The organism is Selenomonas sp. FC4001 (genome assembly GCF_000701565.1).
Taxonomy (GTDB): Bacteria; Bacillota; Negativicutes; order Selenomonadales; family Selenomonadaceae; genus Selenomonas_A; species Selenomonas_A ruminantium_B.
This window is the reverse complement of the sequence record NZ_KL370793.1, coordinates 470676-528346: the sequence shown is the minus strand read 5'-3', so window position 1 is coordinate 528346 and position 57671 is coordinate 470676. Positions and strand designations below refer to the sequence as shown.

Here is a 57671-nt window from a genome sequence, read left to right as displayed (position 1 = left end):
TTAAGGTCAACTTCAAAGACGTGGCTGGTGCTGATGAAGCCAAGCAGGAACTGGAAGAAGTAGTCGAGTTCCTGAAGCATCCCAAGAAGTACAACGATTTGGGTGCCCGCATTCCGAAGGGCGTGCTGCTCTTTGGCCCTCCGGGAACTGGTAAGACTCTCTTGGCCCGTGCTGTTGCCGGTGAAGCTGGCGTGCCGTTCTTCTCGATTTCCGGTTCGGATTTCGTGGAGATGTTCGTCGGTGTCGGTGCTTCCCGTGTACGTGACCTCTTTGACCAGGCCAAGAAGAATGCGCCCTGTATCGTATTCATCGATGAAATCGATGCAGTGGGCCGTCAGCGTGGTGCTGGTGTAGGCGGTGGCCATGATGAACGCGAGCAGACGCTGAATCAGTTGCTCGTTGAGATGGATGGTTTTGCTGCTAACGAAGGCATCATCATCATCGCAGCAACCAACCGTCCGGATATCCTCGACCCGGCACTTCTGCGTCCGGGCCGCTTCGACCGTCAGATTGTGGTGGATAAACCCGATGTGCGCGGCCGTCTGGCTATCCTTAAAGTACATACCTCCGGCAAGCCGGTGGATGAAGGGGCAGACCTCGACATCCTGGCCCGCCGTACCCCGGGCTTTACGGGTGCTGACCTCAGCAACCTCGTGAACGAAGCAGCTCTCTTGGCTGCCCGCCGGGATAAGAAGAAGATTTACATGCAGGAACTGGAAGAAGCCATTGAGCGCGTTATGGCTGGCCCAGAGCGCAAATCTCACATCATGAACGATGAGGAAAAACGCCTGACGGCTTATCATGAGGGTGGTCATACCCTCGTGGGCATGATGCTCAAGCATGCTGACCCTGTACATAAGGTTACGATTATTCCGCGCGGCCGTGCCGGCGGTTACACGCTGATGCTGCCGAAGGAAGACCGCAACTACGCCACCAAGTCCGAGCTGCTTGATAAGCTCAAGGTTGCCATGGGCGGCCGTGTGGCAGAGGAAATCGTGCTCAAGGAAATCAGCACGGGTGCTTCGCAGGATATTCAGCAGGCAACCCGTATGGTGCGCGGCATGGTCATGCAGTACGGCATGAGCGATGTCTTAGGCCCTGTAGCATATGGCGAAAGCCAGAACCATCAGGTGTTCTTAGGCCGCGACTTCCATCAGGAACGCAACTATTCCGAAGAAGTGGCCAGCGAAATCGATAAGGAAGTCCGCAAGTATCTCGAAGATGCTTATGAAGCATGCCGCCAGATTATTACGGAAAACCGCGACAAGCTGGAACTTATTGCTCAGGCGCTTATCGAGCGTGAAACGCTCACGGCCAAGCAGCTCGAAGAACTGCTCGAAACGGGCAAAATTTCCGAGGAAGAGACCAAGGAACCGCCTAAGGACGATAACAACGGTCCAAAAGACGGTGACCCGGCACTGATTCCACCGACTACTTTGGCACAGCAGGCTCAGAATGAAGCGCTGGAGGCCGAAGAGGAAAAGGAAAAAGAAGCGGTTCCCGTTGGCGGAGTAACCGATAACGGCAGAGAGCCAAAATTTAATGTGACCCATTACGATAAGTAATTGCTTATCGGTGAAAAAACCATGTGAGTTCGTTCCACTCACATGGTTTTTAATTTTTTTTATAAAATATGAAAAAAATACTTGCATTTCCTGCAGAGTTACGCTATACTATTATTCGTTGCCGGGATGTGGCACAGTTTGGTAGCGCGCTTCGTTCGGGACGAAGAGGCCGCAGGTTCGAATCCTGTCATCCCGACCATTCTTATGAAATGATGATTCCCGCTGAATTTTTATGATTCAGCGGGAATTTTTTTTTGCATATATTTATTTTATTTATTGCGGCAATTAATGAATTTTCTTAGAAGGTTTCCTTGATTTTCTTGTCACCGATAAAGCGGATGAACATATCCGGGGCAATGATTTCATCATCCAGCTGCACCAGTGCTTTGTGCATGTGGATGGAGACGAAGCGGCCATCGTGCTCATTCTGGATTTCATCGGCGAACTGTTCCTCGTAGTGCTCCTTGAAAGTTTCCGCGGTGCTCTTGCTGGAGGACACGTTGAGGATGCTGGAGTAGACATTTTCCTGGCCCTTGCCATATTCCAGTTTGAGGATGACATAGATGGTCATGTTCTTAATCATTTGTAAATCACACTCCCAATTTTCCCATTGACTTACGGCAAAAAATACAATCCCAAGGTTTACCGTTTTACTTCGACAAGAGGGAGCGATTTCCTTCTCAGAAGAAAAATATATCGTTTCAGTTATGATAAGATAAATTATATGAATAATTAGGGGCGGGGCCATTTGTTTACAAGCCCTTGTGAGCGGTGTATAATAGGGAGTATGTTTTCAAGTATTCTATTTTAGAGGGGAGCAAAAAACAACATGAGCAAAAAGATGAAAACCATGGACGGCAACCAGGCCGCCGCGTACATCTCCTATGCTTTTACAGACGTTGCTGCAATCTATCCCATTACGCCGTCTTCGCCGATGGCTGAACACGTGGATGAAGATGCAGCTAAAGGCAAGACCAACCTCTTTGGTCAGAAGGTCCGCGTTATCGAACTGCAGTCAGAGGCTGGTGCCGCTGGTGCCGTGCATGGTTCCTTGCAGGCTGGTGCCCTGACCACTACATATACGGCATCTCAGGGGTTCCTGCTGATGATTCCGAATCTTTACAAGGTAGCCGGCGAACTGCTGCCGGGCGTGTTCCACGTTTCCGCTCGTGCTTTGGCTGCGAACTCCCTGAACATCTTCGGTGACCATCAGGATGTTATGGCTGCCCGTCAGACTGGCTGTGCAATGCTCTGCGAAGCCAGCGTGCAGGAAGTTATGGATTTGGCCGCTGTAGCCCATCTCGTGGCTATCAAGGGCCGTGTACCGTTCATCAATTTCTTCGATGGTTTCCGTACCTCCCACGAGATTCAGAAAATCGAAGTAGTGGATTATGATGATTTGGGCAAGATTCTCGACTGGGAAGCTGTAAAAGAATTCCGCCGCCGTGCGCTGAATCCGGACCATCCGGTTATCCGCGGCACCGCACAGAATCCGGACGTATACTTCCAGGAACGCGAAGCATCCAACAAGTACTACGAAGCTCTGCCGGAACTCGTCGAAGAAGCTATGGCAGACCTGGCTAAAATCACGGGCCGTGAACATCACCTGTTTGACTACTATGGTGCCAAGGATGCTGACCGCATCATCATCGCCATGGGTTCTGTCTGCCAGGCTGTGCAGGAAACGGTGGATTACCTCAACAAGCAGGGCGAAAAAGTCGGCCTGATGAGCGTACACCTCTATCGTCCGTTCTCCATCAAGCACTTCTTCCAGTTTATGCCGAAGACGGTCAAGAAGGTTGCTGTGCTTGACCATACGAAGGAACCAGGTTCTCTGGGCGAACCGCTGTACCTCGATGTTAAGAGCGCTTTCTATGGTTCCGAACTCAACCCCATCATCGTGGGCGGCCGTTTCGGTCTGGGCGGCAAGGACACGACGCCGGATCAGATTTTCGCCGTCTTTGAAGAACTCAAGAAAGACGCACCGAAAGATGGCTTCACCATCGGTATCGATGATGATGTAACCCATACGAGCCTGACTCCGGTTATGAGCGATGTGAACCTGACGCCGGTTGGCACGACGGCCTGCAAATTCTGGGGCCTCGGCTCTGACGGTACGGTTGGTGCCAACAAGAGCGCCATCAAGATTATCGGCGATAAGACGGATATGTACGCACAGGCTTACTTTGCCTATGACTCCAAGAAGTCCGGCGGTATCACGATGAGCCATCTGCGTTTCGGCAAGCAGCCCATCACGAGCCCGTACCTCATCAACAACGCGGACTTCATTTCCTGCTCCCAGCAGTCCTATGTTTACAAATACGACCTGCTGGCCGGCCTCAAGAAGGGCGGCAAGTTCCTGCTCAATACGGTTTGGTCGGATGCAGACCTCGACAAGCATCTGCCGGCTGCCATGAAGCGCTATATCGCCAAGAACGAAATCGAATTCTACACGGTTAATGCTGTGGATATCGCCAAAGAACTCGGCCTCGGCGGCCGCTTCAACATGGTTATGCAGTCTGCCTTCTTCAAGATTGCGGCCATCATTCCTATCGAAACGGCAGTGGAATACCTCAAAGACGCTGTGGTTAAGTCCTACGGCAAGAAGGGCGAAAAAGTCGTCAACATGAACAACGGCGCCATCGACAAAGGTATCGAAGCCCTGCATCGCGTAGAAGTACCGGCTGCCTGGGCTGATGCTGCAGACGAAGCGGTTGAAAAGAAAGATGCTCCGGCATTCATCACGGAAATTCAGGAAGTCATGAACCGTCAGGAAGGCGACAAACTGCCGGTTTCCAAGTTCGCAGAAGACATGGTGGACGGTACTTTCCCCGTAGGCGGCGCAGCTTACGAAAAACGCGGTACGGCCATCAATGTACCGGTTTGGAATACGGATAAGTGCATTGGCTGTAACCAGTGCTCCTATGTCTGCCCGCACGCTGCTATTCGTCCGGTACTCACGACGGAAGAAGAACTCAAAAATGCTCCGGAAGGCTTCCCGTCCAAGCAGACGAAGGCCATCAAGGATTACCACTTCACGGTAGCCGTATCCACGATGGACTGCCTGGGCTGCGGCAACTGCGCACAGGTCTGCCCGGTGAAGGCTCTCGATATGAAACCGCTGGATGATGAACTCAAGGCACAGCAGAAGTTCTTTGATTATGGTGTAGATGCCAAGAAGGTTGCACCGAAGCAGAATCCGATGAAGAAGACGACGGTGCTCGGTTCCCAGTTTGAACAGCCGCTCCTCGAATTCTCCGGCGCCTGCGCAGGCTGCGGCGAAACGCCGTATGCAAAACTGTTGACCCAGCTCTTTGGTGACCGCATGATGGTGGCCAATGCTACGGGCTGCTCCTCCATCTGGGGCGGCAGTGCTCCGGCTATGCCGTACACCAAGAACCACAAGGGTCATGGCCCGGCTTGGGCAAACTCCCTCTTTGAGGACAACGCCGAATTCGGTCTGGGCATGTTCCTGGGCACGAAATCCGTCCGCGACGCTTTGGCTGCTGATGCCAAGGCTGCTGTGGAAGCTGGCAAGGGCAGTGCAGAACTGCAGGCAGCACTCACTGAATGGGTGGACAACATGAACGAGGGCGAAGGCTCCCGTGAACGTGCGGACAAACTCACGGCCCTGCTCGAAGCAGAAAAGGGCAGCGATGAATGCCTGAATAAGCTCTACGACAACAAAGACTACTTCGTGAAGCGTTCCCAGTGGATTCTGGGCGGCGACGGCTGGGCTTATGATATCGGCTACGGCGGCCTTGACCATGTACTGGCTTCCGGCGAAGATGTCAACGTGCTCGTCTTCGATACCGAAGTATATTCCAACACGGGCGGTCAGGCTTCCAAGTCCACGCCGGCTGCAGCTATCGCACAGTTCGCCGCTGCTGGTAAGAAGACGAAGAAGAAGGACCTCGGCATGATGGCTAAGTCCTACGGCTATGTCTATGTGGCACAGGTCGCTATGGGCGCCGACCACAACCAGCTCATGAAGGCCATCACCGAAGCTGAGGCTTATCATGGCCCGTCCCTGATTATCGCTTATGCACCGTGCATCAACCACGGTATCCGCAAGGGCATGGGCAACAGCCAGCTCGAAGCAAAACTGGCTGTGGAATGCGGCTACTGGGTCAACTACCGTTACAACCCGCAGCTCGTGGGCACGGACAAGAACCCGTTCAGCCTCGATTCCAAGGAACCGGACTTCGACAAGTTCCAGGAATTCCTGATGGGCGAAAACCGCTACATCAACCTCCAGCGCTCCTTCCCGGAAGCTGCAGAGGCACTCTTTGAAAAGACCCAGAACGATGCCAAGGGCCGTTACGAAGGCTACAAGGTACTCGCTGGCAAATAATTAAATGAAAAAAATCTCCTATCTGTAGTATAATAACAGGTAGGGGATTTTTTTATGGGAAGGGGACATTAGCTTGATTGACGAACATGAATGGAAATATGTTTTGCAGGCAGCCAGTGACGGCACATTTTCTGCGGCAGCGAAAAAGCTCTTTGTATCGCAGCCGTCGCTATCCCAGTCGATAAAGAAAATCGAAGGGGAAATCGGCATGCCGCTCTTTGACCGCAGTCAGACGCCTTTGCAGCTCACGGCGGCTGGCGAAATTTATGTGCGCAAGGCTAAGGAAATGCAGCGGATTTATCATGAGCTGGTGCAGGAGACGGCAGACCTTACGGGGATGAAATCGGGTACGCTCATTATCGGCAGTTCCCGTACCCGTTCCACCTGTTATCTGACACAGCCTATCATCGAGTTTCATCGCCGTTACCCGGGGATTCGGTTGATGGTGAAGGAGAGCAGTGTCCATGAATTAAAACAGGCGGTGGCGGAAGGCGCTGTTGATTTTGCGCTGATTTATGAACCCTTGGAGAGTAATTACGAGCGTATCCCGCTTCTGTCGGAGAAAACTTTGCTGGCTCTGCCCGTAACGCATCCTTTTGCCTGGGGATATAATCATGTGCCGGGAATGCCTTATCCGGTCATGTCGTTTGCGCGTATGCACGGCCAGCCATTTATCTGTCTGCAGGAAAGCCGCCGCATGTCCCGGATTTACAGCGACCTGTGCATGGAGACGCAATGCTCGCCGGAGGTGGTCTTTGAGGCCAACAGCATTGTGGATGCTGCGGAACTCTGCGCGGCTGGCATGGGCGCAACGCTCGTCACTGATATGGTGGTGCATAATGGCCGCTGGTCACAGCCTCCCTGTTTCTTCCAGCTGGAGGAGGAAGTGGACGACCGTCAGCTCGTAGCGGCCTATGGCAAGAACAAGCATCTCTCCCAGGCGGCAAGAAAATTTATCGAACTATTGCAGGGAGAATAAAATTTTTGGCGAATAAACGCAGTAAGCGAGAAGTTGTCTGACTTTTGGCTTACTGCTTTTTGGTGTAAGGAAAAGGAGGGATGGTTACATGTTTGACAACATAAAGGTGACCTTTAAGCTGCTGCTGATTGTGGGCGTGGCAGCTGTGGCTATGGTGGTAATCAGTCTGGTGGGCTACCGCTCCCTGACGAATGCCGATGAGGCGATGGCGAGCCTGTACAACCGGGAAATGCAGGGCGTACAGCACCTCGGCACAGCGGTAGAACAGAGCCGCGTGATGATGGTCAAGACCTTGCAGGCGGTCATGCTCAAGGATAATCCGGAGCATCTGCAGCGGGTGAAGGGACAGCAGCAGAAAGCCCAGCAGGATTTTGATGCGGCGATTACGGCCTATAAAGAAGCCATGAAGGGTTCCGAGCTTGCCAATATCCCCGAGATTGACGGTGAGTGGCAGAAGTATCAGGGTGTAATGAATAAGGTCATGAGCCTTGCGGCGGCAGGCAATACGGAAGAAGCCCTGACGGTCTATGAAAAAGACGGTTCACCGGCAACAAGAGGCCTGCGGGATGCACTCCATGGCCAGCAGGACAAAATCAATCAGGCAGCATCCGCGGCCAATGAAGCCAGCAACAGCGCCAATAGAGCCGCTGCCATAGCGATTCTGATTGTAACGCTCGCGGCACTGGCCATTCAGGCAGGCATCAGCCGGGTTATCGCCAGCAGCATTACCGGAGCTTTGCGCTTTATGGAGGCAGGATGCGAAAAACTTCGTGATGGTGATTTCCGCTCCACAGGGGTTACCTTTGACCGCGGGGATGAGTTCGGTCATCTGGCCAGAACGCTGATGGATATGCAGAACAAGATGGCTTCCTATATGCAGGGAATCTATAAAACCGTGCAGAGCATCAATGAAGCCTCTGCCAATCTGAAAGAAGCATCCATGCAGTCCGCGCAGGCGGCTGTGCAGTCGGCAGAGGCCGTGGGCGAATCGGCACAGCTTGTGGCTGACCAGGAGATGGCACTGAACAATAATACGGCGCTATTAACCAAGGTCAATCAGTCCATTCAGGAAATGCGCGGCCATGCCGGTGATGTTTCCCAGAATTCCAAACAGGCGGCAGAAGAAGCCGAGCGGGGCCATGATGTACTCGAAAAATCCGTGGCGGAAATCCGGGGCGTGGAAAAGACCGTCAGCGATACTTCGGAAATTGTGGGCAAATTGGGTTCCCGCTCCGAAGAAATCGGCGCGATTGTCGATACGATTTCCAATATCGCCAGCCAGACGAACCTTCTGGCCCTCAATGCGGCGATTGAAGCAGCCCGTGCCGGTGAGCAGGGGCGTGGCTTCTCTGTCGTGGCCGAAGAAGTTCGGAAGCTTGCCGAGCAGTCGGAAGAAGCTGCCGAAAAGATTTCCCAGCTCATCATGACCATGCAGAAGGACACGGAAGCAGCGGTAAAATCCATGAATCAGGGCTGTGAGGCCGTAGTGGCCGGTGCCAAGTCCGTAGAAGATTTGCAGCGTGTCTTTGACCAGATTCGCGATTTGGTCGAAAATGGTGCGGAAAAGACGGTGCTGATGGATAAGGCTATCGATGTGGTTAACGAAGATGCGGGTAATATTTCCAATTCCGTCGAGGATATCACCGCCAAAGGGCAGGTTATCTCCCAGCATATGGAATCCGTATCGGCGGCCACCGAGGAACAGTCAGCCTCGTCCGAAGAAATCGCCTCGGCCAGCGAAACGCTCTCGAATATGGCCCATGAACAGCAACAGGCGCTGAAACAATTCAAATTCTAAGCCTTCCCCTTGAGGGGAAGGTGGCAGCCGAAGGCTGACGGATGAGGTGTATTGTATTTTTCAATAGCAGCTATAAGGACTATGTATTTTCCTTATAGCTGCTATTTATATATAATAGCCTTAGTTAATGTCTCATAATGGGATGATTGAGAAGCCTAGTGTATTATTAGGAGGGAAAAGCAATATGGCAACGGAAATTTCGCGCCGCACATTTATCAAAGGGGCGGCTGCGGCCGGTGTTGTACTGGCAGCAGGCACGTATTTTGCCTGGGATGGAAAGAATATTCCGGAAAAGGTAAAAACGGGTGATGTGACCTATGATGTTTTGGTAATCGGCAGCGGTGGTGCCGGCATGCGGGCGGCGCTGGCGGCAGCTGAACGCAAGGAACTCAAGGTAGCCGTGATGACGAAGCTGGTTCCGACCCGTTCTGCTTCCACGATGGCACAGGGCGGCATGAATGGTGTTACGGGCGTGAGCGACCCCACGGACACCGTTGAATCCCATGTCTTTGACACCATCAAGGGCGGCGACTATCTCTGCGACCAGGATGCCGTGGAATACTTCGCGGAACGCGCCGGACAAAACATCTACGAAATGGATTATATGGGCTATCCCTATAACCGTCAGAAAGATGGCGCCTTCCATCAGCGCAAGATGGGTGGTCACAGCCATCCGCGTGCTTCCTACTTTGAAGACCGCGCAGGCCATGCCATGGTGCATACCCTTTTCGAACAGTGCCTCGATAACAACATCGACTTTATCTCCGAATGCCAGATGCTCGAAATCAGCATGGACGGCGACAAACTCAACGGCGTAATCGCCATGGATATGCGCACGGGCAATCTGCTTGGTGTACCGGCCAAATCCATTATCATCGCTACCGGCGGCTATGGCCGCGTATACTGGGTGCGTACGTCCAATCCCTACAGCTCCACAGGTGATGGCATCGTAGCCGGCATGAACGTGGGCATTCCCTTCAAAGACCCCGAAATGGTGCAGTTCCATCCCACGGGCCTGTCGGCTAACGGCGTACTGCTCTCCGAATCCAGCCGTGCCGAAGGTGCGCTGCTCATCAACAAGAACGGCGAGCGTTTTATGAGCAAATATGCGCCGGAACGCATGGAACTGGCAACGCGCGATATTGTAGCCCGCGCCATTGCCACGGAAATTGAACAGGGCCGCGGTGTCGGCGAAGGCATCCATGCCGGCGTCTATATGGATTTCACCAAGATTCCGGCTGAACGCATCCATGAGCGCCTCGGTCAGGTATATGACCTGTCCCGCCGCTTTGCCGGTGTGGATATCACCAAGGAACCCGTACCCATTGCGCCGACCTGCCATTATTCCATGGGCGGTCTGGAAATGGCAGACTTCCATACGGGCGAAAGCCGCGTGAAGGGCGTTTATGTAGCCGGTGAATGCAGCTGCGTATCCGTACATGGTGCCAACCGCTTAGGTGCCAACTCCCTGTCGGAAGTGCTGGTATTTGGGCATACCGCTGGTGACGGTGCCGCTGAATTTGCCAAGGCCAACTCCTATGTAGGCAGCCAGGATTCTTTGGCGAAAGCCTGCGACAAGTGGAAAGAGACTTTTGACAAGGCAACCACCCGCGGCCGGGAAGGCAACAAGAGCGTGCCGGAAATCCGCGATGCCATGATTAATACCATGTGGTACAAGGCCGGCGTATTCCGCGACGAAGCGCAGCTCACGCAGGCCAGCGCCGAACTCGATGCCCTGGATAAAGAATACGAACATTGCTATGTCGGCGATAATTCCCATGTCTATAACACCGCTTTCGAGCAGTATGTAGAGCTGGGCAACCTCCTGCAGATTTCTCATGCGATTGTGCAGGGCGCGCTTGCCCGCAAGGAAAGCCGTGGCGGTCATTCCCGCCGGGACTTCCCGAAACGTGATGACGTGAACTTCCTCAAACACACCTTGATTTTCAAGGACAAGGAAACCGGCAAATACCGTGCCGAGTATAAAGATGTCGTAATCACGAAATACCAGCCGAAAGAAAGGAAGTATTGATTATGGATGTGAAACTGAGAATCCATCGCTTCGTCGAAGGCAAAAAATGGGTACAGGATTATACCGTAGCCCTGAAAGTCGGCATGACGGTTCTCGAAGCCCTCATTGAAATCAAGGAAAAACAGGACCCGACGCTCTCCTTTACCTGCTCCTGCCGTTCGAGCATCTGCGGTGCCTGCGCTGTCCGCGTCAACGGCAATGCAGAACTGGCCTGTGAAATGCTCGTGGAAAATCTGGTGAAGCGTTATGATACCAACCTGCTGACCATTGAACCGCTGGGCAACTTCAAGGTCATCCGTGACCTCGTCGTGGACTGGGATCCGAAATACGCTCGCATCAAGAAGATTAAACCCGTGGTGCAGCCCAAGGATGAATTCTCCAAGGAAACCGGCTGCAAACAGTCACCGGAGGATTTCAACAAGTACAAAAAATACGCCGGCTGCATTCTCTGCGGCTCCTGCGTATCCGAATGCAACAAGAATACGCTGAATCAGGAGGACTTCCTCGATCCCTTCGTATTCGTCAAGGCCGAAAAACTCGTGGCTGACAGCCGCGACAAGAGCCCCGAAGAACACCTCAAGGCTGTTGTGGATGCCGGACTCTGGCGCTGCTTCAACTGTCAGGAATGCACGGCCAAATGTCCGAAAGGACTTGACCCGGCAGGCGCTATCGAAAAACTCAAGGAAGCAACCTTTAAGAAGGGGCTTGATGATAACGTCGGCGCCCGCCATGCAAAAGCCATCTATGACGACATCAGCGAATCCGGTACACTCGATGAAGCCAAACTCAATATTAAGTCCGAAGGCTTCCTGATGGCCGGTCTGCGTGCGCCCATGGCTCTGCGCCTCATGCGGGTAGGCAAGATGAATCCGCTGGATACGCATAAGGTGAATCCCGAAATCGAAACCATCCGCAAGATTGTGAAGAATGCCGAAGCGGCAGCGAAGGAGGCTGAATGATTATGAAATACGCATTATTTCCGGGCTGCGTGCTGGAAGGTGCAGCAGCGGAAGCCTATACTTCGCTGAATAAGGTCTGCGAGAAATTAGGCATTGAAATCGAGGAAATTCCCAACTGGACCTGCTGCGGCGCCTCCCATGCGCAGGGCGTCAATGACTTTGCCGCACTCGTAGTCAACGCCCGCAATATCTCCATTGCCGAGAATATGGGCCTCGATATCATGACGGTCTGCAACACCTGCACCCTGCAGCTGCGCACCGCCAAAGCCCGACTCGATAAAGATGCCAAACTCAAGGAAAAAGTCAACAAGGTGCTCAAGGAATCCGGCCATCCCTATGAGTACAAAGGCACGAGTAAGGTGACGCATTTCCTCTGGATTCTGGACGAACATCCGGAACTTCTGGATGGCAAAGTGGTTAATCCTTTGCATGGCGTCAGGATTGCCGCTTACTATGGCTGCCATATCCTGCGCCCGCAGGAAATTATGAACCATGGCGACGGCAAGCATCCCGAATATATGGAACGCCTTATTCGCAAACTCGGTGCAGAACCCGTATGGTTTGATGCCAGCCGTAAATGCTGTGGCTTCCATGCCCAGCTGGCCGCGGAACATGATGTACTGACTGTTACCGGTCAGATTGTAGACAGTGCAGGCCGTGCCGGTGCTATGGCCATTGCCACGCCGTGCCCGCTCTGCCAGATGCAGCTTGACATGTACGAGCCGGAAGGCCGCGAAGCTGTTCACTCGCAGGCTGAGGTTCCCATCCTGCACTTGCAGCAGCTCGTCGGTTTTGCCCTTGGCATGAGCAAGGAAGATATGGGCTTTGACCGCCATGTATCGGCTCAGGCAAAACTCAAAATCGGTTGAACGTGAATAAATAATGATGCATAAAACAGCCGCTGTCGGGAATTCCCAACAGCGGCTGTTTCAGTTTTACTATTTTAGAAAAGTCCTGTAATCTTTCCTTCGTTATCGATATCCATGTTTTCGGCAGCCGGTTTCTTCGGCAGGCCGGGCATGGTCAGGATGTTGCCGGTAAGCGCTACGATAAAGCCGGCACCAGCGGAGATGCGAAGTTCTCTTACGGTGACGGTAAAGCCTTCGGGGCGGCCAATCTTCGTGGCATCGTCGGACAGGGAATACTGGGTCTTAGCCATGCAGATGGGCATCTTGTCAAAGCCCAGTTCCTTGATTTCGGCGAGCTGTTTTTGTGCTGCCGCGGTGAAGCTGATACCGTCAGCGCCGTATATTTCCCTGGCGATGGCGCTGATTTTTTCTTCCACGCTCTGCTCGGTTTCATAGATGAAGTGGAAGTTGTTGGGCTTATTCATGGCTGCTTCGACTTTTTCGGCGAGCTTCAGGCCGCCTTCGCCGCCTTTTGCCCAGACTTCGGAGAGGGCGACTTCGGCGCCGCGCTTATTGCAGGCAGTTTCGACGAAATCGAGTTCTTCCCTGGTATCGGTGGGGAAGGCGTTGATAGCTACTACGGCAGGCAGACCGAATTTCTGGATGTTTTCAATATGCTTTTCGAGGTTCTGCATACCGCGTTCCAAAGCTGACATGTCAACTTTGCCCAAATCCTTCTTATCCATGCCGCCATGCATTTTGAGGGCGCGGACAGTAGCGACGATAACCACGGCATCCGGATGGATGCCGGCAAAGCGGCATTTGATATCGAGGAATTTTTCGGCGCCGAGGTCAGCACCGAAGCCGGCTTCGGTCACCACATAGTCAGCAAATTTGAGCGCGAATTTCGTCGCCATGACGCTGTTGCAGCCATGGGCAATGTTGGCAAACGGGCCGCCGTGGATAAAGGCGGGCGTGCCCTCCAACGTCTGCACAAGGTTCGGTTTGATGGCGTCCTTAAAGAGCAGGGTGAGCGCACCAGTTACGTTAAGTTCCTTGGCTCTTACGGCTCGGCCGTCGCGGGTGTAGGCGACAACGATTTCGCCGAGGCGCTTTTTCATGTCTTCAAGGTCGGAGGCCAGGCACAGAATCGCCATCATTTCAGAGGCTACGGTGATATCAAAGCCGGTTTCGCGGGGCACGCCATGGGCCTTGCCGCCCATGCCGATGACCACATGGCGCAGGGCGCGGTCGTTGAGGTCGAGCACGCGTTTCCAGACCACGCGGCGCACATCGATATCGAGGGTATTGCCCTGCTGGATATGATTGTCGATTACGGCAGCGAGCAAATTATGTGCCGTGGTGATGGCATGGAAGTCACCGGTAAAGTGCAGGTTGATATCTTCCATGGGGACGACCTGAGCATAACCGCCGCCAGCGGCGCCACCCTTGAGGCCGAAGCAGGGACCAAGGGAGGGTTCACGCAGGGCTACGGCAACCTTCTTGCCCTGCTTATGGAAGGCATCGGCAAGGCCTACGCTGGTGGTCGTCTTGCCTTCGCCAGCCGGAGTCGGATTGATGGCTGTCACCAGCACCAGCTTGCCGTTGGGCTGGTCTTTGACCCGCTGCCAGGCGTCCAGACTGATTTTGGCCTTGTACTTGCCATAGAGTTCGAGTTCATCCTCGGAGATGTTGAGTTTCTCCGCGATACGGCGAATGTCCTGCATTTCTGCGCTTTGCGCGATTTCCACATCGGTTTTCATTGAGCTTTCTTCTCCTCTGCATAAAAACTTTACATAAAGCTATATAGTTATAGCCTTCTCCATAGGGGAAGGCTATAATTATCATTGTAGGTGCGCCTCTGCTGCCTGCACAACATTCTGCATGAGCATGGCGACAGTCAAGAGGCCAACGCCGCCAGGTACGGGGGTGATGGCGCCGGCAACTTCGCTGACGGCTTCAAAGTCCACATCGCCCACAAGTTTCTTGGGGGCAATGCGGTTGATGCCGACATCAATGACGGTTGCACCTTTTTTTACCATATCTTTTTTTACAAAATTGGGCTTGCCAATGGCCGCGACCAGAATGTCGGCCTGACGGGTGATTTCCGCCAAATTCTCGGTGCGGGAATGGCACACGGTTACAGTCGCGTTTTTCGCCATCAGCAGATGGAACATGGGCTTGCCCACGATATTGCTGCGACCGATGACCACGGCGCGTTTGCCTGCGATTTCAATGCCGGCCATTTCCAGCATGCGGATGCAGCCTGCCGGCGTGCAGGGCAGCAGGGCTGGTTCGCCCGTAACCATCTTGCCGACATTGACGGGATGGAAGCCGTCAACATCTTTTGATGGGGCAATGCGGTTGAGGATTTCGGCCTCAAACTGCGCAATCTGGGCAGGCAGGGGCAACTGCACGAGAATGCCGTCGATTTTTTCGTCGGCATTCAGGGCATCTATCTTGGCGATTAATTCGTCTTTGCTGGTTTCTTCGGGCATGGCGATAACTTCCGAATAGATGCCGAGTGCAGCGCAGGCCTTGTCCTTGTTGCGGACATAGACTTCGGAAGCTGGGTCGTTACCCACGCGGATAACGGCCAGCCCCGGAGCGCGGCCATATTTTTCCTGCAAAGCCGCCGCCCGGCGCCCGGCATCATCTTTTAACTGCTGTGCGAAAAACTTGCCTTCGAGAATTTTTGCGGACATGGAGTCACCTCAATTTTGTTGATTATAAGTAGAAACTAAGCCAGGTGCAGACAAAGATGGCGACGGACACAATGCCGTTGCGCATGAAGTAGCCTTGCGTCACCCGGGAAAAATCCGTGGGGCTTACGATGCGGTGCTGATACACGAGTGTACCTGCGGCAATGCCCACGCCGATAAAGTAAAGCTGTCCTAAGGACATCATGATGCCCACAGCGAAGAAGCAGGCAATGCAGATGACATGCATGGCGGCTGACAGCTTAAAGGCATTGTCAGCACCATAACTTACGGCCAGTGAATGAAGCCCCTGGCTCTTGTCAAAGTCCTCATCCTGAGCGCCGTACATGGCGTCAAAGGCACCAATCCAAAGGGCCACGGCAATACACAGAAGCACCATGGGCGTGGTTATTTCTCCGCTGACGCCAACCCAGCCGCCTGCCGGCGCCATGGCGATAGCTACGCCTAAGAAGAGATGGCACCAGCCCGTGAAGCGCTTGGTAAAGGGATAAATCAAAAAGGGCAGTGCGGCAAGGGGCAGCAGGTAAATGCAAATGGGATTCAGCTGCATAACCGACAGCACCATTAAGAGCAGGCAGATGACGATAAAGACTTTTGCCTCACGCTTGCTTATCCGTCCGCTGACCATGGCGCGGTAACTCATGCGGGGCTGCAATTTGTCGTACTTTAAGTCCGCCAGATTGTCAAGGGCCATCGCTGCGGCTCGTCCTGTGGTGATGGCAAGAGCAATAAAGATAAGGTCATGGATGGTGGGCGTTCCGTTTGCTGCCAGCACCGCGCCCATAAAGGCGAACGGCAGGTCGAAAATCGTATGGTGCAGCGCCACGTTGTTAATATGGGCTTTTATATCAATCAATCCAGACCAAGCTCCTTCCACTTGGCATCTACGCGGGCCTTGATTTCTTCGCTCATGCTGATTTCTTCCGGCCATTCGCGCGTATGGCCTTCCTCCGGCCAGGTCTTGGTGGCATCAATGCCCATCTTGGAGCCCCATTTTGCCATCGGGGAGGAGTGGTCAAGAACGTCAAGCGGACCTTCGACGATTTCCAAATCGTGCTTGGCGTCGATGTTGTTGTAGACACGCCACCAGACTTCCTTGAGGTCCTGTACGTTGACATGGGCATCGACGACAATAATCATCTTGACGTTCATCATCTGGCCCATGCCCCAGAGTGCATGCATGACCTTGCGGGCTTGCATGGGGTACTGCTTCTTGATGGATACGATGCAGCAGTCATGGAATACGCCTTCAAGGGGCATATTGATGTCGATGATTTCTGGCTGCATCTGTTGTAACAGCGGCAGGAAGATGCGTTCCGTAGCCTTGGCGAGGTAACAGTCCTCCATAGGCGGCTTGCCGACCACCGTGGAGAAGTAAATCGGGTCTTTGCGGTGAGTAATCGCCGTGATATGGAACACGGGATAATCGTCTGCAAGTGAATAATAGCCCGTATGGTCGCCAAAGGGGCCTTCGCGGCGCTTTTCATCCGTCAGCACATAGCCTTCGAGGATGATTTCGGCCGTGGCGGGCACTTCGATATCCACGGTCTTGCACTTGACCATTTCCACGGATTTATGCCGCAGGAAACCGGCGAAGACCATTTCGTCAATATCGCGGGGCAGAGGAGCGGTCGCGGCATAGGTAAGCACCGGGTCCGTGCCGATGGCTACGGCCGCTTCAATTCTATCGCCGCCCTGCGCCTTGGTGTCGCGGAAGTTTTCTGCGCCGTTCTTGTGGATATGCCAGTGCATACCCGTGGTGCGGCTGTCGTATTTTTGCAGGCGGTACATGCCCACATTGCGCTTGCCGGTCTTGGGATTCTTGGTGAACACCAAGGGCAGGGTCACGAAGGGGCCGCCGTCGTCGGGCCAGCATTTGAGAATGGGAATATCGTCAAGGCTCGGATTTTCCGTTTCTACGACTTCCTGACAGGGGGCGTTCTTCACGTATTTGGGGAAGTTTATCGCCCGCTTAATCATGGGAATCATGGTCACAACGTTCATTTTATTCTGCAGGGAAACGTAGGGGAGTTTGAGCATCTCCCGCAGCTCGTCTGCAACATCATCGAGCTTTTCCACACCCAAGGCCATCGCCATGCGTTCATAGCTGCCGAAGGCGTTCATGAGTACCGGCATGGTGGAGCCTTTGACATTTTCAAAGAGCAGGGCGACGTTTTTGTCCCCTTCCATTTTCGATACCCGGTCGGTGATTTCCGTAATCTCCAGTTCCGGGTCAACCTCGGTCTTTATGCGCTTTAAGAGCCCTTTTGACTCCAAGTCGGTCATAAATTCCCGCAAGTCCTTATAAGCCAAGAAATTTACCTCCTCTTATCTGCGTAAAATATAACGAACAATGAAATAGCCTACCTCATAGAGTACGATGATGGGCAGAGCAATCATGGACTGGGTGAATACGTCCGGGGTCGGGGTGATGAGTGCCCCGACGACGAAGGACAGGAAGATGATGATGCGCTGATACTTCTTCAGAAATGCCGAAGTAATAAGCCCCATCTTGCCCATAATAGTCATGACCAGTGGCAGTTCAAAGATAAAGCCGAAGGGCAGGACAAACATGATGACAAAGTCAAAGTATTTGTTCACCGACAACAGCGCTTCCAGCTCTGCATTGCCGAAGCCCAGGAAGAATTTGATACCCGCTGGCAGTACCAGGAAAAAGGAAAAGGCCAGTCCACAGAAAAAAAGAACGACGGATGCCGGCACCACAATACCAAGCACCATACGTTCCCTCGATGTCAGGGCGGGCAGGAAAAAACGCCAGACCTGCCAAAAGATAATGGGCAGCGCCAGAAGGAAACCGGCCACGCAGGCTACCTTTAAATAGGTAAAGAATGCTTCAGCGGGCTGCATGTAATAGAGTTTGCCCGCCGGCAGGGTCAGATAGTGCATGATATCCTGAATGAAAAAATAGCCCACACAGCTTCCAAGCGCCGTAGCTACCAGACATTTAATCAGGCGGCTTCTAAGCTCGGTCAGATGGGCAATCAGGGACATGCTGCCATCGTCTAAGACCACTTCGGCATCTGCCGGGGCGCCAATCTGCTTGGGCGCCTCGATTTCTTCGTATTTTTGTTCTTCTGCCATTTATGCCACCGGCTTACTGTTTCGTCTGGTCTTCAGCCTTGGGCAGTTCTTTGGGCTGTTCCGTTACGTTCATCATCTGCGTATCTTCCGGCTTTTTAGCTTCATCGACAACACCGGATTTGAATTCCTTGATGCCCTTGCCCAGAGCTTTGCCAATTTCCGGCAGCTTGCTGGGGCCGAAAACAATCAGAGCAACCAGTACTAACGCACCTGCGGTATATGGACTAATCATGATAATTCCTCCTAAACGTTACATATTCTATACACTTGTACATTATAACGAAAAAACGGGAAAATCTCAATGTCACTTTGCACAATATAATAGATAGGATTTTCCTATACGAACATAGGAGAAGATAATGCAATTATTTTTCTTGACAAGGCCTTAGGCCTATGTTACTATTACTAACTGTAGACGCATGCAGTGCGTCTGATTTGGGTTTTATAGCCCATCCCCAACCGCACAGCGAGGCTGTTAAAATCTGCCTTGTGGCAGTGCCGTAGTTGGCGAGTAATCTATAGGGAGGTGTTTTCATGTACGCAATTATCAAAACTGGTGGCAAGCAGTACAAGGTCGCTGAAGGTGATGTAATCATGGTGGAGAAGCTCTCCGCTGCTGAAGGCGAAGCTGTAGTGTTTGACGAAGTTCTGACGGTAGTAAACGATGGTGATGTCAAAGTTGGCAAGCCGGTTGTTGAAGGTGCCAAAGTAACGGGCAAGGTTGAAGCTCAGGGCAAGGACAAGAAGATTCTGGTCTTCAAGTACAAGGCTAAGAGCAACTACCGTAAACGTCAGGGTCATCGTCAGCCGTTCACGAAGGTTGTTATCGAAAAGATCGAAGCTTAATTCATGATTAAGGTGAAAATCTTTAAGGAGCCAACGGATCGCATTGTTGGCTTTGAAGTTGTCGGCCATAGCGGCACGGCGGCGCATGGTCAGGACATTGTCTGTGCCGGGGTTTCGTCCCTTACGCAGACGGCGCTTTTGGGACTGGGTGAGCATCTGCATCGCGACATGGATTATTCCGTAGCGAGTGGAAAGCTCAAAATGCAGCTCAAAGGGGCTCCTGATGAACTGACCGAAGCGATTTTACAAACGATGCTTCTAGGACTGATGGAGATTGCTAAGCTCAGTCCGGAAGGTGTACGAATTCAAGAACAGCGGAGGTGAATTCGATGTTTACTTTTGATTTGCAGTTGTTCGCACATAAAAAGGGTGTTAGCTCCACGCGTAACGGCCGTGACAGCCATTCCAAGCGTCTCGGCGTTAAGGAGCAGGCTGGTACGGTTGTAACTGCTGGCAGCATTCTGGTTCGTCAGCGCGGCACGCACTTCCATCCGGGCCACAATGTTGGTATCGGTAAGGATGATACCCTGTTCGCAAAGGTTGCCGGCAAGGTCGCTTTCGAGCGCAAAGGCCGCTACCAGCGTCAGGTCAGCGTTTATACGGCTGAAGAAGCTATGTAAGACATATAACGGATACCTGCGCTTTTCGGCGCAGGTATTTGTTTATAAGGAACGGCGTTAGGTTGCGTTGTAGTGCATAAAGGCAAGAGCCGGTATTGAACGCAATGCCGGCTCTTGCCTTTGTGTATTGCAAATGCGAGGTGGTACTTTTCTTTGGCGCAAAGAAAAGTACCCAAATACCCTTGCGGGCACAGGCGAAAACGTGGACTGAAATCCCATCACGGGATTTACGTCCACCAGCGCCCGTTCTTGGGCGCAGAAATTACATTTGTCTTATTGTTGTTACCATTAAGCCTTCCCCTTGAGGGGAAGGTGGCACGCGAAGCGTGACGGATGAGGTGGTGACGGATTACAAGATGGAGGAAATATGCAGTTTATTGATAGAACTCGTGTTATCGTGAAAGCTGGTGACGGCGGTCATGGTAAGTCGGCGTTTAGAAGAGAGAAGTTTGTGCCGAAAGGCGGCCCGTCTGGTGGTGATGGCGGCCGGGGCGGCGATGTGATTTTTGTCGTTGACCAGAATATGAACACGCTGTTGGATTTCCGTTTTCATCGGAAGTTTACGGCGAAAAATGGCGAAAATGGCGATATCAAGAATCAGTATGGTGCCAATGCACCGGCCTGCTATGTCAAGGTACCGCCTGGAACGATTGTGAAGGACGAGGCTACGGGCAAAGTGCTGGCGGACCTTACGGAAATCGGTCAGGAGGCTGTGGTCTGCAAGGGCGGCCGCGGCGGCCGTGGCAATGCGAAGTTTGCGAACTCCGCCAACCGCACGCCGACCTTTGCTGAATTCGGCGAGCCGGGCGAAGCCAAGAATCTGATTTTGGAATTGAAGCTGCTTGCTGACGTTGGTCTGGTCGGTTATCCGAGTGTGGGCAAGTCGAGTCTGGTGGCCAGCTGCTCGGCGGCGCGTCCTGAGATTGCCGAGTATCACTTTACAACGATTACGCCGGTGCTTGGTGTGGTCAAGACGGATTACGAAAAGAGCTTTGTCATGGCTGACATTCCGGGCCTTATCGAAGGTGCGGCTGACGGCGTGGGCCTGGGGCATGACTTCCTGCGCCATGTGGAGCGCACGAAGCTGATTCTGCATATCGTGGACGCTTCGGGCCTTGAAGGCCGTGACCCCATTGACGATTATTACAAAATCAATGCGGAGCTCAAGAAGTACAGCGAAAAGATTGCCCGTCGCACGCAGGTGCTCGTGGCCAATAAAATCGACCTGCCGGAAGCGCAGGAAAATCTGCCGCGCCTGCAGAAGCTGGCGGAAGAAAACGGCATGAAGTTCTTTGCGATTTCCGCCGCTACCCGCGAAGGCGTGCAGGAACTTATCGACTACACCGGTGAATGGCTCGACAACTATGTTGAGGAGCCGGAGACGGAAGACGAAGTTGTGGTCTATGACGAGAACGAGGAAGACCCGGATAAGATTACCATTTCCCGCAACATCAGCGGTGAACTTGTGGTGTCTGGTCAGAATATCGAAAAGCTCGTGAAGATGACCAACTTCCTCAACGATGAAGCTGTGCGCCGCTTCCAGTACATCTGGCGCATCAAGAATCTCGATGAAAAGCTGCGGGAAAAGGGCGCCAAAGAGGGCGATACCATCCATATCGGCGAAATGGAATTTGAATTCCGCGATTAAGAGTAAGGATTTACGGAGGAATAAATTTGTTAAGAAATTCATTGACAGGCAAGCAGAAAAGCTTTTTGCGTTCCATGGGGCAGAAATTGGAACCCGTGGTGATGATGGGCAAGGAAGGTGTGACGCCGACCGTTGTGCAGGCTGCGCAGGAAGCCATCAAGAAGCGCGAACTCATCAAGGTGCGCGTATTGCAGAACTGCATGGAAGAACCGGAAGATGCCATCACCATGCTGGCTGAACGTGCCGATGTAAATCTCGTGCAGATTATCGGCCGCAATGGTTTGCTGTTTAAGCGTAACTACGATAAGCCGAAAATCGAACTGCCGTAACCAAACTTGAGCGGAGGGAAGAACATGGGAACTGCCAGAGAGCGTTTGCGTGAAGCCAAGCGCATTGTGGTCAAGGTGGGCACGAGTACCCTGACCCATGAAACGGGAAAACTGAATCTGCACCGCATTGACCTGTTGCTGCGGGAAATCGCCGACCTCAAAAATCAGGGGAAGGAAATGATTCTCGTGTCTTCGGGCGCCATTGCCGCAGGCCTGGGGAAACTCGGCCTTGCCCAAAAGCCGGAATCCATTCCGGAAAAGCAGGCGGTCGCGGCTATCGGTCAGGGCGTGCTCATGCATATCTATGAGAAGCTCTTTGCCGAATACGGACAGGTTATGGGACAGGTGCTGCTGACTAAAGAAAATTCCGTGCAACACCATCAGTACATCCATTCCCGTAATTCCCTGTTGGCCCAGCTTTCCATGGGCGCTATTCCCGTCATCAATGAAAATGACGCGGTAGCGGTAGATGAAATCAAGATTGGCGATAACGATAACCTTTCGGCTATGGTGGCGACCTTGGTGGATGCCGATGCCCTGATTATACTGTCGGATATTGAAGGGCTTTACACGGCTAATCCGGCAACCCATCCGGAAGCCGAGCTTATCGCCGAGATTCCCGAAATTACGCCCGAGGTTGAAGCCATCGCCGGTGGTGCCGGTTCCAAGCTGGGCACGGGCGGCATGATGACCAAGATTCAGGCGGCGCAGATTGCCATGAGTGCCGGCGTGACGATGGTCATTGCTTCGGGTTCACGGGAAAATGTGCTGCGGGATATTTTGACCGGTCAAAATATCGGTACGGTGTTCCCAGCGCGGGAGTCGCATTTAAGAGTGCGCAAGTCATGGCTGGCCTTTGGCAAGCGACTGGCGGGCGAAATCGTTGTAGATGCGGGCTGTGCCAAAGCTATGCGCGAGCAGGGTGCCAGTATCCTGCCTGCAGGTGTTACGGCCTGTGACGGCGAATTTGCCGCTGGCAGCACCGTGCGGGTGCTCACGGCATCCCAGCAGGAAATCGCTCGGGGAATTGTCAATTTCTCAGCGGACGATTTGCAAAAGATTCTCGGCCGGCAGACGGACGAGATTGCCAGGATTTTAACCGGTGATGTACCCACCGAGGTTATTCACCGCGATAATATGGTATTGATGGTGTGATTATTGGCTGATTTTTGATGGGGAGGAATCGGATTGGATATTCAGGCAGAAGTACGCAAAAAGGCCGAAGCGGCAAAAGCTGCGTCCTATAAGCTGGGCACGCTTTCGACCAAGGTGAAGAATGAAGCCTTGCTGGCGATGGCGCATGCCTTGGAACAGCGCAGCAGCATGATTTTGGCAGCCAATGCGCAGGACTTGGAAGAAGCCCGGCAAAAGGGCGTCAAGCGCTCCTATCTGGACCGTCTGATGCTCGATGAAAACCGCATTGCCGGTATGGCTGAAGGCCTGCGGCAGACGGCGGCTCTGCCTGACCCCATCGGTCAGGGCGATTATTCGTGTGTACGCCCTAATGGTCTTTCCATCCGCCGTGTGCGGGTGTCATTGGGTGTGGTGGGCATCATCTATGAAGCCCGTCCAAATGTCACGGCAGATGCCCTGGCACTCTGCCTGAAATCCGGCAACGCCGTGCTCTTGCGCGGCGGCAGTGAGGCGATTCGCTCGAATATCGCCATCAGTTCACTATTGGCCGAAGAAGCCTATAAGCATGGTGTCCCCGAAGGGGCAATCCAGTTTATTGACTTTACGGACAGAGAAGCTGTAGGCGTAATGACCCATTTGACTGGCCTGTTGGATGTCATCATCCCCCGCGGCGGCGCAGGACTGATCAAGCGGGTGGTAGAGGATAGCTCTGTCCCGGTAATTGAAACTGGAACAGGCGTCTGCCATACCTATGTGGACGAGAGTGCGGATTTGCAGATGGCGCTCGATATCGCCATCAATGCCAAGACCAGCCGTCCATCGGTCTGCAATGCCATGGAAACGCTGCTTGTGCATAAGCATGTGGCCGAAAAATTCCTGCCCATGCTCTATGAGGCCATGACGGCGAAAAAGGTGGAACTGCGCGGCTGCGATAAGGCGCGCGCCATCTGCCCGGAAATGCAGACGGCGGAAGAAGCGGACTGGAGTACGGAATATGGCGATTTGATTCTGTCCGTCAAGGTGGTCGATGATGTGGCGGCAGCGATAGAACATATCAACCGCTACAACACCGGCCATTCGGAAACGATTGTGACGCGTGACCTCGTGAACGCGGCGCGCTTCCAGAAGGAAGTGGATGCCGCGGCGGTATATGTCAATGCTTCAACTCGCTTTACGGACGGTTTTGAGTTCGGCTTTGGCGCGGAAATCGGCATCAGCACGCAGAAACTTCATGCTCGTGGGCCCATGGGGCTTATGGAACTGACCAGCTCCAAGTATCTCATTATGGGCGAGGGTCAGATTCGCTGATGTTTCACTTGCAGGGTTACTATCGGGCTATGCGCCAGTATCTGTCTACCCCAAAAGGGGCACATGACAGTAAGGACTATGCCTGGGCAGTATTGCTTATCGTTTTGACAATAGCGGCAGTTTATCTGTTGCTTTATATGTGGGGAGGAATCCGGTGATGAAAAAGCGAATAGGGCTGATGGGGGGCACATTTGACCCCATCCATCTGGCTCATTTGCATATTGCGGAAGAATCCCGGGAGGCCTTCCAACTGGACGAAGTACGCTTCATTCCTGCGGCTCAGCCGCCCCATAAGCTGGGGCGAAAAATCGCTTCAGCAGAGCAGCGGATAAAAATGGTGGAGCTGGCCATTGCGGCCAATCCCTGTTTTTGTCTGGATTTGCTGGAGATGGAGCGCAAGGGGCCGTCTTATTCCTGGCTTATGGTGCAGGAGATGCAGCAGAAGCTGGGGGAAGATGCTGAACTATACTTTATTACCGGTTCAGATTCCATTAACGACCTGCCAACCTGGAATCATCCCCGGGAATTGGTGGGAGCCTGTCAGTTTATTGGCACCACCCGGCCGGAGATTCCCTTTGATGAGAAATTGCTGTTAGATTATTTTGGCCCTGAACTCAGAAGTCATATCCATGAACTGCAGGTGCCGCTGATGGAAATTTCCTCCACACAGATTCGGGAGCGGGTGGCAGAAGGTCGTTCCATCCGCTATTTAGTACCAGAAAATGTAGCTGATTACATCGAAAAAGAAGGTTTATACAAATGAGTTTTGCCATGAAATACGAGGAAATGCGGGAGCTTTTGGCAAAGAGCCTGAAGCCCTCCCGTTACCAACACTCTTTGGGCGTAGCGGAGACGGCGGTGTTTCTGGCGGAACGCTTCGGCATCGATAGGGAGCAGGCGCAGGTGGCAGGACTTCTCCACGACTGTGCCCGGGAATTTCCCAATGAGGATTTGATTCAGGAAGCAGAAAAGCGGCAGATTGCAGTGGAGCCGGTGGAAAAGCAGATGCCCCTGTTGCTTCATGCCTATGTAGGTGCCCATCTGGTGGTGGAAAAATACGGCGTCAATGACAAGGCGGTGGAGCAGGCCATCTGGCGGCATACCGTGGGCGGGGCGCAGATGACGGAGCTGGATAAAATCATCTGGTTCGCGGATATGATTGAGCCACAGCGGGATTATCCCGGTGTTGAGAAGCTGCGGGAACTTTCCAAAACTGCCAGCTTGGATGAGATGATGCTGGCAGGCCTTACCCAGTCCATTGCCTTTGTGCTCCAAAAAGGCGGGCTGATTCATCCCGATACGGTCATTGCCAGAAATGAAATACTGCTTAATAGATAGAAGGTCAGGCTGATGGACAAGATAAATGTCACCCAGCAAAATATAAAACATAAACGCAAGCTCTTGGCCCAAAGAAGGCGGCGGGCGAGGCTCAGGCTGTTGATTCTCCTCTTGTTCCTGGGCGTAATCGTCACCGGCGTACTCTTTGCTGGTTACGCTTTGGTGTCTTTGGGCTCCAAGCTCAATCAGGAGTATCAGACCATGTATGAAGGCTACACCCAGCGCCAGCAGATGCGGCGGGGCACCATTGACCCGCGGTTTGACGGCTATACCAATGTGCTGATTGTGGGGCTGGATGAAGGTGTGGATATTGATGGCAGTACCGAGAAAAAAGCGGACGGCATCGTGGTGGCCAGTTTTGAAAACAATACCGGCAGGCTGCGCTTTATTCATATCCCACAGGATACCTGGGTGAATGTCACCGGCAGCCAGGAGCAGACAAAAATAAAATACCTTTATGCCATGGGGGGTGCTCCCATGCTGACACGTCAGGTCAATAATCTTTTGGGCATTTCCATTCATCAGTACATTGTGCTGGATATGGCGGTGTTCAGTGAGCTTATCGATGCCATTGATGGCGTGGATATCTATGTGGAAGAGGATATGAACTACGATGATGCAGAAGGCAACATCTCCATCCATCTTCCCCAGGGCTATCAACATCTGAATGGCAAGCAGGCCCAGCAGTACCTGCGGTATCGCAGTGATGATTTGGATGACTTGGGCCGCATGCAGCGGCAGCAGCGGTTCTGTAAGGCGCTTTATCAGAATCTCTTGCAGCTCAGAACCCTGACGAAGCTGCCGACCATTGCGGAGATTATCAAGCAGCGGGTGGAAACCAGCGCGGAGATTTTTGACTCCGTGTATCTGGCCAATACTCTGCGGCATTTGAGCAGTGTGCCACCAGAGAGTATTATCCTGCCCGGTGCACCGGCAGCGGATGACCCCTCTATCTGGGTGCTGGATGATGCCGCGGCAGCCCAGCGGATACAGGAACTTTTCCCGGCAGAGGGACCAAGTGAAGAAAAATAATGTTGTTTTTATAGATTCTAGGAGGATTCAAGATGACCATTGAAGAAATGAGCCAGGCAGTTTGCAAAGCAGCCAGCGATAAGAAAGCCAGAGATATTGTGGTGATGGATATGCGGGAATTGTCCCCGTCCACGGATTACTTTGTTGTCTGCTCTGCCAACACGGCAACTCAGGTGCGGGCTATTGCCGACAGCATTGAAGAACAGTTGCAGGAAGCTGGCGTGGACTTCTTCCATAAGGAAGGCTACCGCGAAGGCGAATGGGTATTGCTCGATTACGGTGATGTAGTTGCCCATGTTTTCATGCAGGAAGCCCGTGAGTACTATGCACTCGAACAGCTTTGGGGCGATGCTAAGCTGTCCGTTTACGAAGACTGATTGAGGCGTTTATGGAAGAACAGCGTAAAAGAAAATACGGCCCCAGCACGGTAGCAACTTTGAAGGTGGTGCGTGAGTCGGAGTTGGGGGCCTTCCTCGATGCGGAAACCGGCAACACCAATGACGATATTCTCCTGCATAAGAATCAGCAGACCCATCCGGTGAATATCGGTGATGAAGTGGAAGTGTTCCTCTATCTTGACCCAAAACGCAAACTGACCGCCAGCATGCGGGTGCCCAAAATGCGCGAAGGTCAGATTGCCCGCCTCAAGGTCATCAACGTGAGCCGCGATGGTGCTTTCGTTGATGTCGGAGCTGAGCGCGGCATCTTCATGCCCTATGCCGGTATGCGCGGCCGTCCCCAGATTGGGGAAGTGGTCTGGGCAAAACTCTACACCGATAAATCCGGCCGTCTGGCCGTCACCATGGAAGTGGAGGATGAAATGCGCCGGGCTTCACAGCCAGCCAAAGGTGTGAAAAAGGGACAGATGGTCAAAGGCGCCATCTATAACTACACCGATGCCGGCGCGTTCTTGTTCAGTGAGGAGCGTTATATCGTCTTTATCGCCAACAAGGAAATGAATCCGCAGGCCCGTCCAAGAGTAGGCGAAGTGGTTACGGCCCGCGTTACCTACATCCGTGACGATGGCCGCCTCAATGCTTCCTTGAAGGAGAGCAAGGAAAAAGCACTCATTACCGATGCGGAAAAGATTATGGAGCTCTTGCAGAATCGCAATGGCAAAATGCCTTATAGTGACGAGTCCTCGCCCGAGGTCATCCGCGATAAGTTCGGCATTTCCAAGGCCGCCTTCAAGCGGGCTTTGGGCCATCTCCTGCGGGAAAATCGCATTGTCGAAGAAGACGGTTGGACCTATCTCAAAGAAAATTAAGCAAATTCATGCAAATTTTTTCAAGGATTGAAGGAATTTGCACCCAAAGGGCGAATAAGAAAGCTAGAGATGAAATTCGAATGGGATATAAAATAGATGGGGGCGAAGTAGATGGCAGCAGAAACGACTGGAGACAAGAAAGGAATCTTGCTGGAGACCGGCACGAATGAGTTTGAAATTGTGGAATTCAGCATTGGACAAGTTAACTATGGCATCAACGTGGCAAAGGTACGCGAAGTAATTACCTGTCCGCCGGTGACGGCAATGCCGCAGGCTCATCCCTATATCGATGGCCTGTTCACCCTGCGCGGCAAGGCAATTCCGCTGGTAAATCTGCCGCGGTGCTTAAATGTGCAGTCCAAGGCAGAACCCCGCAATGTCATTGTTACGGAAATCAATAACTACAATATCGGTTTCCTGGTGGAAAATGTTTCCCGCATTCATCGCATTTCCTGGAAGGATATGGAGCCGGCTCCGGAAGTTGGCGACCAGTCCCGCGTGGTTGGTATCATCAAGATGGAAGACCGAATTGTGCTTCTGATTGACTTTGAGACCATCATTGCGGAAATCAATCCGGAAATCAATGCCAAGCTGACGACTTATGAAGAAGCTACCGAGGATGTTAAGAGCAAACGTTCTGATGTCCATGTAGTGGTAGCAGAAGATTCGCCGATGTTGCGTGACCTCTTGGTTACGACGCTGCATGAATCCGGCTATCGTTATGTCCGTGATTTCGGCAATGGCCAGGATGCCTGGGATTATCTGCAGACGCTTGCCCAGAAACCTGGCAAAATCGAAGACCATGTGCGGGTTATCATCTCCGACGTGGAAATGCCCAAGATGGATGGTCATCGCCTGCTGAAACTGGTGCGTGAGGATGAAAACCTCAACGCCGTGCCTTTGGTACTGTTCTCATCACTAATCAGTGAAGAGATGCGCATCAAAGGTGAACAGCTGGGTGCTTCCGGACAGATTGCTAAGCCGGAAATCAATCAGCTGATTGGACTTTTGGATAATCTCGTATTTGGAGTGCCGATTAAGGACCCGAATGCGGATGAAGAATAAGATGGGTTAACATCTAGGCTATAAGACGCCCGCGGGGCTGGTAATATTTTTCCTTCGCCATAGACAAGCTTGTCAAACGCTACGGAAAAACATCACCAGCCCCGCGGGCTTATTGCGTACATTACATCGATATGCTAAAGCCGCAGAGAGGACAGATAATATTTTTCCTTTGTTTATGCAGGCTTGCCTAACGCATCGGAAAAACATCATCTGTCCTCTCGGCTCTTATGTGTTATAGAATGTCAATGATATCGTGGCGTCAAGTCTAGGTAAAACCTGAGGAGGGAAGGGGCGGCAATGGCTTTCGGTCGCGTTAGGCAAGCCTGCATAAGCAGACGAAAGTTATTGCCGCCCCTTCCCTCCGTCTTTCGCTACGAATAAGAGAGCTGAAATCTATTGCGGCACTTCATTTCTTATGATAGAATAGGAAATGATTGAAGTTGTGAGCGAGGTATCGTTTGATGAGAAGGTATACATCCCTGCTGCTGACGGCTTTTTTGTTGTTTATTCTGGTTGTGGCAGGTTCTGCCTATTTTGCCGGAGCACGGCATGATGACAGGAACCGGCCTTTGCGGGAGATTGTGGTCTATACCACATTGCCTGCGGAGCATGCGTCGATTCTGACCAATGCTTATGAGCAGTCCCACAACGTGCGGGTAAACTTCGTGCCGTTATCATCCGGGGAAATCATAAAGCGCTTGCAGGCTCAGGCAGAAGCCGGGGATGAGGGCGCAGCTTCCATGGTACTGGCGGATAAGGATACGCTAAATAAGGCCGCGGTGGCCGGTTATTTTACGCCGTATCTTTCGGAGGCCGGCGATCAGGTGCCGGAGAATTTTCGGCAGCGTGACGGTTATTGGGTCGGTGTCTGGTATGACCCAATCGTGTTCTGCATGAACAAGGATTACCTTTTGACTCTGCCCTTGGTGCCGGATACGTGGAAGGAACTGGCGGCTCAGCCTCAGGTGCGTATTGGCATTACGGACTTTTTGGCGGCTGACGCGTCAGCTAATCTCTTTATGAGCATGGTGGCGCAGTTCGGCGATGCAGCTACTTATGATATCTGGCGGCAGATACACCCCAAGGTGGTGCAGTATGCCCGGTATCTGTCCAATCCTGTCCGTCAGGCGGGCATGGGCGAAGTGGATGTGGCCATTGCCGTGGAAAGCGAGGCTATCCGCTATATGCAGGGGGGCTATCCCTTAAAAATTGTCTATCCTGCTGATGGCACAGCGGCCATGATAACCGGTACGGGAATTGCCTACAAGGCAAAAACTGCGGACGCTGCAGCGGCCAAGGAATTTGCAGACTGGCTCCTGTCGGATGAAGCCCAGCAGGCTCTGCAGAAGAAGGAGTTCTACTTTGTACCTACCAATCCCGGTACGCTCTCCTACAAGTCCTTTGCGGGAAAAAATATGCTGCTCTTTGACCAGCCGGTGAACTTCACGGACCAGCAGCGTCATGATTTTCTGGACCGTTGGGTCAAGGAAGTCCGCTTTAAGTAATTTATTTTAGATTGTGTTGTGTGATATGCAGAGGGTGCTGTCTGTACATGCAGGCTGTATCCTCTTTCGTAATTCATAGCGTGTATTTACAGGAGGTCTTTTTGTGAAAGCAGGTTTTATCAGTCTTGGCTGTTCCAAGAATCTGGTGGATACGGAAATCATGCTGGGGGAACTCAAGAACCACGGCATTGAGCTGACCAATAACCCGGCGGAAGCCGATATTTTGATTGTCAACACGTGCGCCTTCATTCAGTCGGCCAAGGAAGAGTCCATTACCACGGTGCTGAATATGGCGGACTACAAGGAATCCGGCCGTTGCCGCAGTCTGATTGTGGCAGGGTGCTTAGGCCAGCGCTACAAGCAGGAACTGTTGGACGAACTGCCGGAAGCTGATGCCATTTTGGGCACCGGTGCCTGGGGCCGTATTATGGAAGCGGTGGAAGAAACGCTCAAAGGCCATCGTGTGGTACTGGCTGGAGAAGATGACACGCTCTATGATGCCAAGACTCCCCGCATCCGCACCACGCCGGATTATACCGCTTATGTGAAGATTGCCGAAGGCTGTGACAATCGTTGCGCCTTCTGCGCCATCCCGCAGATTCGCGGCAAGTTCCGCAGCCGCAAGATTGAAGATATCTGTGCAGAAGTGGAACAGCTCACGGAAAATGGTGTGCGGGAAGTAGTCTTTATCGCGCAGGACAGCACCAACTATGGCCGGGATATCTATAACCGTCCGGCTTTGGCAGAACTTCTGCGGGAAGTAGTCAAGGTGCCGAAACTCAAATGGGTACGCACACTCTATTGCTATCCGAAATTCTTTACGGATGAACTCATTGATGTCTATGCGACGGAACCCAAGGTCTGCAAGTATGTTGACCTGCCTTTGCAGCATGCCCATAACTCCGTGCTCAAGTCCATGCACCGCCCGGATACACAGGAGCAGATGATTACGCTGATTAAGAAGTTGCGGGAACGCATCCCCGGCGTAACCATCCGTTCGACCTTTATCGTGGGCTTCCCCGGCGAAACGGATGCCCAGTATCAGACTCTGCGTAACTTCCTTATCGAGCAGCGCCTGGACAAGGTCGGTGTTTTCACGTATTCCCGTGAGGAGGATACGCCGGCTTACAATATGGAAAATCAGATTTCCGAAGAGGTTATGCAGGAAAGATATCATGACCTCATGAGTGTGCAGAGCAAGATTTCCGAGGAAGTCAACCAGAGCTTCGAGGGCAAGGTTATCGAAGTCCTTGTGGAAGGACGCGATGAGGAACAGCCCAATATTGCGGTAGGACGCTCTTACCGTGAGGCGCCGGAAGTTGACGGTCAGGTTTATATTGAGGGAGATACTACCAGCAAACCCGGTGATGTCATCAAAGTGAAAGTCCTTCAGGGCTTTACTTATGATGTTGTGGGCGAGCCGGTAAAAGAGTAAAAACCCGCATTTACTATTTATAGATTTTTGGAGGAACTTTTTGAAACAGGAACTTAAAAACTTTGGTGAGATTGAACTTAGCCGTAAGGTGCTGCAGGCGCTTAGAGAGATGGGGTTTGAGGAACCTTCCCCCATTCAGGCGCAGACCATTCCGCTTACGCTGGAAGGCCATGATGTGATTGGTCAGGCGCAGACGGGGACGGGCAAGACGGCAGCTTTTGGCATTCCGACGGTGGAAAAGATGGCCGAGAAATTCCATAAGGTGCAGGCGCTCATTCTGACGCCGACCCGGGAACTGGCCATTCAGACTGCCGAGGAACTCAATAAAATCGGCAAGTTCAAGCGCGTGCGTACACTGCCCATCTACGGCGGGCAGGCCATTGACCGTCAGATTCGTTCGCTGAAACGCGGTGTTCATGCAGTAGTGGGTACGCCGGGGCGTCTGTTGGACCATTTGAACCGGGGCACGTTAGACCTTACCAATGTCCAGACTTTGGTGCTGGATGAAGCCGATGAAATGCTCGATATGGGCTTTATTGATGATATTGAAAATATCATCCGTCAGATTCCGGATGGCCGGCAGACCCTGCTGTTCTCCGCAACCATGCCGGCGCCCATTGAAAAGCTCTCCCGCCGCTATATGCAGCATCCGCAGCGCATTACCATCACCAAGGAGAACCTTACGGTTCCTCTGATTGACCAGCTTTATTACGAAACCCGCGAAAAGTTTGAGGGCCTCTGCCGGGTGCTGGATGTGGAAGAAACCGGCAAGCTCATTATCTTCTGCCGCACGAAGCGTGCCGTTGATGATTTGACGGCTTCGCTGGATGCCCGCGGCTATTCTGCCGGCGGCCTCCATGGTGACCTTTCTCAGATTCAGCGTGACCGCGTGATGAAGCGTTTCCGCGAAGGGCGCATCGACATTCTGATTGCGACGGATGTAGCGGCTCGCGGCATTGATATTGACGATATTACCCATGTCATCAACTACGATATTCCACAGGACCATGAATCCTATGTGCATCGCATTGGCCGCACGGGCCGTGCCGGCCGCAAGGGTGTGGCCATGACCTTTATCGAGCCGAAGGAATACCGTCAGCTGCGTCTTATCATGAAGCTCGCGCATACGAAGATTCAGCGCAAGGAACTGCCGACGGCTTCGGATATGCTGGAACGGCAGAAGGACTTGGTACAGGAGCGTCTGATTAAGACCCTGCAGCAGAATCATTATGATGATTACCATGAAATCATTTCGGATGTGGCTGCCGAAGGCTTTGATATGGTGGATATTGCCGCTGCGGCTTTGAAACTTTCCTTGGAAGGCTTTAAGGATGAAAAGAGCGATAATAACGGCTTCGGTGATACCGGCGGAGCGCCGGGCATGGTGCGCCTGTTCCTGAACATCGGCCGCAGCCAGAAAATCCGTCCGGCAGATATCGTGCGGGCCATTGCTGACGAAGCGGACATTCCGGGGGCTACCATCGGGGTCATCAACATCTACGACAAGTTCACCTTCGTGGAAGTGCCGGAGGATGTGGCAGAACGGGTTATGAACACGATGCACCGCAATACGGTGAAGGGCTATAAGGTGAATGTAGAGCCTGCCCGCAAACGTTGAGATAAGGCGTTTAACGGAAATACGCATTTTGTCATTGGCAAAATGGGAGCAATCGCGTTATAATTAGAGAATGAATTTAGGAATCCCCATTACTGTACGATAGAAAGAGGTAATGCAAGATGAATAAGAAAGCAAAGATTATTACAGCCTTAGGTCTTATGGGAGTTCTGTTTATGGGAACTGGTATGCAGCAGGTTGATGCCAAGGACAAGGCACCGGCAAAGACGGAGCAGCAGGCGAAGAAAACTTCGAATGCAAGCCAGGTTAAGAACAGCTATGTGTACACCAGCAAGGAATTTGGCTATACGCTCAAATGTCCAAAGAAACCCAATGTCATTCCTGCCAGCGCTTTGTATGAAGGCAAGGAAGGGGAAATTCTGGTTTTTGACAATGAAGGCTACAATATCAAAAATGCCTGGGTCATCATCAAGAATGCCTTTGATGATAAGAATGTGCCGGATTTGAACAGCCTCAAAGAGGAAGAGGCCAAGCAGTATCTGGCTAACCTGATGGCCACCAATCCTTATGAGAGTGTGGTAATTGTCAATCGCACCGGCAAGGAACGAGCTGTCTATGCCTTTACGGCTAAAGAGATTGCCTTTGACAGCACTGGCGATGGCAAGCCGGATTCGATAGCTAAGGCAGACAATCAGGAGATTGTTACCTTCTTCCGCGGCAACAAGGGCGGCTGCTACTCCATGCGACTGATGGATAATCCCGAACTGCGGAGCGAGGCAGTGGATTCTTTCCAGCAGGGATTTGCCAGCTTTACGGAAAAATAATATAATTTGTCATAAATTCGGCAGGACTTTTTGATTGTCCTGCCGAATTTTAGTTTGTGTTAGAGAAAAATTTAGGCGCAAGCCATTGGGGGATATGGTTATAATGATGTATCGCAGCAAAGCGGCTGGTATGGCCGTGTTCATTGGCATGATAATGGCAGGAAGTCTTGTTCAGGCGGCAGAGGGAACGGTGTCTACTGTGGATTCACAGGAACTGTTCCGTTCCCGCTTGGTCACGGATAACAAGGGCTCCAATGCACCGCAGGCGGCTAAGGCGGTGGATGAGGCAGTAAGCAATCTGCCCCAGCTCAATTCCCGGCTGCGGTGGTCGGCGGTGAAAACTCCGGCGGAGCTTGAAGAAGAAAAAAAGGCTGCGCAGCGACAGAAAAAGGCCATTCCCATAATTATCACAGCAGCGGATATCGACAAGGAACGGAAGGCGAAGAAGAAAGGGGAAAAGACGGATACCCCTGCGCTGATTTCGCCACGGCCCATTCAGCCGCCACAGATAACGCCGGTACAGCAGCCAGCGCCGAAAAAGCCAGCGACTCCGTCTGTACCTGCTGATGCTTTGGAACTGCCACCGATTCAGCCGGTAAGCGCTGCACCGCAGCAACAGGCTAAGCCGCAGGTTAAGGCACAGGAAACGGCAGAACTGCCGCCGATAACGCCGGTGGGGCAGTCGGCAGTGCCGGTGGAAACCATTATGGATGCCATTGTGGAGTCTACCAGCATCGAGTTGGTAATCAATGATATCACGAACAATAGTGTGGAACTGCCTGCGATTCAGCCGGTAAGATAACGTTCTACATAAAAAGAAAAGACGCCCGGTGGCTGATAATACTTTCCCTCTGCTTATGCAGGCTTGCCTAACGCGACGGGAAAGTATTATCAGCCACCGGGCTTAGTTTTGTTTAAGATGGCTTAGGCATGAACGATTTCAGTGGTTTCCACATGTTCACCTGCTATGGTGTAGCAGGTGACGGTCAGCTTTTCCTGGCTGGCGGTGAGCAGCAGGTAGTTGTTGGGGGTGGGCTGGTAGATGGCTGACTTGTCAAAATTCTTGTCGGCGGGGACGTTGTACTGCTGGTTGCCAATGGGACCGCTCATGATGTAGACGGGACCCTTGTCGGCTGGCTCCAGCTGGTAGATATGACCGCGATTGCGGTAGGTGTGCATATGACCGGTCAGCACTAAGTCGATGTTGAGCTTGTCGAAGAGGGGCATAAAGGCGTAGCCAACATCGCTGAGGCTCATCATGGTTCTGGAGCCTTGCTGGTATTCATCATAGGCCAGCACATCCTTGTGCATGAGTACCACCCGCCAGCGGGCCGGGTGATCTTTTACATCCTGGCGCAGCCAGGCTTTTTGTTTTTCGAGCAAATCCGGATGAAGGTCTTGAAGTTCCAGCATCTGGGTATTCAGCACGATGAAATGTACGGGGCCGTAATCGTAGGAGTAATAATAATTCTGCAGCTCCGGAGTGCCGTTGGCAGGCAGGTTATAGCTGAGTTCATAGCGGCGCGGGCGGCAGAATTTCCAAATCAGGCTGTAACATTCGTGGTTGCCCATCACTGGAACAAAGAGATGGCCGGGCAGAGCATCTGCGACAGCGGCGAAGAAATTCTGCCATTGCCATTCCTGCTGGCCATTGTCTACGATATCGCCGTTAATGGTAAAGAAATGAGCTTCCGGATGACGCTGCCATGCGGTGCGGAAGTTTTCGCCCCAACCGGCGTAAGTCTGCCCGCATTGGGAATCGCAGAAAATCAGCGCGGAAAAATCCGTAATCTCTGCCGGTGCTGTGATAAATTCCAGCCAAGGTGTGGCCACGTTCCCCTGCCAAATGCGGTAATGGTAAGTTGTTCCCGGCGTCAGGCGCTGCAGGTAAACGGTGTAATAATAATTGGTAACGCGGTCTTCGGTCAGGCTCTCCATGGCGACGGGCAGGCTTTGGCTAGGCGCTCCGTCAGCCTGATATTGCAGGCGGCAGTCCTCGAGCGGCGTCTTGCTCTGCCACATGATGGTGCGGGACGTGCGGGGGTCGCTGGTGATTAACTGGCGCAGTGCTTCAATGGGCAGCGAAAAGTTAGCGGCAGCAGCCAGTCGGGGGAAGAAGCCGCCAAGACCTAACAGGAGAATGATTTTCCCAGTTAAAAAAAGAAACCTACGGCGTGAAAGCTGCAAAGTAATCACTTCTTTCTCTGTTCGTGGCGTTCATAGAGCCAGGCACCGACGATAAGAACGATGGCAAAGATAATCACGACAATCATCCGCGTGGGGTCCTCCTGATGGGTAATGGCATCGTGGCCGATGATGGCTTCGATACCTGTGGAGGGAAATTTGCCCACGAAGGAGGCGATGACATAATCCCGGAACTTCATGGCGGACAGAGCGCCGATGGCGTTGAGCATCACCGAGGGAAGATAGGGAACCATGCGGGCGATGAGCATGACGACAAAGCCACGGCTGCCACTGTACTTGTCAAGATCGGACAAGGTCTTGTGACGGTTGATGATTTTTTCTGCCGCTTCCCGGAAGAAAAAGCGCAGCAGGATAAAGCTAAAGGCCACGCCGACAGTCTCGGCCACTACCGACAGAAAGATTCCCCAGCCGATGCCGAAAATCAAAGTGTTGGCGGTGGAAAAGATAATGGCGGGCGGAAAGCCCAGCGCATTGACAAAGAGGGTCAGCAAAAAGCTGAACACCACTGCTCCGGAACCAAACGAGGCAATGTAGCTGGCAGTCTCCTGAATATCACCTCGGGCCAGCAGGCCGCACATATGCGGCAGGAAGGCAGGATTCAGCAGATGGATGATGACAAAGAGCAAAATAATAGCAGCTAATGCGCCGAGTTTTACCACGTTCAAGGATTTCGTATTTGACAAAGGAATTCCTCCCAGACAAGATTTAATGAAGTTATGTTTAGTATAGCACGAATGGGGGCAGAATTTATGAAAAAGATATGGTGAAACTGTCATTTTTCTCTTTCCTGTGGTAAAATAGGATTGATATACTATGTGGAGGGTGAGCCGTTTATGAAGTTTAGCCGGGATATTTTCGCGGGGGCAACCATGGCGATGTCATCCTTGGCGGCTTTTACGGCAACCGCCTTCATGTGGCAGCTGGCCGGCATGGATTTTGCCGCCAGCTTTACCGTCAGCGTATTGCTGTCTCTGGCGGGAACATTGTGGCTGGCGCATGGCGGCTATGATTTGGTGCTGACGCCGTCCTTGACGGTGACAGGCTATCTGGTATTTATCGCCGCTGTTTCGCATGGCTTGGGATGGCAGACGGTTCTGGGAAGCTGCGCTTTGGCGTCTTTGCTGGGCTGGGCATTGTGGCATTTTGCGGGTTCTGCTCTGCGCAGGGGCTGGCCGCAAATTTTTTCCTGGGGAATTCAGCTCGCGCTGGCTGTCTTTATCATCAGTCTGGGGCTCAAGCTGGGGCGCATCGTCATCACTTCTTCCTGGCAGGTGACCATGCTCGGGGATGCCGCTGACCCGCTGATGTTTTGGAGCATGGCGGGAATCGTGCTGACGGTGGCACTGATTGCCGCAGGCTGGCGCATTGCTCTGTTTGCTGGCATGGCTGTTACGGGACTGGTTACCTTCGGCGAAGGCTTTTGGGTGATTCCTGCTGCGCCGTTTTTTCTGCCGGCAGGTCTGGATAAGGTACTAGGCCAGCTGGATTTTGCGGCTGCGAGCAGTCAGGATACAGTGTTTTTCTGGATTACGGTGCTGAGCCTGACGGTTATGCTAAGTGTTATTCATGGGAGCACTTTGCAGGCATTTTGCCGGGAGAAAGAGACAGCTGTGGGCATAAAAAAACTCTTTGCCCTCGGAGTGCTGGGCGTTCTGTGTGGGAGTTCGCCTTTGGTGGCGTCACCGGCTTCGGCGGCCAAGGCTGAAGCGGAAAACAGTCGGCGGGCGGTACTGGCAGCCGGAGCTGTTTTTGCACTGGCTATCTTCTGTGAACCGGTAATTGTGGCTATCGCCGATTTTCCGGCCATGGTGGTGCCTGTGTTGGTGGGCAGCGGCTTTTGGCTGTTGCTGGAAACTGTAAAGTCCTGTCCGTTATCGCAAGCGGAAGAGGACAGACGGGCAGAAATCCTGTCCGTCTGTGTCATGGCTTTGCTTTTGCCTTTGACCGGGAATTTTGCCACGGCTTTAGGCAGTGCTGTTATTGGCTATGCTTTGTTTATGACCATGGCAGGCAAGGCCCGGCAGGTGACGAAAATAGTCTGGTTAATAAGTGGCATTTTTGCCCTTTATTATAGCTATGGAAGTATGTTTTGAGTAAGTTAAGGAGTGTACTGTTCGTGATTTTTAACCGTTGTTCAAGAGTGGTTATGGCTGGCTTTTTTGCTGGCAGTCTGGCATTGGCGCTGCCACATTATACAGAGGCTCGTCATCTGGCTATGAATCCGGAAATGGAAACCAAAGTGGATACCAATCACAAACTCAAAATGGGAGGCAGCAGCACCCGCACCGTGGAACGCGGGAAGCAGAGCCTTGAGGATCGTATTGCGGTCATTCTGCATCCTCCTGTGGAGAAGCAGGAAACGGGTTTTCGGGTGCCACAGACCATGTCGGCCTATGATGATGCCATTATCGGTACGCCACTGGCCAGTCAGGAACAGTGCGTAAAATACCTTCTGAGTGTCAACCCCCAGCCGGATATTTCCGTATCGCCCAAGGAACTTGTTTCCTACTACTATGAGGAAGGAGCCCGGGAAGGGATTCGTCCGGATGTGGCCTTTGCGCAGGCATTGAAGGAAACGGGCTTTTTCCGTTACGGCGGTACGGTAACGCCTGACCAGAACAATTACTGCGGCTTAGGAACCACCAGCAGTGATGTGAAGGGCGCATATTTCAGCTCTGCCCAGATGGGGGTGCGTGCCCAGATTCAGCATCTGCTGGCCTATGCTTCCACCCGCAAACCAAGCGAGCCGGTGGTTGACCCCCGCTATGGACTCGTGCGCAGCTCCTATGGTGCGCAGACCCTGAACAGCTGGACTGATTTGAATGGCCGTTGGGCTGTGCCGGGCTATTCTTATGGCCAGAGCATTATGAGCATGTTCCGGGAAATGTTATCGAAATAAGTTTGGTATAGAGAGGATAATTAATACTTTATGATTACGACAAACAATGTAAGCTTACAGTTCGGCAAGCGTGTCCTGTACAAGGACGTAAACTTGAAATTCACGCCGGGGAACTGCTACGGCATTATCGGTGCCAATGGTGCCGGTAAATCCACTTTCTTGAAGCTGTTGTCCGGGGAAATTGAACCGACCGGCGGCAATATCGAAATTACCCCGGGTGAGCGCCTGGCTGTATTGCAGCAGGACCATTATGCCTTTGATGATTACGAAGTGCTGCGCACGGTTATCATGGGGCATAAGCGTCTGGTGGAAATCATGGAGGAAAAAGATGCCCTCTATGCTAAGCCGGATTTCTCGGAAGAAGACGGCATGAAGGCTTCGGAACTCGAAGCTGAATTTGCGGAACTCAACGGCTGGGATGCAGAATCCGAAGCGGCCCGCCTCTTAAATGGTCTGGGCATTCCCGAAGAGGAACACACCATGAAGATGGCAGACCTCACGGCCAAGGAAAAGGTGCGTGTACTTCTGGCACAGGCACTCTTTGGCAATCCGGATATCCTGCTGTTGGACGAGCCGACCAACCATTTGGACGTAGAAAGCATCAACTGGCTCGAAGACTTCCTGGCTGGTTTTGAAAATACCGTTATCGTGGTATCCCATGACCGTCACTTCCTCAATCAGGTCTGCACCTATATCTGCGATGTGGACTTCGGCGCCATTCAGCTCTATGCCGGTAACTATGACTTCTGGTATCAGTCCAGCCAGCTGGCCCTGCAGCTGCAGAAGGAGCAGAACAAGAAGGCCGAGGAAAAAATCAAGGAACTGCAGAACTTTATCGCCCGCTTTGCGGCTAATGCTGCTAAATCCAAGCAGGCTACCAGCCGTAAGAAGCTGCTCGATAAAATCAAGGTCGAAGACATCAAGCCGTCTTCCCGCCGCTATCCCTACATTGCCTTTACGCCGGACCGCGAAGCAGGCGACCAGCTCCTGCAGGTGGACGGTATCTCCAAGACCGTTGACGGCGAGCAGGTGCTCAAGAATGTCAGCTTCACGCTGAAGCGCGGTGATAAGGTGGCTTTCGTTGGCCCGAACAGCATTGGTAAGACCATGCTCTTTAAGATTCTCATGGGCGAGGAAGAACCGGATGAAGGTACGTTCAAGTGGGGCGTAACGACTACGCAGGCTTATCTGCCGGCAGATAACTCCGCTTATTTTGACGGCGTGTCCCTGTCGCTGGTAGACTGGCTGCGTCAGTATTCCAAGGATCCGGATGAAACCTTTGTGCGCGGCTTCTTAGGCCGTATGCTGTTCTCTGGTGAGGAAAGCCTCAAGAAAGCATCGGTACTTTCCGGTGGTGAGCGCGTACGCTGCATGCTGTCCAAGATGATGCTCTCCGGCGCTAATGTCCTGCTGATGGACGAGCCCACCAACCATCTGGATTTGGAATCCATTACCGCACTTAACAACGGCCTTATCGCTTTCGGCGGCACGGCGCTGTTCGTATCCCATGACCATGAGTTCGTGCAGACCATTGCCAACCGCATTATCGACATTACCCCGGATGGTGTGGTAGACCGTGTAACGACTTATGATGACTTCCTGGCTAATGAAACGGTAAAACAGCAGTTAGCAGAGAAATACGGCAAGAAGTAAGCAACATACAATCAGATCTACGACTAAAGGAGCCAGTGCTATGCTGGGACAATTCTTTAAGAAAAGTGAAGATGCCGGTACCGCCAACCGGTTGAAGGAAATGGTGGCGGTCCTGCGGAAGCGGGATGTGGTCAAGGGGGTAACCCCCGAAAAGCTGCGGCAGATTCTTGAGGACCTGGGGCCGACTTATGTGAAGCTGGGGCAGGTCATGAGCATGCGTCCGGACTTTTTGCCGCCGGAGTACTGCGATGAGCTGATGAAGCTGCAGACTGAGGCCAAGCCCATGCCTTTTTCCACCGTGGTGGAGGTTATTGAGCGGGAATACAACCGCCGCTGGAATCAGGTGTTCTCCTTTATTGACGAGGAAGCCATTGGTTCTGCCAGCATTGCCCAGGTTCACCGGGCAGTGCTCACCACAGGCGAAAAAGTAGTGGTGAAGGTGCAGCGGCCGGGAATCTACGAAATCATGAGCAAGGATATCGTCCTCTTGAAGCGGGCGGCTACACTGCTCAAGGTGGTCAGCCGTTCTCAGGATGTTATCGACTTCAATATGGTGCTCGATGAGATGTGGACCATTGCCAAACAGGAAATGGACTTCCTCATGGAGGCTGACCATATTGAAGAATTTTCCCACCTCAATCGGGATGTGGACTATGTGACATGTCCCCGGGTGTTCCGCAATCTATCCATGCAGCATATCCTGGTCATGGAGTATGTGGACGGTATCTGCATTGATGACTTTGCCAAGCTCAAGGAACGGGGCTATGATATCAATACCCTGGGCCGCCGCTTGGGGGAAAATTACGTGCGGCAGATTATCGAGGACGGTTTCTTCCATGCTGACCCGCATCCCGGCAATATCTGGATTCGCAATGGCCGCATTGTCTGGCTGGACTTGGGTATGATGGGCAGGCTTTCCGGCCGTGACCGGGCGGCTATCCGCAAGGCAGTGTATTCGCTGGCCCATCACGATACCTTCGAGATGAAGGCCGCGGTGCTCTCACTAGGGATTGCCAAGGGGAAAATCAACCATACGGCTCTTTATCAGGATATTGATGCTATGCTGGCCCAGTACAGCAGTCTGGATTTCAGCGAACTCCAGATGGGTGTTCTGACCCGTCAGATTATGAACCTCATGCGGGTGCATAAAATCGCCTGTCCGCAGGGACTCTCCATGTTTGCGCGGGGCGTGCTGACGGTCGAAGGGGTCATGCGTCTCTGTTGCCCCAAGGTCAGTTTTGTGGAGATTTTTGCCCGGAGCCTGGCAGTGGATTACAAGAAGAATTTTGACTGGAAGGACGAAATCGAAAAGGCCAAGCAGGAGGGCTTGATGCTGCTCAAAAAATCAGCCCAGCTGCCGGAGCAGATTTCCGATATCCTCAAGATGACTATGAGCGGCCAGACCAAGGTGAATCTCGATGTGACCGGTTCGGAAGAACCTTTGCGGCATCTCGACCGTATGATTAACAAGGTGATACTTGCGGTGCTGGTGGCAGCGTTGCTGCTGGGTTCCAGTACCATCTGTACCACCCAGATGACACCGAAAATCATGGAAATCCCTCTATTGGGCTTTTTAGGATATTTGATAGCATTTGTACTCAGTCTAAGAATTATTTGGGAAATTCATAAGGGAGCATAGGAGGAATGACTTATGAGAGGTATTCGCGGCGCGATTGTCGTAGGTGAAAACAAAAAGGAAGAGATTTGGCAGGCGGCTAAGATGCTGTTGTCACAGATTTTGCGGCGCAACAAGGTGAAGCCGGAGGATATTGGGGCTTGCATTTTCAGTTCCACCAGCGACCTGACGGCTGGTTTCCCTGCAACGGGAGCACGCCAGATGGATGGTTTCGATAAAGTGCCTCTGTTTGACACTCGCGTGCCGGAGGTGGATGAATCCATGGAGCGCTGCATCCGTGTACTTTTGCTGGTCGATACAGACATCAAGCAGGCAGATATCCAGCATGTTTATATGGGCAAAGCACAGGAATTACGCCCGGATTTGCGGAACTTCTAAGTTTCGTTTTTTGAAAACGTAATTATCAATAATCGTTTGTTAAAATATTATAAAAGAAATTAATGGGAAATGCGCAAAGGGTCTGTACATTTCCCATTTTTTTTTGTAGAATGGTGTTTGTATGTAAAAGAATCTTTTTTCAGGTAAGGAGAGATACACATTGAGTAACATCGATACCACTTGTGTAAATGCTATCCGCGTTCTGGCAGCTGACGCTGTTCAGAAAGCAAATTCCGGTCATCCCGGCCTGCCGCTCGGCAGTGCTCCCATGGCTTATGAGCTCTGGGCTAACCATATGAACCATAATCCGAAGAACCCCCAGTGGGCTAACCGCGACCGTTTCATTCTGTCCGGTGGTCATGGTTCTACGCTGCTGTATTCTCTGCTGCACTTCTTCGGTTATGGTCTGACCATGGATGACATGAAGAACTTCCGTCAGGATGGTTCGCTTACGCCGGGTCATCCGGAGTACGGTCATACGATCGGTGTAGAAGCTACCACTGGCCCCCTCGGTGCAGGCATGGGTATGGCCGTTGGTATGGCTATGGCAGAGGCACATTTGGCTGCTGAATTCAATCAGCCCGGTTACGATGTAGTTGACCATTATACCTTCGCCCTGGGCGGCGACGGCTGCATGATGGAAGGTATCTCCTCCGAAGCGTTCTCTCTGGCAGGCACGCTGGGTCTCTCCAAACTCATCATCCTCTACGATTCCAACAACATTTCCATCGAAGGCAGCACGGATATCGCCTTCACGGAAAATGTGGAAAAACGCATGCAGGCTTTCGGTTTCCAGACGCTGACGGTTGAAGATGGCACGGACCTCGATGCTATCGGTAAGGCTATCGAAGCTGCCAAGGCAGATAAGGAACATCCGTCCTTCATCACCGTTAAGACCCAGATTGGCTACGGCTGCCCGGCTAAGCAGGGCAAGGCCAGCGCTCATGGCGAACCGCTCGGCGTAGACAACGTCAAGGCCCTCAAGGAAAACCTGGGCTGGCCGGAACCGGAAGCAACCTTCAACATTCCGCAGAATGTTTATGACCATTATCAGGAAAAGGCTGCTAAGGGTGCAGAAGCAGAAGCTGCCTGGAATAAGCTCTTTGCAGATTACTGCGCTAAGTTCCCGGAACTCAAGGCAAAATGGGATAAGTTCCATGCACCGGTTGACGCTCAGGCTCTGCTGAACGATGAAAGCTTCTGGGCTTATGAAGACAAGGCACAGGCTACGCGAGCTGTTTCCGGCACGATGATTAACCGCCTCAAGGATATTCTGCCGAACCTCTTTGGCGGCAGTGCTGACCTGGCTCCGTCCAATAAGACGGACATGAAGGATGCCGGTGATTTCTCCAAGGCTAACTATGCTGGCCGCAACCTGCACTTCGGTGTGCGTGAACTGGCTATGGCAGCTATGGCTAACGGTATCACCCTCCATGGCGGCCTGCGCAACTATGTAGCAACCTTCTTCGTGTTCAGCGATTACATCAAACCGATGGCACGTCTGGCTGCGCTGATGGGCCTGCCTGTGACCTATGTTCTCACGCATGACTCCATCGGCGTTGGCGAAGACGGCCCGACGCATGAACCGATTGAACAGCTGGCTATGCTCCGCTCCCAGCCGAACATCAACGTATTCCGTCCGGCAGATGCCACGGAAACGGCAGCTGGCTGGTACCTGGCTGTGACCAGCGAAAAGACGCCGACGGCTCTGGTACTGACCCGTCAGAACCTGCCGCAGCTGGCCGGTTCCTCCAAGGAAGCCCTCAAGGGTGCTTATGTGGTATCCGAAGCAAAAGATGCTGCCAAGATGGACGGCATCATCATCGCTTCCGGCTCCGAAGTTTCTCTGGCTGTTGATACGCAGGCTAAACTGGCTGGTGAAGGCGTGGATGTCCGCGTTGTTTCCATGCCCTGCATGGACCTCTTCGAACAGCAGAGTGCTGACTACAAGGAAAGCATCCTGCCCAAGAAGGTTCGTGCCCGCGTAGCTGTGGAAGCTCTCAGCGACTTCGGCTGGGGCAAATACGTTGGCCTGGATGGTGCAACGGTTTCCATGGAAGGCTTCGGCGCTTCCGCTCCGGCAGCTGTGCTCTTCGAGAAGTTCGGCTTTACGGTTGACCATGTGGCTGAAGTTGTGCGCAAGGTTGTCAGCGACAATAAATAAGACTCAGGTGTTGGTTTACATCTGATTGGATAAGACGCCCGGGGGCTGATAATACTTTTCCTTTGCTTATGCAGGCTTGCCTAATGCGACGGAAAAGTATCATCAGCCCCCGGGCTTATTTCGTCCATTACACATCTATTATGCTAAGGTGCCCGCAAAATATTAGGACAAAATCCCGCTGCCTAAATATTTTTGTGGCAATACGGCAGGGAATGCGCTATAATCGAAGAAGAAAATACCGATAGAATCGGATTTTAGTGGGAGAGGATGAGGACGAGTGTTGAAGGTATATGCAGTGGAAGGCTTGCGGGCTGGCATGGTTGTCGGCCGGGATATTGTGGATGAACAGGGAAATGCCCTCATCAGTACGGGAACCACATTGACGAAGGAAATGATTTACGGGCTGCTGGACAGGCCGATTTTTTCCGTGTATGTGGAAGAAGAGGACCCTGTGGTGGGAGTTCCGAGCAAGGAAAACTTGCTGGATGATGATTACCTCAACTGCTATGAGTGGGTTTATCAGCAGTTGGAAGTTATCTTTGATGGGCTGGTGCAGCGGGGCGAGTTCAGTGCCAATGCTTTGCAGCGCATCATGGATGAGAAGAATTTTAACGAGCTTTGCGATGGTGCCAAGGCGGTGTCACAGATTCACAATATGGGACAGGAAGGCTCTTATCTGGTGCATCACTGTCTCCATGTAGGGATTCTGGCCGGGCTTATGGGGCGCTGGCTGGGCTGGTCGGTGCTCGACCAGTACAATTTGGTCATTGCCGGTCTGTTCCTCGATATCGGCAAGATGCAGGTGCCGAAAGAAGTGCTGGAGAAGCAGGGCAAACTTACCGATGAGGAGTTTGAACAGGTCAAGCGTCATTCCCAGTATGGTCATGACCTGCTGGCAGGAACCACGCTGAATGCCAATCAGGATATCATGCAGGGCATCCTGCAGCATCATGAACGCTGCGATGGTTCCGGGTATCCGCTGCAGCTTAAGAAGGAAACCATTTCCCGCTTCGGCAGGATTCTGGCCATTTTGGATATGTATGATGCCATGGCCAGCGACCGTGTCTTTGCCAAACGCCGTTCTCCCTTTGATGTGTTTGCCACCCTTTATGATGATATTTTGGATGGCAAGCTGGATACGGAATACGGTGTACTCTTCATCAAGCATCTCTGCCATGCCCTGAATGGCAACTGGGTGCGCTTAAGCAATGGCGAGAAGGGCCAGATTGTTTATCTCGATGAAAGTCGTGTGCGTTCCCTGCCTGTGGTGCAGACGGAAAAGGGTGAATTCATCGACTTGAACAAGAATAAGGATATCAAGGTAGAGTGCATCCTCACGGCCAACGAAGTGTGAGGCTGGCGAAAAGAGAAAATGACTGAGGCTCAATGGAATTCCATTGAGCCCTTTTAATCTTTGCGTTATAATGAAAGAATCCAAGAAAATCAGCAGGGAGGATGGACTATGGCTATGGTGCCGAAATTAAATACGATGCAGTTTGATAAAGAAATACCCTTCAAGGTAGTGGCTCCCTTCGAGCCCATGGGCGACCAGCCAAAAGCCATTGAGGATTTGGCGGCAGGCATCGAAAACGGCCAGCAGGCGCAGGTGCTTTTAGGCGCGACGGGCACCGGCAAAACCTATACCATTGCCAAGGTCATTGAGAAGGTGCAGAAGCCCACACTGGTCATTGCGCATAACAAGACATTGGCGGCACAGCTGGCCAGTGAGTTCAAGGCCTTCTTCCCGGAAAATTATGTGGGCTATTTTGTCAGCTACTATGACTACTATCAGCCGGAGGCCTATATTGCTTCTACGGACACCTATATCGAAAAGGATTCGTCCATCAATGATGAGATTGATGAACTGCGTCACTCGGCTACCTGCTCGCTGTTCGAGCGGCGGGATGTGATTATTGTCGCGTCTGTGTCCTGTATCTATGGTCTGGGTTCGCCGGAAAGCTACCATGAAATGGTCCTGTCCCTGCACAAGGGGCAGGAGGTGCCGCGGGAGGATATTTTGCACAAGCTGGTGCAGATTCGCTATGAGCGCAATGACATTGCCTTTGAGCGCGGTCGCTTCCGCGTGCGGGGCGATGTTATCGAAGTGTTCCCCGCAGGCTACAATAACCGGGCGGTACGCATTGAACTCTTCGGTGATGAGATTGACCGCATGGTGGAGTTCGATGTGGTGACAGGGGAAGTCTATGGCGAGCGCACCCATCTGATGGTCTTTCCTGCGTCCCATTATGTCACCGAAGACGAGGATATGAAGATTGCCATGCAGGATATCCGCGATGAGCTCGAGGTGCAGCTTAAGATGTTTCGCGAAAATGGCAAATTGCTCGAAGCTCAGCGCATTGAACAGCGCACCAACTACGATTTGGAAATGATGCAGGAAATGGGCTACTGTTCGGGCATTGAAAACTACTCCCGTCATTTGACGCACCGCAAGGCGGGCGAAGCGCCTTATACTCTGCTCGATTACTTTCCCGAAGATTTCCTGATTGTGGTGGACGAGTCCCATGTGACCCTGCCCCAAGTGCATGCCATGTATGCCGGGGACAGAAGCCGCAAGGTGTCCTTGGTGGAAAATGGCTTCCGACTGCCGTCAGCTTTTGACAACCGGCCGCTGACCTTTGAGGAATTTGCGGCCCGCATCAATCAGATTATCTATGTGTCGGCTACGCCGGGCAAGTACGAAAAGGAACAGGCCCAGCAGGTGGCCCAGCAGGTTATCCGTCCGACGGGACTCATTGACCCGGAAATCGAAGTGCGGCCATTGGAGGGACAGATTGATGATTTGCTGTCGGAAATCCGTCTGCGCATTGAGCGCAATGAGCGTGTGCTCGTCACGACCCTAACCAAGAAGATGGCGGAAAATCTCACGGATTTTCTGAAAGAGGCAGGTGTAAAGGTGCGCTATCTGCATTCCGATATTGCGACCATTGAGCGGGCGGAAATCATTCACGATTTGCGGGCCGGGGAATTTGATGTGCTGGTGGGTATCAATCTCTTGCGTGAAGGTCTGGATATGCCGGAGGTGTCTTTGATTGCCATACTGGATGCGGATAAGGAAGGTTTCCTGCGTTCTGATACGTCGCTGATTCAGATTATCGGCCGTGCCGCTCGCAATGCTAATGGTCGGGTCATTATGTATGCAGACCGGATAACGGATTCCATGAAGCGGGCCATGGATGAGACGGAACGCCGCCGGGAAATCCAGCAGGCCTACAACAAGGAGCACGGCATCGTGCCCAAGACGATTATCAAGCCGATTAAACCGTTGATTGAAACCACGCTGGTTGCGGAATCGGCGGCAAGTTATACTGCGGAGAATGGCAAGAAGAAGAAAAAACTCTCCAAGAAGGACAAGGAAAATCTCGTCAAGACGCTGCTGCGGGAAATGCAGCAGGCCTCCCGTGCTATGGAATTTGAGCGGGCGGCAGAGCTACGCGATATGATACTGGAACTTGATGGAACATTGCCAAAGGTAAAGGGCTAATGATAAAATATAGGGGAGATAATCATTGATAGAGATAAAAAAATTACAAGCTTATTATCAAGCTGATATGGTTTTTGTTACCGCGCATGCGGCAGAGCGATTTCGTCAAAGGGGAATACAGGCGAAAGACATAAGGCAAGCGGTCAACAATGGGGAAATCATCGAACAATATCCGGATGACTACCCATATCCAAGTTGTCTGATAATGGGTTTGTCGGTAAAGATGCAGACTATACATGTGGTTATGAGTGATGAAGGTAATTGCAGTAGAATTATCACGGCCTATTATCCTGATAAAGAAAAATGGGAAGATGATTTGAAAACTAGAAAGGTGTGATTGATATATGAATTGCTTAATGTGTAAATCTGGAACTATGCATCCGGCTGTGGACAGTTACTTTGCCAAGTTGAACGGTTGCTATGTCATTGTTGAAAATGTACCATGTTGGAAGTGTGAACAGTGCGGCGAGGTAGTGTATTCAGCTTCTGTTATGGAAAAAATTGATGACTTGCTGGAACATCTGGAAAAAATTGCAAGCAAAATTTTTATTGTGGATTATGAATCGGCGGCATGACAGCGGAAAGGAGTTGACTGGTAAAAGAGCCAGACAACTCCTTTAATTTGTCAAGGTAAGAGATATAGATAAATGCCTATTGTTAGCAGGATTTTTGATAATAATGTCGAATATCATTATCTCGAAATAAATGCGATGAGTTAGATGTCGAGGAATATATATCAGTTAAAGGGAAATTATGATATGAGAAAAAGGTTATATGAAATAATAGAGGTAGCAAGTCCTAATGATAAAATCAGCATAATCTATGATAAAATAATGATATTGTCGATTATAGTGAGTATTATCCCGATTGCATTTAAACAGCCACCTGTTTTCTTTGATTACACAGATGCATTTACAACAGCTTTGTTTATTACTGATTATATATTGAGATGGGGAACGGCCGACTTTAAGATGAATAAAAAGTCGGTAACTACATTTATAAAATATCCATTCACACTTTGGGCGATAATAGACCTTCTTTCGATACTACCGACAATTAGTTCCTTGAATAATGGGTTTAAGTTGTTCCGTGTATGCAGAGCATTTCGTGTTATTCGTGTATTTAAGCTTTTTAGATATTCTAAGGAAATAAAAATACTTGCTAGAGTTATTCAAATTTCCAAGAGGCCATTATTAACAGTGTTCTTTTTGGCAGTGGGCTATATTTTAATATCTGCTTTACTTATTTTTAATATAGAAGCGGATTCCTTTGAAACATTTTTTGATGCGATTTATTGGGCAACAGTTTCACTAACTACAGTTGGATATGGTGATATTTATCCGGTAACTACAGCGGGAAGAATCATAACGATGATTTCGTCTATGTTTGGTATTGCTGTTGTGGCACTACCATCAGGGATAATTACAGCGGGATATGTAGAAGCTCTGACTAATGGAAGAAAAGAAGAAAATGAATAAATAAGGAGGTCTGTAGTATGTTTTTGGATAATATATTTGGACTCTTTGCAAACGATAAGTTAGTAAATGATTTTCAAAATATTCTTTTTAATGAGCTGGTTCAAAAGCATGATGCGAGTATTGCATTGAGTAAAGCAATGTATTTTGCAGAACAAAATAATATGTCAGGTTTAGAAATCAAAAGAGGAAAGTTAAAATTCGCACAAGGGATAGAATCGTTTATGGAAAGACTAAACGGTATTTCTGCAAGAGATATGGAGGAACTAGTCAATTTGATTAAGAGCTTTCGTTTGGGAGAAAACGAGGAACAGGAAACTCTTAAGTTAGCGTTGAAAAAATGTTTGATTTTGATGGCTCAACAGGGCACGCCATATGAATTTGATAAAAATGAAATACCTCTTTCTATTGTATATAAGAATGGGGAGAAATTGTATTATGCTCATAGCGCTATAAATGTAAAGAAACGTAAGAAAACTGTTGGGGCTTATTTTTCTGGGCCTGTTGGAAGTATACAAATTTGCAAGGGACTGAAATATCGTGTCGGAAGTATGAATGTTTCAAGAAAAACTGTAGAAAGCTATGACACAAGCGATAAGGGGATTTTTTATATCACCAATATGAGAATTGGATATTTGGGGAATACGCAATTCTCTTTTGATCTGAAAAAACTTGTCAGTATTCAAAATGGAGAAGCTGGTTTGCTGATTTATAAGCAAGGTAGAGAGAATCCATTCATGGTTGCATTTGATGATTATGATGCTCCGTGTTCTATTCTTTCTTGTTTATTGAATCAGTAATCATATCGTATACTGATAATAAAGAGGTAATATAATGGAACAATTTATCAAAATAAAGGGCGCTCGTGCCCATAACTTAAAAAACATCAATGTGGATATCCCGCGGGATAAATTAGTGGTCGTTACCGGCCTGTCTGGTTCAGGGAAGTCCTCGCTGGCCTTTGATACGGTCTATGCGGAAGGTCAGCGGCGCTATGTGGAGTCGCTGTCCTCCTATGCCCGTCAGTTTTTGGGGCAGATGGATAAGCCGGATGTGGATAATATTGACGGACTTTCGCCGGCGATTTCCATTGACCAGAAGACCACGAGCCATAATCCGCGCTCGACGGTGGGCACGGTCACGGAAATCTATGACTATCTGCGCCTGCTCTTTGCCCGGGCGGGAAGGCCTCACTGTCCCAAGTGCGGCAAGCCCATTACCCAGCAGACGGTGGACCAGATGGTGGACCAGATAAAAGATTTGCCCGAGCGCACGAAGCTGCTCATCATGGCACAGGTCGTGCGGGGCAAGAAGGGCGAGCACCGCAAGATTCTCGACCATATCCGCCATGAAGGCTATGTGCGGGTGCGCATTGATGGGGAAATCTTCGATATCAACGATGATATCAATTTGGAGAAGAACAAGAAACATACCATTGAAGTCGTGATTGACCGTTTGGTGGTGCGCGATGGCATGGACCAGCGGCTGGCTGATTCCCTTGAAACCGCGCTCAAACTGGGCGAAGGTGTGGTCTATGTGCAGGTGGTGGACGGCGAGACGCTGATGTTCAGCGAGAACTTCGCCTGCGTGGACTGCGGCATCAGCCTGCCGGAAATCACGCCGCGCATGTTTTCTTTTAACAGTCCGTTTGGGGCCTGCCCGGTGTGTATGGGGTTGGGCAGCCATATGGAATTTGACGAGGAACTTGTGATTCCCGACCCGAAGCTGTCGGTGGGCAGCGGTGTCTTTGCGCCGCTGTCCAAGAATGTCCATTCCTATGCCATGTGTGCTATGGGCGCTGTGCTCAAGGATTATGGCTATGACCTCGATACGTCCTGGAAGGATATGGACAAAAAGACGCAGAAGGTACTGCTCTACGGTTCCAAAGACGAAAAATTCCGCTTCCATTACACCAATATGTTCGGTGAAAACAAGGAATATAATGTGGAATTTGAGGGCGTTATGCCCCTGCTGGCCCGTCGTTACCACGAAACGGATTCCGACGAAATGCGGGAGTCCTATGAAAACTACATGACCGAGATTCCCTGCTCGGCCTGTCATGGTGCGCGCTTAAAGCCGGAAACGTTGTCGGTTCTGGTCGGCGGCAAGAATATCCATGAAGTGACAGATATGAATATCCGGGAGGCCGAGAATTTTTTCCAGAATTTGGAATTGACGCCGCGGGAGGCCAAGATTGCCAAACAGATTTTGAAGGAAATCCATGCGCGGCTGAACTTCCTCTTAAATGTCGGTTTGGATTATCTGACGTTGTCGCGGGCGGCAGGTACGCTCTCCGGCGGCGAGGCCCAGCGCATCCGTTTGGCTACGCAGATTGGCTCGGGGTTGCAAGGCGTGCTCTATGTACTCGACGAGCCAAGTATCGGCCTGCATCAGCGGGACAACAACCGCCTGCTCGAAACCCTTAAAAATCTGCGGGATTTGGGCAATACCCTGCTTGTCGTCGAACATGATGAAGACACGATGTATGCCGCTGACCATATCATTGATATCGGTCCGGGCGCCGGTGAACATGGCGGTCAGGTCGTTGCGCAGGGGACGGCGCAGGAAATCATGCAGGTGCCCGAATCGGTGACGGGGCAGTACCTTTCCCGCAAGAAATTTATTCCCGTTCCTGCCCGCCGACGTCCGGGCAATGGCAAATGCTTGGAAGTTGTAGGGGCTGCGGAAAACAATCTCAAGGATATCAATGTGAAGTTCCCGTTGGGAACCTTGACGCTCGTAACGGGCGTGTCCGGTTCGGGCAAGAGTACACTCGTCAACGAGATTCTCTATAAGGGCATTGCTTCGCGGCTCTACCATGCCAAGGGCAAGCCGGGCAAACATAAGAAAATCAAGGGCTTGGAGCATATCGACAAGATTATCGATATCGACCAGCAGCCCATTGGTCGCACGCCGCGTTCCAATCCGGCCACTTATACCGGCGTTTTTGATGCGATTCGGGAGTTGTTCAGTCAGACCAGTGAGTCCAAAGTGCGCGGGTATAAGGCTGGGCGGTTCAGCTTTAACGTCAAGGGCGGCCGCTGTGAGGCTTGTAAGGGAGACGGCATTTTGAAGATTGAAATGCACTTTCTGCCGGATGTCTATGTGCCCTGCGAGGTCTGCAAGGGAGCGCGGTATAATCGTGAAACGCTCGAAGTCCGCTACAAGGGCAAGACCATTGCCGATGTGCTCGATATGACGATTGATGAAGCGGTGGTGTTCTTTGCCAATGTGCCGAAGATTGCCCGCAAGCTGCAGGTGATTCAGGATGTGGGCTTAGGCTATATCAAGCTGGGCCAGCCGGCAACTACATTGTCCGGCGGTGAGGCACAGCGCGTAAAATTGGCTACGGAACTGTCGCGCCGCAGTACGGGCAAGACGCTTTATATTTTGGATGAACCGACTACAGGTCTGCATTCAGCGGATATTCATAAGCTGCTAGGCATTTTGCAGCGGCTGGTGGATGGTGGCGATACAGTCGTGGTCATTGAGCATAATCTCGATGTGATTAAGACGGCAGATTATATTATCGATTTGGGGCCGGAAGGCGGCGATAAGGGCGGTACTATTGTGGCTGCGGGGCGGCCGGAAGATATCGTCAAAGTTTCTGCATCCTATACAGGGAAGTTTTTGAAGCCTTTGCTGGAAGAGAAAAATGAATAGTATGCACCATCGGTTTCGTGGTGATTGACGCCCGGCAGGGACATTGCCTGTCATTCGCTATGGTATTTAGCTAAAAACGATTTTTGCCTTTCAATTAAGTATCTGTAAAAATCAAAACTCGCTCTGCTCAGACAGTAGATTTTTACCGATAATATTGCGGTAGGCAAAAATCGTTTTTTACGCTAAGCACCATACGCTACTGACAGGCAATGTCCCCGCCGGGCTTAATGCATAATAACTATATGGTTAATAACTAAGGCTTAAATCCAAAACGCAATCTCAATTTTTAATCCTTACGCTTTAATGTAGTTGCGGAATTGTTATTTTTTGTTAGAATAGGAGAGGTGAGGGAAAGGACGGTGAGGTATGTGCAAACAGTCAGCAATGTGCTGAATTTGGTTAAGGCGGCAATATTACCAGCTTTGGCTAAGGCTAAAGTGGTGGTAGATGCTACGGCGGGCAATGGCAACGATACGTTGTTTTTGGCCGAGCATACTGGTGATGAGGCAAAAATTTATGCCTTTGATATTCAGCAGGCGGCGCTGGATAATACCCGGATGAAGACGGCAGCTTATGCGCAGAGGATTGTGTATGTGCTGCGCAGTCATGCGGAGCTTGATTGTGTTGTGGCGGAAGATATTGACCTGGCCATGTTCAATCTGGGGTATCTGCCGGGCGAGGGGCATAATGTTACCACCCAGGTTGAAAGTACCAGGGAAGCGCTCAGGCAGGTGCTGGCGAAATTGAGCCTAAATGGTGTCTGCGTGCTGGTGGTTTATCCCGGCCATGAAGCAGGGGAACAGGAAGCGGCAATGTTGGAGGATTATCTGTCTGCATTGGTGAAGCAGGATTATACGGTGGGCTGTTACCGCCTGCTCAACCATAGCAGGACGGCCCCTTACGCCTATGTGGTGGAAAAAGTGCGCAAAAGGAGCGAGGATTAAATGTTTAACTGGAAAAAGAAATTAGCGGCAGCATTGCTGGGCATGGTGCTGGCTTTGCCGTTGCCGGCCTATGCATCGGTGCAGAAGGATGGGGTGCATATCACGGTGCTCCATACCAATGATATGCATGCTCGTGTGCAGAGTACGGATGATGAAGGCAAGACCATTGGTATGGACTGGCTGGCCGGTGCAATTTGGAGCCAGAAGGGTGCCGATGCGGATTCGCTGGTGCTCGATGCCGGAGATACCTTTCATGGTGTGACGTTAATCAACCTCAGCCGGGGCAGCAATATGGCCATGCTGATGAATCTGTCCGGCTATGATGCCATGACACCGGGAAATCATGATTTTAACTTTGGCAGCCAGCGGCTGGTGGAACTGGCCAGTATGTTGAATTTTCCTGTGCTGAGTGCAAACCTCATGGATAAGGAGCAGAAGCAGTATGTCTTCCGCCCTTATAAGAGCTATGAGTTTAATGGCGTCAAGGTAGCGGTGGTGGGACTGACTACGCCGGAAACTGCCTATAAGACCAACCCGTTCAATGTAAAAGAGGTTGCTTTTGCTGACCCTATTGCGGTGGCCAAAGAACTGGTGCCGAAGCTGCGGGCAACGCATGATGTGGTAATCGGCCTTGTGCATATCGGGATTGATAAGAGCTCAGTGGTGACTACGGACCAGATTGTTAAGGCGGTGCCGGGCTTTGATGTCATCATTGACGGCCACAGTCATACGAGCCTGCCCAAAGGTATGAAGGTGGGTAAGACGTTGATTTGTCAGACCGGTTGGCATGGTCATGCCCTGGGCAAAGTGGAACTGGTGGTAAAAGACCATAAACTGCATAAGGTACATGCTTCCTTGTTAAATCGTCAGGGCGTAGAAAAACTGGCGCAAAAGCCGGATGAAGGTGTAGCGCAGGCTTTGCAGGAAATCAATACGCAGGTGAAAATGGAAACCGAAACCGTAGTGGCTGAAAGTCCGCGGGAACTTAACGGTGCGCGGGAGATTGTGCGTACGCAGGAGTCGGAACTGGGCAACCTTACTGCGGATGCTCTGCGGCAGGCAACGGGCGCGGATGCAGCTGTGGTCAATGGCGGTGGCCTGCGTACCAGCCTTCCCGCAGGAAAGATTACCAAGGGTGACGTGCTGAATATTTTCCCGTTTAACAATCGGGTGATAACTTTGGCGGTGGACGGCAAAACGCTCAAGTCCATGCTGGAATTATCCGTGCAGTATCTGCCGGCGACTTTTGGTGGCTTTTTGGATGTCAGCGGCATGACCTTTACGGTAGATACCAAGGCACCTGCAGGTAAGCGTGTAAGTGAAATCAAGGTGCAGGAACAGCCGTTAGAGGAGAGTAAAATCTATACGTTGGCGCTTAATGATTTCACCGCGGCCGGAGGCGATGGTTATGATATGCTGAAGGGCGCACAGATGAAAGGTGACTTTGGACCGCTGGAAAGCATTTTTGTGGAGTATTTGCAGAAAAATGGGCTGCAGGGGATTGAGCTTGGACGCATTACAATGAAGTAACATTTATATACTAAGACGCCCGGTGGTTGAAGAATTTTTCAGCCACCGGGCTTTTTCGTAAATTACAATTTGCCAGTACGTGCTGAAATTTTTTGTTACAGCTCAGTTTGGGCGGAGGTGGTAATACTTTTCGCCGTTGCACTGAATGACCCACAAGTAAATATATGGGCTTTTTAGTTACCTGCGCCGGGCAAGACCGGCGGCGCGTATGTTCAGCTCAGTGTTTAGTTTATGCTGTTTGTGGGCCAGTCCTCACTGCGTTCGGACAGTCGTTCCACGGCGAAAAGCATCACCACCTCCGCCCTAAGCGATGTCCGTATAAGACGGTATTTTCGTGGTGACAAGCGGCAAGAACATCGATGTTCTTGTTACGGGAGAGACGAGTTCGTGGCAATTGCCTAATTCGTAACTTGGGGCGAACGAGGGAGTGATTTTTCTGTAGGGAGCGACTGCCTGAACGAAGTGAAGGCCGGCCCCTGTAGAAATCAGCTAAGCAAATACGTTGAAAGCAGCGCCGTTGGCCTGCCCGGCGCGAGTAACTGGACAGCTCTATCTGGCGAAGGGGTCGTTTAGCGGAAAACAGAAAAATTACTCCCTCGTTTGCCCCTGACAACGTATGAACATGGGACCTTTATCACGAACTGAACTCTCCTACAAACTGCAATTGCAACTTAAAAACTGACCCGTCAATTGACGAGTCAGTTATGAAAACAGGGAACTTATGCGTTTTCTTTGCGGAATTTATCCATGAACTGGGCGAGTTTTTCAGCGCCTTCATAGGGCATGGCGTTGTAGATGGAAGCGCGCATGCCGCCGACACTGCGGTGGCCTTTGACACCGCTAAGGCCCTGCTCTAAAGCTTCTTTTACGAATTTTGCTTCGAGTTCTTCAGAAGGCAGGCGGAAGGTCACGTTCATGAAGGAACGGCTGTCCTTGTCAGCATGGCCTTTGTAGAAACCGTCGGAATTGTCGATGGCATCGTAGACCACAGCGGCTTTCTTCTTGTTGCGCTTTGCCATTTCCTCAAGTCCGCCTTCAGCCTTAATCCAGGCGGCAACTTTGCCGACCATGTAGATGCAGAAAGCAGGCGGCGTGTTGTAGAGGGAATCCTTTTCGAGGAAGGTGCTGTAGCGGAACATGGTCGGCAGAGTCTTAGGGCTCTTGGCGAGCAGTTCTTTTTTGGCAACGACGAGCACGACACCAGCAGGGCCTAAGTTCTTCTGCACGCCGGCGTAGATGAAGTCGAATTTCTTGAAGTCGAGCGGGCGGGAGAGCATATCTGAGGACATGTCCGCAAAGAGGGGCACGCCGTTTGTTTCAGGGATGTAGTGATATTCC

50 protein-coding genes and 1 tRNA gene (2 of these 51 cut by a window edge) are annotated in these 57671 nt (G+C 51.7%); 41 read left to right on the top strand and 10 right to left on the bottom strand.

Going from position 1 to position 57671, the window contains the following annotated elements:
• Window positions 1-1565: the 3' portion of an ATP-dependent zinc metalloprotease FtsH gene (gene ftsH / locus T320_RS12155; protein WP_026761245.1), read on the top strand. The gene continues 454 nt to the left of window position 1, outside the view; 1565 of the gene's 2019 nt are visible here — the last part of the coding sequence; its start codon lies off the left edge, out of view; it ends in the stop codon at window positions 1563-1565.
• 122 nt (window positions 1566-1687) lie between these two features.
• Window positions 1688-1764, top strand: a tRNA-Pro gene (locus tag T320_RS12150).
• A gap of 99 nt (window positions 1765-1863) precedes the next feature.
• Here T320_RS12150 and T320_RS12145 read toward each other — a convergent pair.
• Complete coding sequence (locus tag T320_RS12145; protein WP_026761244.1) at window positions 1864-2148, bottom strand: hypothetical protein; 285 nt, start codon at window positions 2146-2148, stop codon at window positions 1864-1866.
• Between the two features lie 246 nt (window positions 2149-2394).
• On the opposite strand from T320_RS12145, the gene nifJ reads away from it, so the two are divergent.
• The 6 genes from nifJ (at window position 2395) to T320_RS12115 (ending at window position 12556) form a co-directional block, all read left to right on the top strand.
• On the top strand, window positions 2395-5919 hold the full coding sequence (nifJ, locus tag T320_RS12140) for a pyruvate:ferredoxin (flavodoxin) oxidoreductase (protein WP_037356210.1): 3525 nt from the start codon (window positions 2395-2397) through the stop codon (window positions 5917-5919).
• A 73-nt stretch (window positions 5920-5992) separates the two neighbouring features.
• Complete coding sequence (locus T320_RS12135; protein WP_037356207.1) at window positions 5993-6898, top strand: LysR family transcriptional regulator; 906 nt, start codon at window positions 5993-5995, stop codon at window positions 6896-6898.
• An 88-nt stretch (window positions 6899-6986) separates the two neighbouring features.
• Window positions 6987-8696 (top strand): methyl-accepting chemotaxis protein, encoded by a 1710-nt coding sequence (locus tag T320_RS12130; RefSeq protein ID WP_037356205.1) that lies wholly within the window; start codon window positions 6987-6989, stop codon window positions 8694-8696.
• Window positions 8697-8880: 184 nt separating this feature from the next.
• Window positions 8881-10728 carry an FAD-binding protein gene (locus T320_RS12125; RefSeq protein WP_037356203.1) on the top strand — a complete coding sequence of 616 codons (1848 nt, stop codon included), beginning with the start codon at window positions 8881-8883 and terminating at the stop codon, window positions 10726-10728.
• A 2-nt stretch (window positions 10729-10730) separates the two neighbouring features.
• Window positions 10731-11687 (top strand): succinate dehydrogenase/fumarate reductase iron-sulfur subunit, encoded by a 957-nt coding sequence (locus T320_RS12120; protein WP_037356201.1) that lies wholly within the window; start codon window positions 10731-10733, stop codon window positions 11685-11687.
• 2 nt (window positions 11688-11689) lie between these two features.
• The gene (locus T320_RS12115; RefSeq protein ID WP_037356198.1) at window positions 11690-12556 is read left to right on the top strand and encodes a CoB--CoM heterodisulfide reductase iron-sulfur subunit B family protein; all 867 of its coding nucleotides are present in this window, start codon (window positions 11690-11692) and stop codon (window positions 12554-12556) included.
• Between the two features lie 74 nt (window positions 12557-12630).
• On the opposite strand, the gene T320_RS12110 is transcribed toward T320_RS12115, so the two are convergent.
• The 6 genes from T320_RS12110 to T320_RS12085 all read right to left on the bottom strand — a co-directional run bounded on the left by T320_RS12110 (window position 12631) and on the right by T320_RS12085 (window position 18589).
• Complete coding sequence (locus tag T320_RS12110) at window positions 12631-14298, bottom strand: formate--tetrahydrofolate ligase (protein ID WP_037356195.1); 1668 nt, start codon at window positions 14296-14298, stop codon at window positions 12631-12633.
• 81 nt (window positions 14299-14379) lie between these two features.
• Complete coding sequence (gene folD, locus T320_RS12105) at window positions 14380-15240, bottom strand: bifunctional methylenetetrahydrofolate dehydrogenase/methenyltetrahydrofolate cyclohydrolase FolD (protein WP_037356192.1); 861 nt, start codon at window positions 15238-15240, stop codon at window positions 14380-14382.
• Window positions 15241-15262: 22 nt separating this feature from the next.
• Entirely contained in the window at window positions 15263-16111 is an 849-nt protein-coding gene (locus T320_RS12100; RefSeq protein ID WP_197019431.1) for a 4-hydroxybenzoate octaprenyltransferase, read from the bottom strand.
• The gene (locus T320_RS12095) at window positions 16108-17568 is read right to left on the bottom strand and encodes a menaquinone biosynthesis decarboxylase (RefSeq protein WP_037356187.1); all 1461 of its coding nucleotides are present in this window, start codon (window positions 17566-17568) and stop codon (window positions 16108-16110) included. The genes T320_RS12100 and T320_RS12095 overlap by 4 nt, the downstream gene beginning before the upstream one ends.
• A gap of 15 nt (window positions 17569-17583) precedes the next feature.
• On the bottom strand, window positions 17584-18357 hold the full coding sequence (gene tatC / locus T320_RS12090) for a twin-arginine translocase subunit TatC (protein ID WP_026761233.1): 774 nt from the start codon (window positions 18355-18357) through the stop codon (window positions 17584-17586).
• 13 nt (window positions 18358-18370) lie between these two features.
• Complete coding sequence (locus T320_RS12085; RefSeq protein ID WP_026761232.1) at window positions 18371-18589, bottom strand: Sec-independent protein translocase subunit TatA/TatB; 219 nt, start codon at window positions 18587-18589, stop codon at window positions 18371-18373.
• Window positions 18590-18891: 302 nt separating this feature from the next.
• On the opposite strand from T320_RS12085, the gene rplU reads away from it, so the two are divergent.
• From rplU to T320_RS11995, 18 genes are all read left to right on the top strand, one after another.
• On the top strand, window positions 18892-19203 hold the full coding sequence (gene rplU, locus T320_RS12080) for a 50S ribosomal protein L21 (RefSeq protein WP_014425460.1): 312 nt from the start codon (window positions 18892-18894) through the stop codon (window positions 19201-19203).
• 3 nt (window positions 19204-19206) lie between these two features.
• Window positions 19207-19527: a ribosomal-processing cysteine protease Prp gene (locus tag T320_RS12075; protein WP_037356183.1), complete on the top strand. Its 321-nt coding sequence runs from the start codon at window positions 19207-19209 to the stop codon at window positions 19525-19527.
• Between the two features lie 5 nt (window positions 19528-19532).
• On the top strand, window positions 19533-19823 hold the full coding sequence (rpmA, locus tag T320_RS12070) for a 50S ribosomal protein L27 (RefSeq protein WP_026761230.1): 291 nt from the start codon (window positions 19533-19535) through the stop codon (window positions 19821-19823).
• Between the two features lie 367 nt (window positions 19824-20190).
• Complete coding sequence (gene obgE, locus T320_RS12065) at window positions 20191-21471, top strand: GTPase ObgE (RefSeq protein ID WP_026761229.1); 1281 nt, start codon at window positions 20191-20193, stop codon at window positions 21469-21471.
• Window positions 21472-21497: 26 nt separating this feature from the next.
• Entirely contained in the window at window positions 21498-21800 is a 303-nt protein-coding gene (gene yhbY, locus T320_RS12060; RefSeq protein ID WP_026761228.1) for a ribosome assembly RNA-binding protein YhbY, read from the top strand.
• A 24-nt stretch (window positions 21801-21824) separates the two neighbouring features.
• Complete coding sequence (gene proB / locus T320_RS12055; RefSeq protein ID WP_037356179.1) at window positions 21825-22955, top strand: glutamate 5-kinase; 1131 nt, start codon at window positions 21825-21827, stop codon at window positions 22953-22955.
• Window positions 22956-22988: 33 nt separating this feature from the next.
• Window positions 22989-24242 (top strand): glutamate-5-semialdehyde dehydrogenase, encoded by a 1254-nt coding sequence (locus T320_RS12050; RefSeq protein WP_037356177.1) that lies wholly within the window; start codon window positions 22989-22991, stop codon window positions 24240-24242.
• A 157-nt stretch (window positions 24243-24399) separates the two neighbouring features.
• Entirely contained in the window at window positions 24400-25005 is a 606-nt protein-coding gene (gene nadD, locus T320_RS12045) for a nicotinate-nucleotide adenylyltransferase (RefSeq protein WP_037356174.1), read from the top strand.
• Complete coding sequence (gene yqeK / locus T320_RS12040; protein ID WP_231465900.1) at window positions 25002-25580, top strand: bis(5'-nucleosyl)-tetraphosphatase (symmetrical) YqeK; 579 nt, start codon at window positions 25002-25004, stop codon at window positions 25578-25580. The genes nadD and yqeK overlap by 4 nt, the downstream gene beginning before the upstream one ends.
• A 12-nt stretch (window positions 25581-25592) precedes the next feature.
• On the top strand, window positions 25593-26612 hold the full coding sequence (locus tag T320_RS12035) for an LCP family protein (RefSeq protein ID WP_037356171.1): 1020 nt from the start codon (window positions 25593-25595) through the stop codon (window positions 26610-26612).
• Between the two features lie 32 nt (window positions 26613-26644).
• Entirely contained in the window at window positions 26645-26989 is a 345-nt protein-coding gene (rsfS, locus tag T320_RS12030) for a ribosome silencing factor (RefSeq protein WP_026761222.1), read from the top strand.
• An 11-nt stretch (window positions 26990-27000) separates the two neighbouring features.
• On the top strand, window positions 27001-27879 hold the full coding sequence (locus T320_RS12025; RefSeq protein ID WP_026761221.1) for a CvfB family protein: 879 nt from the start codon (window positions 27001-27003) through the stop codon (window positions 27877-27879).
• Between the two features lie 111 nt (window positions 27880-27990).
• Window positions 27991-28944 carry a chemotaxis protein gene (locus T320_RS12020; protein ID WP_026761220.1) on the top strand — a complete coding sequence of 318 codons (954 nt, stop codon included), beginning with the start codon at window positions 27991-27993 and terminating at the stop codon, window positions 28942-28944.
• Window positions 28945-29405: 461 nt separating this feature from the next.
• Window positions 29406-30449, top strand: coding sequence for an ABC transporter substrate-binding protein (locus T320_RS12015; protein ID WP_037356168.1), 1044 nt, complete (start codon window positions 29406-29408; stop codon window positions 30447-30449).
• A 103-nt stretch (window positions 30450-30552) separates the two neighbouring features.
• A complete protein-coding gene (rimO, locus tag T320_RS12010) occupies window positions 30553-31884 on the top strand; it encodes a 30S ribosomal protein S12 methylthiotransferase RimO (protein ID WP_037356165.1) in 1332 nt (443 codons plus the stop codon).
• Window positions 31885-31924: 40 nt separating this feature from the next.
• A complete protein-coding gene (locus tag T320_RS12005; protein ID WP_026761217.1) occupies window positions 31925-33502 on the top strand; it encodes a DEAD/DEAH box helicase in 1578 nt (525 codons plus the stop codon).
• Between the two features lie 119 nt (window positions 33503-33621).
• Window positions 33622-34284, top strand: coding sequence for a hypothetical protein (locus T320_RS12000; protein WP_037356162.1), 663 nt, complete (start codon window positions 33622-33624; stop codon window positions 34282-34284).
• Between the two features lie 94 nt (window positions 34285-34378).
• Complete coding sequence (locus T320_RS11995; protein ID WP_156032846.1) at window positions 34379-35086, top strand: hypothetical protein; 708 nt, start codon at window positions 34379-34381, stop codon at window positions 35084-35086.
• Between the two features lie 122 nt (window positions 35087-35208).
• Here the strand turns inward: T320_RS11995 and T320_RS11990 are convergent, their stop codons facing one another.
• A complete protein-coding gene (locus T320_RS11990; protein WP_051608771.1) occupies window positions 35209-36471 on the bottom strand; it encodes a purple acid phosphatase family protein in 1263 nt (420 codons plus the stop codon).
• Window positions 36472-36476: 5 nt separating this feature from the next.
• Complete coding sequence (locus tag T320_RS11985; protein ID WP_037356155.1) at window positions 36477-37172, bottom strand: TVP38/TMEM64 family protein; 696 nt, start codon at window positions 37170-37172, stop codon at window positions 36477-36479.
• Between the two features lie 150 nt (window positions 37173-37322).
• Here T320_RS11985 and T320_RS11980 point away from each other — a divergent pair, with 150 nt between their 5' ends.
• From T320_RS11980 to T320_RS11910, 15 genes are all read left to right on the top strand, one after another.
• Window positions 37323-38582 (top strand): hypothetical protein, encoded by a 1260-nt coding sequence (locus T320_RS11980; protein WP_037356151.1) that lies wholly within the window; start codon window positions 37323-37325, stop codon window positions 38580-38582.
• 53 nt (window positions 38583-38635) lie between these two features.
• The gene (locus tag T320_RS11975) at window positions 38636-39388 is read left to right on the top strand and encodes a glucosaminidase domain-containing protein (protein ID WP_051608817.1); all 753 of its coding nucleotides are present in this window, start codon (window positions 38636-38638) and stop codon (window positions 39386-39388) included.
• Window positions 39389-39418: 30 nt separating this feature from the next.
• Window positions 39419-41041, top strand: a complete 1623-nt coding sequence (locus T320_RS11970) for an ABC-F family ATP-binding cassette domain-containing protein (protein ID WP_026761210.1) — start codon at window positions 39419-39421, stop codon at window positions 41039-41041.
• Between the two features lie 40 nt (window positions 41042-41081).
• Window positions 41082-42680 carry an ABC1 kinase family protein gene (locus T320_RS11965; protein WP_026761209.1) on the top strand — a complete coding sequence of 533 codons (1599 nt, stop codon included), beginning with the start codon at window positions 41082-41084 and terminating at the stop codon, window positions 42678-42680.
• Window positions 42681-42692: 12 nt separating this feature from the next.
• A complete protein-coding gene (gene aroH / locus T320_RS11960) occupies window positions 42693-43055 on the top strand; it encodes a chorismate mutase (RefSeq protein ID WP_026761208.1) in 363 nt (120 codons plus the stop codon).
• Window positions 43056-43215: 160 nt separating this feature from the next.
• Entirely contained in the window at window positions 43216-45219 is a 2004-nt protein-coding gene (gene tkt, locus T320_RS11955; protein WP_037356145.1) for a transketolase, read from the top strand.
• Window positions 45220-45496: 277 nt separating this feature from the next.
• Window positions 45497-46573 (top strand): HD-GYP domain-containing protein, encoded by a 1077-nt coding sequence (locus tag T320_RS11950; RefSeq protein WP_037356143.1) that lies wholly within the window; start codon window positions 45497-45499, stop codon window positions 46571-46573.
• Between the two features lie 108 nt (window positions 46574-46681).
• Entirely contained in the window at window positions 46682-48721 is a 2040-nt protein-coding gene (gene uvrB / locus T320_RS11945; protein ID WP_037356140.1) for an excinuclease ABC subunit UvrB, read from the top strand.
• 25 nt (window positions 48722-48746) lie between these two features.
• A complete protein-coding gene (locus T320_RS11940; RefSeq protein WP_037356138.1) occupies window positions 48747-49058 on the top strand; it encodes a DUF4258 domain-containing protein in 312 nt (103 codons plus the stop codon).
• Between the two features lie 7 nt (window positions 49059-49065).
• Window positions 49066-49296 (top strand): type II toxin-antitoxin system MqsA family antitoxin, encoded by a 231-nt coding sequence (locus T320_RS11935; protein WP_037356135.1) that lies wholly within the window; start codon window positions 49066-49068, stop codon window positions 49294-49296.
• Between the two features lie 183 nt (window positions 49297-49479).
• Entirely contained in the window at window positions 49480-50199 is a 720-nt protein-coding gene (locus tag T320_RS11930) for an ion transporter (RefSeq protein WP_037356132.1), read from the top strand.
• Window positions 50200-50216: 17 nt separating this feature from the next.
• Window positions 50217-50996: a hypothetical protein gene (locus T320_RS11925; protein WP_037356129.1), complete on the top strand. Its 780-nt coding sequence runs from the start codon at window positions 50217-50219 to the stop codon at window positions 50994-50996.
• A 34-nt stretch (window positions 50997-51030) separates the two neighbouring features.
• On the top strand, window positions 51031-53859 hold the full coding sequence (gene uvrA, locus T320_RS11920) for an excinuclease ABC subunit UvrA (RefSeq protein WP_037356127.1): 2829 nt from the start codon (window positions 51031-51033) through the stop codon (window positions 53857-53859).
• 368 nt (window positions 53860-54227) lie between these two features.
• Window positions 54228-54803 (top strand): tRNA 5-(aminomethyl)-2-thiouridylate-methyltransferase MnmM, encoded by a 576-nt coding sequence (locus T320_RS11915; protein WP_037356124.1) that lies wholly within the window; start codon window positions 54228-54230, stop codon window positions 54801-54803.
• The gene (locus tag T320_RS11910) at window positions 54804-56333 is read left to right on the top strand and encodes a bifunctional metallophosphatase/5'-nucleotidase (RefSeq protein WP_037356656.1); all 1530 of its coding nucleotides are present in this window, start codon (window positions 54804-54806) and stop codon (window positions 56331-56333) included. It begins immediately after the preceding gene.
• Window positions 56334-57052: 719 nt separating this feature from the next.
• Here T320_RS11910 and serC read toward each other — a convergent pair.
• A protein-coding gene (gene serC, locus T320_RS11905; protein WP_037356121.1) for a 3-phosphoserine/phosphohydroxythreonine transaminase crosses the window boundary here: on the bottom strand, window positions 57053-57671 show its 3' portion. The gene runs 473 nt beyond the window's last position; only the last 619 of its 1092 coding nucleotides appear in the window; its start codon lies off the right edge, out of view; its stop codon occupies window positions 57053-57055.

Coding starts and splice junctions, on each gene's coding strand:
- T320_RS11980 (WP_037356151.1), top strand. CDS start 37,323: ATGAAGTTTAGCCGGGATATTTTCGCGGGGGCAACCATGGCGATGTCA.
- rsfS (WP_026761222.1), top strand. CDS start 26,645: ATGACCATTGAAGAAATGAGCCAGGCAGTTTGCAAAGCAGCCAGCGAT.
- T320_RS12025 (WP_026761221.1), top strand. CDS start 27,001: ATGGAAGAACAGCGTAAAAGAAAATACGGCCCCAGCACGGTAGCAACT.
- uvrA (WP_037356127.1), top strand. CDS start 51,031: ATGGAACAATTTATCAAAATAAAGGGCGCTCGTGCCCATAACTTAAAA.
- T320_RS12000 (WP_037356162.1), top strand. CDS start 33,622: ATGAATAAGAAAGCAAAGATTATTACAGCCTTAGGTCTTATGGGAGTT.
- T320_RS12035 (WP_037356171.1), top strand. CDS start 25,593: ATGGACAAGATAAATGTCACCCAGCAAAATATAAAACATAAACGCAAG.
- T320_RS12110 (WP_037356195.1), bottom strand. CDS start 14,298: ATGAAAACCGATGTGGAAATCGCGCAAAGCGCAGAAATGCAGGACATT.
- T320_RS11995 (WP_156032846.1), top strand. CDS start 34,379: ATGGTTATAATGATGTATCGCAGCAAAGCGGCTGGTATGGCCGTGTTC.
- T320_RS11970 (WP_026761210.1), top strand. CDS start 39,419: ATGATTACGACAAACAATGTAAGCTTACAGTTCGGCAAGCGTGTCCTG.
- proB (WP_037356179.1), top strand. CDS start 21,825: ATGGGAACTGCCAGAGAGCGTTTGCGTGAAGCCAAGCGCATTGTGGTC.
- rpmA (WP_026761230.1), top strand. CDS start 19,533: ATGTTTACTTTTGATTTGCAGTTGTTCGCACATAAAAAGGGTGTTAGC.
- T320_RS12015 (WP_037356168.1), top strand. CDS start 29,406: ATGAGAAGGTATACATCCCTGCTGCTGACGGCTTTTTTGTTGTTTATT.
- folD (WP_037356192.1), bottom strand. CDS start 15,240: ATGTCCGCAAAAATTCTCGAAGGCAAGTTTTTCGCACAGCAGTTAAAA.
- aroH (WP_026761208.1), top strand. CDS start 42,693: ATGAGAGGTATTCGCGGCGCGATTGTCGTAGGTGAAAACAAAAAGGAA.
- T320_RS11925 (WP_037356129.1), top strand. CDS start 50,217: ATGTTTTTGGATAATATATTTGGACTCTTTGCAAACGATAAGTTAGTA.
- nadD (WP_037356174.1), top strand. CDS start 24,400: ATGAAAAAGCGAATAGGGCTGATGGGGGGCACATTTGACCCCATCCAT.
- T320_RS12020 (WP_026761220.1), top strand. CDS start 27,991: ATGGCAGCAGAAACGACTGGAGACAAGAAAGGAATCTTGCTGGAGACC.
- T320_RS12145 (WP_026761244.1), bottom strand. CDS start 2,148: ATGATTAAGAACATGACCATCTATGTCATCCTCAAACTGGAATATGGC.
- uvrB (WP_037356140.1), top strand. CDS start 46,682: ATGGCTATGGTGCCGAAATTAAATACGATGCAGTTTGATAAAGAAATA.
- T320_RS12125 (WP_037356203.1), top strand. CDS start 8,881: ATGGCAACGGAAATTTCGCGCCGCACATTTATCAAAGGGGCGGCTGCG.
- T320_RS11965 (WP_026761209.1), top strand. CDS start 41,082: ATGCTGGGACAATTCTTTAAGAAAAGTGAAGATGCCGGTACCGCCAAC.
- T320_RS11975 (WP_051608817.1), top strand. CDS start 38,636: ATGGCTGGCTTTTTTGCTGGCAGTCTGGCATTGGCGCTGCCACATTAT.
- nifJ (WP_037356210.1), top strand. CDS start 2,395: ATGAGCAAAAAGATGAAAACCATGGACGGCAACCAGGCCGCCGCGTAC.
- T320_RS12130 (WP_037356205.1), top strand. CDS start 6,987: ATGTTTGACAACATAAAGGTGACCTTTAAGCTGCTGCTGATTGTGGGC.
- T320_RS12075 (WP_037356183.1), top strand. CDS start 19,207: ATGATTAAGGTGAAAATCTTTAAGGAGCCAACGGATCGCATTGTTGGC.
- obgE (WP_026761229.1), top strand. CDS start 20,191: ATGCAGTTTATTGATAGAACTCGTGTTATCGTGAAAGCTGGTGACGGC.
- T320_RS11910 (WP_037356656.1), top strand. CDS start 54,804: ATGTTTAACTGGAAAAAGAAATTAGCGGCAGCATTGCTGGGCATGGTG.
- T320_RS12120 (WP_037356201.1), top strand. CDS start 10,731: ATGGATGTGAAACTGAGAATCCATCGCTTCGTCGAAGGCAAAAAATGG.
- yqeK (WP_231465900.1), top strand. CDS start 25,002: ATGAGTTTTGCCATGAAATACGAGGAAATGCGGGAGCTTTTGGCAAAG.
- rplU (WP_014425460.1), top strand. CDS start 18,892: ATGTACGCAATTATCAAAACTGGTGGCAAGCAGTACAAGGTCGCTGAA.
- T320_RS11935 (WP_037356135.1), top strand. CDS start 49,066: ATGAATTGCTTAATGTGTAAATCTGGAACTATGCATCCGGCTGTGGAC.
- T320_RS11930 (WP_037356132.1), top strand. CDS start 49,480: ATGAGAAAAAGGTTATATGAAATAATAGAGGTAGCAAGTCCTAATGAT.
- tatC (WP_026761233.1), bottom strand. CDS start 18,357: ATGGCAGAAGAACAAAAATACGAAGAAATCGAGGCGCCCAAGCAGATT.
- T320_RS12085 (WP_026761232.1), bottom strand. CDS start 18,589: ATGATTAGTCCATATACCGCAGGTGCGTTAGTACTGGTTGCTCTGATT.
- T320_RS12115 (WP_037356198.1), top strand. CDS start 11,690: ATGAAATACGCATTATTTCCGGGCTGCGTGCTGGAAGGTGCAGCAGCG.